The organism is Modicisalibacter coralii (assembly GCF_004117855.1).
Lineage (GTDB): Bacteria > Pseudomonadota > Gammaproteobacteria > Pseudomonadales > Halomonadaceae > Modicisalibacter > Modicisalibacter coralii.
Window position 1 is genome coordinate 1 of record NZ_QWBW01000014.1, and the last position, 55,347, is coordinate 55,347.

General features: G+C 66.0%; 59 protein-coding genes (1 of these 59 only partly in view). 42 read left to right on the forward strand and 17 right to left on the reverse strand.

The features are described 5' to 3' along the window. Both D0901_RS08865 and D0901_RS08870 read left to right on the forward strand, forming a co-directional pair. Window positions 1–772: pirin family protein (locus D0901_RS08865; RefSeq protein ID WP_162500844.1), on the forward strand; the 772-nt coding region annotated here is incomplete at its 5' end. Window positions 773–974: 202 nt separating this feature from the next. After that, a complete protein-coding gene (locus D0901_RS08870; protein ID WP_129139948.1) occupies window positions 975–2,690 on the forward strand; it encodes a peptidoglycan DD-metalloendopeptidase family protein in 1,716 nt (571 codons plus the stop codon). Between the two features lie 81 nt (window positions 2,691–2,771). On the opposite strand, the gene D0901_RS08875 is transcribed toward D0901_RS08870, so the two are convergent. Beyond that, window positions 2,772–3,986, reverse strand: a complete 1,215-nt coding sequence (locus D0901_RS08875) for a CmpA/NrtA family ABC transporter substrate-binding protein (protein ID WP_129139949.1) — start codon at window positions 3,984–3,986, stop codon at window positions 2,772–2,774. Between the two features lie 9 nt (window positions 3,987–3,995). Continuing rightward, window positions 3,996–4,577, reverse strand: coding sequence for an ANTAR domain-containing response regulator (locus tag D0901_RS08880; protein ID WP_129139950.1), 582 nt, complete (start codon window positions 4,575–4,577; stop codon window positions 3,996–3,998). Window positions 4,578–4,936: 359 nt separating this feature from the next. Here D0901_RS08880 and D0901_RS08885 point away from each other — a divergent pair, with 359 nt between their 5' ends. Together D0901_RS08885 and D0901_RS08890 are read left to right on the forward strand one after the other, a co-directional pair. Then, a complete protein-coding gene (locus tag D0901_RS08885) occupies window positions 4,937–6,289 on the forward strand; it encodes an MFS transporter (protein ID WP_129139951.1) in 1,353 nt (450 codons plus the stop codon). Window positions 6,290–6,564: 275 nt separating this feature from the next. Next, window positions 6,565–7,587 carry a sugar ABC transporter substrate-binding protein gene (locus tag D0901_RS08890; RefSeq protein ID WP_129139952.1) on the forward strand — a complete coding sequence of 341 codons (1,023 nt, stop codon included), beginning with the start codon at window positions 6,565–6,567 and terminating at the stop codon, window positions 7,585–7,587. Between the two features lie 143 nt (window positions 7,588–7,730). Here D0901_RS08890 and D0901_RS08895 read toward each other — a convergent pair whose 3' ends face one another. After that, window positions 7,731–9,239 carry an NCS1 family nucleobase:cation symporter-1 gene (locus D0901_RS08895; RefSeq protein ID WP_129139953.1) on the reverse strand — a complete coding sequence of 503 codons (1,509 nt, stop codon included), beginning with the start codon at window positions 9,237–9,239 and terminating at the stop codon, window positions 7,731–7,733. A gap of 553 nt (window positions 9,240–9,792) precedes the next feature. Between D0901_RS08895 and D0901_RS08900 the strand changes: the two genes are divergently transcribed. From D0901_RS08900 to preA, 4 genes are all read left to right on the forward strand, one after another. Further along, complete coding sequence (locus D0901_RS08900) at window positions 9,793–10,659, forward strand: nitrilase-related carbon-nitrogen hydrolase (protein ID WP_129139954.1); 867 nt, start codon at window positions 9,793–9,795, stop codon at window positions 10,657–10,659. 93 nt (window positions 10,660–10,752) lie between these two features. Continuing rightward, window positions 10,753–12,195, forward strand: a complete 1,443-nt coding sequence (gene hydA / locus D0901_RS08905; protein ID WP_129139955.1) for a dihydropyrimidinase — start codon at window positions 10,753–10,755, stop codon at window positions 12,193–12,195. Between the two features lie 96 nt (window positions 12,196–12,291). Then, complete coding sequence (locus tag D0901_RS08910) at window positions 12,292–13,677, forward strand: NAD(P)-dependent oxidoreductase (RefSeq protein ID WP_129139956.1); 1,386 nt, start codon at window positions 12,292–12,294, stop codon at window positions 13,675–13,677. Beyond that, complete coding sequence (preA, locus tag D0901_RS08915) at window positions 13,677–14,975, forward strand: NAD-dependent dihydropyrimidine dehydrogenase subunit PreA (RefSeq protein WP_129139957.1); 1,299 nt, start codon at window positions 13,677–13,679, stop codon at window positions 14,973–14,975. The genes D0901_RS08910 and preA overlap by 1 nt, the downstream gene beginning before the upstream one ends. Before the next feature lie 71 nt (window positions 14,976–15,046). On the opposite strand, the gene D0901_RS08920 is transcribed toward preA, so the two are convergent. Beyond that, window positions 15,047–15,667 (reverse strand): TetR/AcrR family transcriptional regulator, encoded by a 621-nt coding sequence (locus tag D0901_RS08920; protein WP_129139958.1) that lies wholly within the window; start codon window positions 15,665–15,667, stop codon window positions 15,047–15,049. A 215-nt stretch (window positions 15,668–15,882) separates the two neighbouring features. On the opposite strand from D0901_RS08920, the gene D0901_RS08925 reads away from it, so the two are divergent. The 5 genes from D0901_RS08925 (at window position 15,883) to D0901_RS08945 (ending at window position 19,828) form a co-directional block, all read left to right on the forward strand. After that, on the forward strand, window positions 15,883–16,359 hold the full coding sequence (locus D0901_RS08925; RefSeq protein WP_129139959.1) for a peroxiredoxin: 477 nt from the start codon (window positions 15,883–15,885) through the stop codon (window positions 16,357–16,359). Between the two features lie 413 nt (window positions 16,360–16,772). Further along, on the forward strand, window positions 16,773–17,624 hold the full coding sequence (locus D0901_RS08930) for a transporter substrate-binding domain-containing protein (RefSeq protein ID WP_129139960.1): 852 nt from the start codon (window positions 16,773–16,775) through the stop codon (window positions 17,622–17,624). A gap of 100 nt (window positions 17,625–17,724) precedes the next feature. Then, on the forward strand, window positions 17,725–18,399 hold the full coding sequence (locus D0901_RS08935; RefSeq protein ID WP_129139961.1) for an amino acid ABC transporter permease: 675 nt from the start codon (window positions 17,725–17,727) through the stop codon (window positions 18,397–18,399). 14 nt (window positions 18,400–18,413) lie between these two features. Further along, window positions 18,414–19,154, forward strand: coding sequence for an amino acid ABC transporter ATP-binding protein (locus D0901_RS08940; protein WP_129139962.1), 741 nt, complete (start codon window positions 18,414–18,416; stop codon window positions 19,152–19,154). A gap of 5 nt (window positions 19,155–19,159) precedes the next feature. Next, entirely contained in the window at window positions 19,160–19,828 is a 669-nt protein-coding gene (locus D0901_RS08945; RefSeq protein WP_129139963.1) for an amino acid ABC transporter permease, read from the forward strand. A 107-nt stretch (window positions 19,829–19,935) separates the two neighbouring features. Here D0901_RS08945 and D0901_RS08950 read toward each other — a convergent pair whose 3' ends face one another. Continuing rightward, entirely contained in the window at window positions 19,936–20,802 is an 867-nt protein-coding gene (locus tag D0901_RS08950) for an AraC family transcriptional regulator (protein WP_129139964.1), read from the reverse strand. A gap of 174 nt (window positions 20,803–20,976) precedes the next feature. On the opposite strand from D0901_RS08950, the gene D0901_RS08955 reads away from it, so the two are divergent. From D0901_RS08955 to D0901_RS08975, 5 genes are all read left to right on the forward strand, one after another. Then, the gene (locus D0901_RS08955) at window positions 20,977–21,342 is read left to right on the forward strand and encodes a winged helix-turn-helix domain-containing protein (protein ID WP_129139965.1); all 366 of its coding nucleotides are present in this window, start codon (window positions 20,977–20,979) and stop codon (window positions 21,340–21,342) included. A gap of 83 nt (window positions 21,343–21,425) precedes the next feature. Continuing rightward, window positions 21,426–22,235, forward strand: coding sequence for a molybdate ABC transporter substrate-binding protein (gene modA / locus D0901_RS08960; protein ID WP_129139966.1), 810 nt, complete (start codon window positions 21,426–21,428; stop codon window positions 22,233–22,235). Between the two features lie 12 nt (window positions 22,236–22,247). Continuing rightward, window positions 22,248–22,943, forward strand: a complete 696-nt coding sequence (gene modB / locus D0901_RS08965) for a molybdate ABC transporter permease subunit (RefSeq protein ID WP_129139967.1) — start codon at window positions 22,248–22,250, stop codon at window positions 22,941–22,943. Continuing rightward, window positions 22,940–24,034 carry a molybdenum ABC transporter ATP-binding protein gene (modC, locus tag D0901_RS08970; protein ID WP_129139968.1) on the forward strand — a complete coding sequence of 365 codons (1,095 nt, stop codon included), beginning with the start codon at window positions 22,940–22,942 and terminating at the stop codon, window positions 24,032–24,034. The genes modB and modC overlap by 4 nt, the downstream gene beginning before the upstream one ends. A gap of 70 nt (window positions 24,035–24,104) precedes the next feature. Beyond that, window positions 24,105–24,656 carry a GNAT family N-acetyltransferase gene (locus D0901_RS08975; RefSeq protein ID WP_129139969.1) on the forward strand — a complete coding sequence of 184 codons (552 nt, stop codon included), beginning with the start codon at window positions 24,105–24,107 and terminating at the stop codon, window positions 24,654–24,656. A gap of 9 nt (window positions 24,657–24,665) precedes the next feature. On the opposite strand, the gene D0901_RS08980 is transcribed toward D0901_RS08975, so the two are convergent. Continuing rightward, window positions 24,666–25,562, reverse strand: a complete 897-nt coding sequence (locus tag D0901_RS08980; RefSeq protein WP_129139970.1) for a LysR substrate-binding domain-containing protein — start codon at window positions 25,560–25,562, stop codon at window positions 24,666–24,668. A gap of 159 nt (window positions 25,563–25,721) precedes the next feature. Here D0901_RS08980 and D0901_RS08985 point away from each other — a divergent pair, with 159 nt between their 5' ends. After that, entirely contained in the window at window positions 25,722–26,087 is a 366-nt protein-coding gene (locus D0901_RS08985) for a hypothetical protein (RefSeq protein WP_129139971.1), read from the forward strand. Between the two features lie 8 nt (window positions 26,088–26,095). On the opposite strand, the gene D0901_RS08990 is transcribed toward D0901_RS08985, so the two are convergent. Beyond that, window positions 26,096–26,746 carry a GntR family transcriptional regulator gene (locus D0901_RS08990; protein WP_162500845.1) on the reverse strand — a complete coding sequence of 217 codons (651 nt, stop codon included), beginning with the start codon at window positions 26,744–26,746 and terminating at the stop codon, window positions 26,096–26,098. Between the two features lie 232 nt (window positions 26,747–26,978). On the opposite strand from D0901_RS08990, the gene D0901_RS08995 reads away from it, so the two are divergent. From D0901_RS08995 to D0901_RS09015, 5 genes are all read left to right on the forward strand, one after another. Beyond that, window positions 26,979–28,268, forward strand: coding sequence for an NAD(P)/FAD-dependent oxidoreductase (locus D0901_RS08995; protein WP_129139973.1), 1,290 nt, complete (start codon window positions 26,979–26,981; stop codon window positions 28,266–28,268). A gap of 58 nt (window positions 28,269–28,326) precedes the next feature. Continuing rightward, complete coding sequence (locus D0901_RS09000; protein ID WP_129139974.1) at window positions 28,327–29,694, forward strand: Na+/H+ antiporter NhaC family protein; 1,368 nt, start codon at window positions 28,327–28,329, stop codon at window positions 29,692–29,694. A gap of 23 nt (window positions 29,695–29,717) precedes the next feature. Next, a complete protein-coding gene (locus D0901_RS09005) occupies window positions 29,718–31,127 on the forward strand; it encodes an NAD(P)/FAD-dependent oxidoreductase (protein WP_129139975.1) in 1,410 nt (469 codons plus the stop codon). Window positions 31,128–31,197: 70 nt separating this feature from the next. Continuing rightward, window positions 31,198–31,476 carry a type II toxin-antitoxin system RelE/ParE family toxin gene (locus D0901_RS09010; RefSeq protein ID WP_129139976.1) on the forward strand — a complete coding sequence of 93 codons (279 nt, stop codon included), beginning with the start codon at window positions 31,198–31,200 and terminating at the stop codon, window positions 31,474–31,476. Window positions 31,477–31,486: 10 nt separating this feature from the next. Further along, on the forward strand, window positions 31,487–31,801 hold the full coding sequence (locus tag D0901_RS09015) for a HigA family addiction module antitoxin (RefSeq protein WP_129139977.1): 315 nt from the start codon (window positions 31,487–31,489) through the stop codon (window positions 31,799–31,801). A gap of 48 nt (window positions 31,802–31,849) precedes the next feature. Here D0901_RS09015 and D0901_RS09020 read toward each other — a convergent pair whose 3' ends face one another. Further along, on the reverse strand, window positions 31,850–33,400 hold the full coding sequence (locus tag D0901_RS09020) for a sigma-54-dependent transcriptional regulator (protein WP_129139978.1): 1,551 nt from the start codon (window positions 33,398–33,400) through the stop codon (window positions 31,850–31,852). A 283-nt stretch (window positions 33,401–33,683) separates the two neighbouring features. On the opposite strand from D0901_RS09020, the gene phhA reads away from it, so the two are divergent. The 4 genes from phhA to D0901_RS09040 all read left to right on the forward strand — a co-directional run bounded on the left by phhA (window position 33,684) and on the right by D0901_RS09040 (window position 36,685). Next, entirely contained in the window at window positions 33,684–34,481 is a 798-nt protein-coding gene (gene phhA / locus D0901_RS09025) for a phenylalanine 4-monooxygenase (RefSeq protein ID WP_129139979.1), read from the forward strand. A 53-nt stretch (window positions 34,482–34,534) separates the two neighbouring features. After that, the gene (locus D0901_RS09030; protein ID WP_129139980.1) at window positions 34,535–34,891 is read left to right on the forward strand and encodes a 4a-hydroxytetrahydrobiopterin dehydratase; all 357 of its coding nucleotides are present in this window, start codon (window positions 34,535–34,537) and stop codon (window positions 34,889–34,891) included. Beyond that, a complete protein-coding gene (locus D0901_RS09035) occupies window positions 34,875–36,065 on the forward strand; it encodes an amino acid aminotransferase (protein ID WP_129139981.1) in 1,191 nt (396 codons plus the stop codon). The genes D0901_RS09030 and D0901_RS09035 overlap by 17 nt, the downstream gene beginning before the upstream one ends. Window positions 36,066–36,253: 188 nt before the next feature. Next, a complete protein-coding gene (locus D0901_RS09040; RefSeq protein ID WP_233440386.1) occupies window positions 36,254–36,685 on the forward strand; it encodes a MarR family winged helix-turn-helix transcriptional regulator in 432 nt (143 codons plus the stop codon). A gap of 94 nt (window positions 36,686–36,779) precedes the next feature. Here the strand turns inward: D0901_RS09040 and D0901_RS09045 are convergent, their stop codons facing one another. From D0901_RS09045 to D0901_RS09065, 5 genes are all read right to left on the reverse strand, one after another. Next, a complete protein-coding gene (locus D0901_RS09045) occupies window positions 36,780–37,433 on the reverse strand; it encodes a hypothetical protein (RefSeq protein WP_129139983.1) in 654 nt (217 codons plus the stop codon). Window positions 37,434–37,520: 87 nt separating this feature from the next. Further along, on the reverse strand, window positions 37,521–37,958 hold the full coding sequence (locus D0901_RS09050) for a nucleoside deaminase (RefSeq protein ID WP_129140056.1): 438 nt from the start codon (window positions 37,956–37,958) through the stop codon (window positions 37,521–37,523). A 47-nt stretch (window positions 37,959–38,005) separates the two neighbouring features. After that, window positions 38,006–38,929, reverse strand: a complete 924-nt coding sequence (yegS, locus tag D0901_RS09055; protein ID WP_129139984.1) for a lipid kinase YegS — start codon at window positions 38,927–38,929, stop codon at window positions 38,006–38,008. A gap of 81 nt (window positions 38,930–39,010) precedes the next feature. Next, window positions 39,011–40,204 (reverse strand): multidrug effflux MFS transporter, encoded by a 1,194-nt coding sequence (locus tag D0901_RS09060; protein WP_129139985.1) that lies wholly within the window; start codon window positions 40,202–40,204, stop codon window positions 39,011–39,013. A gap of 60 nt (window positions 40,205–40,264) precedes the next feature. Beyond that, the gene (locus tag D0901_RS09065) at window positions 40,265–40,963 is read right to left on the reverse strand and encodes an MgtC/SapB family protein (RefSeq protein ID WP_129139986.1); all 699 of its coding nucleotides are present in this window, start codon (window positions 40,961–40,963) and stop codon (window positions 40,265–40,267) included. A gap of 129 nt (window positions 40,964–41,092) precedes the next feature. Between D0901_RS09065 and D0901_RS09070 the strand changes: the two genes are divergently transcribed. Beyond that, entirely contained in the window at window positions 41,093–41,911 is an 819-nt protein-coding gene (locus tag D0901_RS09070) for a formate/nitrite transporter family protein (protein ID WP_129139987.1), read from the forward strand. A 56-nt stretch (window positions 41,912–41,967) separates the two neighbouring features. Here D0901_RS09070 and D0901_RS09075 read toward each other — a convergent pair whose 3' ends face one another. Next, window positions 41,968–43,656, reverse strand: coding sequence for a 2-isopropylmalate synthase (locus D0901_RS09075; protein WP_129139988.1), 1,689 nt, complete (start codon window positions 43,654–43,656; stop codon window positions 41,968–41,970). 432 nt (window positions 43,657–44,088) lie between these two features. Here D0901_RS09075 and D0901_RS09080 point away from each other — a divergent pair, with 432 nt between their 5' ends. The 7 genes from D0901_RS09080 (at window position 44,089) to D0901_RS09110 (ending at window position 47,809) form a co-directional block, all read left to right on the forward strand. Then, complete coding sequence (locus tag D0901_RS09080) at window positions 44,089–44,574, forward strand: Lrp/AsnC family transcriptional regulator (protein WP_129139989.1); 486 nt, start codon at window positions 44,089–44,091, stop codon at window positions 44,572–44,574. Between the two features lie 74 nt (window positions 44,575–44,648). After that, window positions 44,649–44,996, forward strand: coding sequence for a putative quinol monooxygenase (locus tag D0901_RS09085; protein ID WP_129139990.1), 348 nt, complete (start codon window positions 44,649–44,651; stop codon window positions 44,994–44,996). Window positions 44,997–45,025: 29 nt separating this feature from the next. Further along, window positions 45,026–45,553, forward strand: a complete 528-nt coding sequence (locus D0901_RS09090; protein ID WP_129139991.1) for a GNAT family N-acetyltransferase — start codon at window positions 45,026–45,028, stop codon at window positions 45,551–45,553. Window positions 45,554–45,704: 151 nt separating this feature from the next. Further along, a complete protein-coding gene (locus D0901_RS09095) occupies window positions 45,705–46,154 on the forward strand; it encodes a GNAT family N-acetyltransferase (protein WP_129139992.1) in 450 nt (149 codons plus the stop codon). A gap of 130 nt (window positions 46,155–46,284) precedes the next feature. Beyond that, the gene (locus D0901_RS09100; protein ID WP_203234839.1) at window positions 46,285–46,809 is read left to right on the forward strand and encodes a tetratricopeptide repeat protein; all 525 of its coding nucleotides are present in this window, start codon (window positions 46,285–46,287) and stop codon (window positions 46,807–46,809) included. Beyond that, window positions 46,809–46,955: a hypothetical protein gene (locus D0901_RS09105; RefSeq protein WP_203234840.1), complete on the forward strand. Its 147-nt coding sequence runs from the start codon at window positions 46,809–46,811 to the stop codon at window positions 46,953–46,955. Before D0901_RS09100 ends, D0901_RS09105 begins: the two co-directional genes overlap by 1 nt. A gap of 221 nt (window positions 46,956–47,176) precedes the next feature. Then, the gene (locus D0901_RS09110; protein WP_129139993.1) at window positions 47,177–47,809 is read left to right on the forward strand and encodes a cell wall hydrolase; all 633 of its coding nucleotides are present in this window, start codon (window positions 47,177–47,179) and stop codon (window positions 47,807–47,809) included. 70 nt (window positions 47,810–47,879) lie between these two features. On the opposite strand, the gene D0901_RS09115 is transcribed toward D0901_RS09110, so the two are convergent. Next, window positions 47,880–48,083: a putative motility protein gene (locus D0901_RS09115; RefSeq protein WP_129139994.1), complete on the reverse strand. Its 204-nt coding sequence runs from the start codon at window positions 48,081–48,083 to the stop codon at window positions 47,880–47,882. 316 nt (window positions 48,084–48,399) lie between these two features. Here D0901_RS09115 and D0901_RS09120 point away from each other — a divergent pair, with 316 nt between their 5' ends. Then, window positions 48,400–49,578: an MFS transporter gene (locus tag D0901_RS09120; protein ID WP_162500846.1), complete on the forward strand. Its 1,179-nt coding sequence runs from the start codon at window positions 48,400–48,402 to the stop codon at window positions 49,576–49,578. Between the two features lie 2 nt (window positions 49,579–49,580). Here the strand turns inward: D0901_RS09120 and D0901_RS09125 are convergent, their stop codons facing one another. Both D0901_RS09125 and D0901_RS09130 read right to left on the reverse strand, forming a co-directional pair. Next, window positions 49,581–50,276: an aspartate/glutamate racemase family protein gene (locus D0901_RS09125; RefSeq protein WP_129139996.1), complete on the reverse strand. Its 696-nt coding sequence runs from the start codon at window positions 50,274–50,276 to the stop codon at window positions 49,581–49,583. Window positions 50,277–50,396: 120 nt separating this feature from the next. Next, complete coding sequence (locus tag D0901_RS09130) at window positions 50,397–50,669, reverse strand: YjiS-like domain-containing protein (protein WP_129139997.1); 273 nt, start codon at window positions 50,667–50,669, stop codon at window positions 50,397–50,399. Between the two features lie 359 nt (window positions 50,670–51,028). Between D0901_RS09130 and nfo the strand changes: the two genes are divergently transcribed. From nfo to D0901_RS21065, 5 genes are all read left to right on the forward strand, one after another. Further along, the gene (gene nfo / locus D0901_RS09135; protein ID WP_129139998.1) at window positions 51,029–51,886 is read left to right on the forward strand and encodes a deoxyribonuclease IV; all 858 of its coding nucleotides are present in this window, start codon (window positions 51,029–51,031) and stop codon (window positions 51,884–51,886) included. Between the two features lie 18 nt (window positions 51,887–51,904). Next, entirely contained in the window at window positions 51,905–52,198 is a 294-nt protein-coding gene (locus tag D0901_RS09140) for a hypothetical protein (protein WP_129139999.1), read from the forward strand. Between the two features lie 125 nt (window positions 52,199–52,323). Beyond that, window positions 52,324–52,845 (forward strand): invasion associated locus B family protein, encoded by a 522-nt coding sequence (locus D0901_RS09145; RefSeq protein ID WP_129140000.1) that lies wholly within the window; start codon window positions 52,324–52,326, stop codon window positions 52,843–52,845. 268 nt (window positions 52,846–53,113) lie between these two features. Further along, on the forward strand, window positions 53,114–55,141 hold the full coding sequence (locus tag D0901_RS09150; RefSeq protein WP_129140001.1) for a hypothetical protein: 2,028 nt from the start codon (window positions 53,114–53,116) through the stop codon (window positions 55,139–55,141). Between the two features lie 189 nt (window positions 55,142–55,330). Next, window positions 55,331–55,347: the start of a hypothetical protein gene (locus tag D0901_RS21065; protein ID WP_203234841.1), read on the forward strand. Its footprint extends 493 nt past the window's final position; the window shows 17 of its 510 coding nt (coding positions 1–17); the start codon lies at window positions 55,331–55,333; the stop codon falls past the right edge of the window.

The window sequence follows — 55,347 nt, forward strand, 5'->3', positions numbered from 1 at the left end:
GCGTATTCACGATTTCGGCGGCGGGCTCGACCCGTTCCTGATGCTCGACGAGCTGGGCTCCGACCAGCCGGACGACTACATCGGCGGCTTTCCGCCGCACCCGCATCGCGGCATCGAGACCTTGACCTATGTTATCCACGGCGGGCTCACTCATGAGGATCACCTCGGTCATCGCAGCACCATCGGCGCCGGCGACGCCCAGTGGATGCACACCGGACACGGCATCATCCATTCGGAGATGCCCTTGACCGACAGCCAGGGGCTGCACGCCTTTCAGCTGTGGATCAACCTGCCGGCGCGCGACAAGCTGAGCCCGGCGACCTACCGTGACATCCGTCACGCCCAGATGCCGCGCCTAGAGACGCAAGGCGCCGCCCTGATGGCCCTGGGCGGCGACTGGAGGACGTCCTCACAGCGAATCAGCGGCCCGCTGGACGCCCTGGCCGGGGAGTCGGGCATCGCCCATGTCGCCCTCGAGCCCGGCGCCTCGCTGACCCTCGAGACGGCCGCTCCCACGCTGCTGGTCTACGTCTTCGAGGGCGAGATGCAGGTGGCGGACAGCCCCATCGGCAGCCAGCGTCTGGCGCGGTTGAGCGGCGGCGACACGCTGACCCTGGACAGCCGCCACGGCGGCCAGGCGCTGCTGCTGGCCGGCCACCCCCATCACGAGCCGATCGCGCACTACGGGCCCTTCGTGATGAATCATCGCGAGGAGCTCGACCAGGCGCTTCGCGACTATCGGGATGGCACATTCGCCGAAAAGGCGCATTGACGAACGGCGTTCGTCTTGTACAGTAAGGGCAAAGGGATTTGCCGCAACCCATCAGTCACAGGGAGTGACAATGAGTAACCTCATGTAGCCGTTGGTGGTCAGTTTAATACCCTGTATGGCCATACAGGGTAGGCATGCCGTAGGGCATGGGTTAAGGTGCATTCGGTTTCTGTCAATCGTCATGCACCCGAGCCCTTTTTATATGTTGCGAATCCTTCATTCGCTGCCCCGCACGCACAAGTTGCTGCTTATTCCCGTTGCCACCATGGTCACCGTGCTGGGCACGCACAAGATTCTTGCCGCATTCGATGACACCGGAAATACCGAGGCCTCCCGTCAAGTCAATCTGGCCGTCGGCATCCCCGCGTCGAGTGACACTTCTGATTCCGTGAACAGCGTGGCGACGGTTTCCGCCACCGAAACGCCACCGATCGCCGCGCTGCAGCCGGCCGCAGCGAATTCCCCCGACGACGAGATCCCGCTGGCCGACCTGGCCCCCCAGGGCATCGTCGACATCGATTTCATCCAGCAGGCACATGCCGCCCAGTTGTCACCGGCAGCCGACCCGCTACCGCTGCAGCCGGCCGGCAGTTCCGACGTGGCCCGGGCCGATACCATCGCCTCCCCGGCGTCCATCGGCAACGACGTGCTGCAAGTCGCCCTGCAACTGGCCCGCAGCACACCCACCGACATGGACGGCAGTGACCAGGACGTCTTCTCCTCCGACCCGCTGGTGCTGGACGATGGCGATGTGGACCTGGCCAACGAGCTGGCCGCCAAGGAAGTCTTCGTTCCCCAGTGGGAAACCTACACCGTCCAGCCCGGCGATACCTTTGCGGTGATGGCCCAGCGCACCTTCGGCCTGGGCTACAGCGAGGTCATCGGCCTGCTCGACGAGCTGCCCGACAAGCAGGTCCTGACGCGCTGGCGGGTCGGCGACAACCTCGACTTCAAGCTCGACGAGAACGGCCACCTGCTGGCCCTGCGCGTGATGAAGAACGCCCGCGAGGGCTACCTGATCGAGCGTGACGGCGGCGACGCGCCGTTCGACGTCGCCACCGTCGAGAAGGCCACCGAAGCCACCCAGCGGCTGTTCGCCGGTACCGTGAGCGGCAGCTTCGCCGGCTCCGCGGAGGCCACCGGGCTGTCGAACGGCGACGTCGCCGATCTGACCAATCTGCTGGCCAAGAAGATCAACTTCCGCCGCGACGCCCGTCGCGGCGATCATTTCCAGGTACTGGTCGAATCCGACATGGTCGACGGCCAGGCCATGGACTCGCGCATCCTCGCCGCCCATTACGAGGGCCAGCGTACCGACCTCACGGTGGTCCGCAACGACGACGACGATCGTTTCTATACCCCGGACGGCCACAGCCTCGACCCGGCCTTCGACCGCTACCCCTTCAACGGGCATTATCGGATCAGTTCCTCCTTCAACCTGCGTCGCGTCAACCCGGTGACCGGGCGCGTCTCGCCCCACTACGGCACCGACTTCGCCATGCCCCGGGGCACGCCCGTGCGCGCGCCGGCCGACGGCCGCGTGGTCAAGGCCGCCTATCAGCGCGGCGGCGCCGGCAACTACCTGGTGATTCGTCAGGACAACGGCTACAAGACCCGCTACATGCACCTCTCCAAGACCCTGGTCAAGGAGGGGCAGCGCGTCCACATGGGCGAGAAGATCGCCCTGTCGGGCAACACCGGGCGCAGTACCGGGCCCCACCTGCACTACGAGATCATCGTCAACAATCGCCCGGTGGATGCCATGCGCGTCAAGCTGCCCGAGAGCAAGAACCTGTCCGGCAAGGCGCTCGCGGCGTTCAAGAAGCAGTCCAAGGAGCTGCTGGCCAAGCTCGAGGATCGCGAGAACGGCCAGCTGGCGAAGGTATCCCCGTCGAAGCAACGCCCCGACGATATCTAACCCCACGCTTCGGGATGACCAGCACGACGAGGCCCCGCCATGGCGGGGCCTCGTCGTCTCTGCCGCTACGCCCCCCTGCAATCAGGCGGTGAACACCTCACCGTCGATGAAGCGGTCCGCCGCCATGGCGATATCGCCACGACTGCCCGGGAGCGTCCAGGGCCCGGCGTGAGCGCCCTCGCCACCCGGTTTGACATCGCTGAGCGGGCACGACAACTCCAGTTCATCCGCCGCCTGGCGGTACAGGTCGGGACGCACACAGCGCGCGAGGGCTGCCTCCAGATCGAGCGACGCGTCCAGGTGACCCCAGCGCTGCATCTGAGCGGCATACCAGCGGGTCTGCGAGCGCCATGGAAAGTTGGCGGCGTGGCGGTGAAAGAGCGTCATGCCCGACGACGAGGCCGTCTGCGTCGGCAGTCGCAAGCCCTCCTCGACCACCAGCGGCGAGACGTCCAGATAACCGCCCATGCACAGCCGTCGCGCGGCCCGCTCGCGGTGCGCCGGCGTATCATCGAGCCAGGCACAGGCCGCGAGCAGGGCCCGCAGCAGAGCGCGATGCGTCGCCGGGTAGCGGTCGGCCCAGGCCTCCCGCACACCGAGCACCTTCTCCGGACTGGCACCCCAGATGGCGAAGCTGTCGCACAGCACCACCCCCGAGCCGCGACTGACCGCCAGGCGGTTCCAGGGCTCGCCGACGCAGTAGCCGTCCAGGCGGCCCGCCTCGAGTTGACTGACCATCTGGGGCGGCGGTACCACCCGCAGATCGAGATCGCGATCGGGGTCGATGCCGCCGGCGGCCAGCCAGTAGCGCAGCAGATAGCGATGCGACGAGAACGGGTAGACGTTGGCGAAGCGCAACGGTGCCTCGCCGGCCCGTTGGCGCGCCGCGACCACCCGCGCCAGGGCCCGGGCCTGTTCGAGTGGCACGTCGAGCCCGTGCGGCGCCACGTCGAGCAGGCGCGCATGGAGTTCGGGCGAGACGGTAATGGCGTTGCCACCGAGGTTGAGCGTCAACGCCGAGAGCACCGGGGTCGGCCGGCCATCCAGCCCCAGCGTGGACGCCAGCGGCATCAACGCCAGCATCTGGGCAGCGTCGAGCAGTCCCAGTTGCAGGCCGTCGCGCAGACTCGCCCAGGACGACTCGACGACGAGCGTCACCTCGAGCCCCTGCTCGGCGAAAAAGCCCTCCTCGAGTGCCACCACCAGCGGCGCGACATCGTTGAGCGGCAACATGCCCAGCGTGACTTGCCGCCGCTCGGGCGCAGTGAACGGGCCATCGGCCGGGATCGCGTTCATGCCTGTCTCCTATGATGATTGCCTGCCGGTCGCGGCGAGCAGTTCCCGGGCAAGTTCGTGAAGGGTCATGCGCCGGTTCATGGCCGTCTTGCGCAGATACTGGTAGGCGGCTTCCTCGCCGATGCCACGGGTTTCCATGATCAGACTCTTGGCCCGGTCGATCGTCCGCCGCTGAGTCAGGGTTTCCTGGGTACGGCTCAATTCGCCCTTGAGCGCGCGATGCGACTCGAAGCTGGCGATCGCCACGTTGACCATCGAGCGCACCAGCGCCGGCATCACGCTGTCGACGACATAGGCGCTGACCCCGGCCCGGGCGGCCTGTTGGGTGAGTTCCGGCGTTTCTTCCTCGGCCAGCATGATCATCGGCTTGGGATAGCGCTTGCCGAGCTGGCCCAGGTGCTCGAGGGTATCGCGCCCGGGCAGTGCCGCGTCGACGATCACCGCGTCCGGCTGCGTGCGCGCCATGGTCGCATAGAGATCGTCCTGCTCGTCGACGATGGTCACCACCTCGAACCCTGCCTCGGCCAGCGCCCGATCGAGCTCCCGGGACCGCTCGGCCTTGGCATCCACGATCAGAATCCTGATTGTCATGCCCCCTTCCTCTGCTATGGATGCCTGCTTCCTCCGTCCATGCAGTAATCGCGCCAGCATGGCACCGCCCCAACGGGGCGTGTTATCGGCGCCGGGATCTCCTCCGGGTGCATCGTTCGGGTGCACGTCCAGGCCCAGGTGCCCCAAAGCGGCGCTCCGCGACACCGGCGAGGGCCGCCTCAGATGACCCAAGCGCTTGAAATATCGCACCTCGCATCGATTGGCACGGCTTCTGCATCGGGGCTTGGCAGACTGACGTGGACCAGGCTTGCCTCGCGAGTACGAGTGCGTCGAACCCGGACCTTCAACGGCGAAGGCCCACGACTCCGTGTTCGAAACCACTCGATGAGGACTGTCCCATGGACATTCGCAACAAGGCCAACAGGATCCGCCTGTTCAGTCTCAAGACCCCGCAAATGCGCGCCTTCCACCTCTCCTGGTTCGCCTTCCACATCTGCTTCTTCGGCTGGTTCGGCATCGCCCCGCTGATGGCGGTGGTGCGCGACGATCTCGGCCTGACCAAGACCCAGATCGGCAATACCATCATCGCCTCGGTGGCGATCACCGTCATCGTGCGCCTGGCGATCGGCGTACTCTGCGACAAGATCGGCCCGCGCAAGGCCTACACCTGGCTGCTGTGCCTGGGCTCGCTGCCGGTGATGCTGATCGGTCTCGCCGACAGCTTCGAGAGCTTCTTCCTTGCCCGCCTGGCGATCGGCGCGATCGGCGCCTCGTTCGTGATCACCCAGTACCACACCTCGGTGATGTTCGGCCCCAACGTGGTGGGCACCGCCAACGCCACCACCGCCGGCTGGGGCAACCTGGGCGGGGGCACGACCCAGATCGTCATGCCACTGATCTTCGCCGCGGTGATGATGCTGGGCGTCGAGGAGACCCTGGGCTGGCGCCTGGCGATGGTCGTGCCGGGCATCGTGCTGTTCCTGACCGGCATCGCTTACTACCACTTCACCCAGGACGCCCCGGACGGCAACTTCAGCGAGCTGCGTGAACGCGGCGAACTGCCGCGCAGCGAACGCGAATACAGCATGCGCAGCACCTTCGGCGCCGCCGCCAGGGATGTCCGAGTCTGGGCCCTGTTCGTGGTCTACGCGGCCTGCTTCGGGGTCGAACTGACCATCAACAACATCGCCGCCATCTACTTCTTCGACAATTTCGAACTCGACCTGGCCACCGCCGGCCTGATCGCCGGCCTGTTCGGCCTGATGAACCTGTTCGCGCGGACGCTGGGCGGGGTGTTCTCGGATCTGTTCGCCCGCAATGGCGGCCTCAAGGGACGCGTGCGCTGGCTGTTCATCGCGATGTTCTTCGAAGGCATCGCGCTGATGGGCTTCGCCCAGATGGAGACCCTCGCCGTGGCCATCGGCATCATGCTGGTGTTCAGCCTCTTCACCCAGATGGCCGAAGGTGCCACCTTCGGGGTCGTGCCCTTCATCAACAAGAAGGCGCTGGGAGCGGTGGCCGGCATCGTCGGTGCGGGCGGCAACGCCGGGGCGGTGGCCGCCGGCTTCCTGTTCCGCGCCGAGACGCTGACCTACCAGCAGGGCCTGCTCTACCTGGGCATGGCGGTGATGGTTGCCGCCTTCTTCACCTTCCTGGTGCGCTTCTCACCGCAGGTGCTGGCCGAGGAAGACGCGGCCTACCGCGCGGCCGCCGACGGCGAGGCCGCCCCCGGCGCGTTGTCACTGCGCTGAATTCCCGATCCTGCCACGCCGGCCCGCTACGCAACGCTGCTCCACCTGCAGGCGGCGGGCTATCGGTGACGCTGCGACGCCGACGCCCGGCACGTGACCTGGCGTCGGCGAATCGAGGTGGTCAAAAAGTACTAGACCTTTGATGCATTTACAGATTTCTCCTCATCTCGCCCAATCGAAAGCACGGCGCACGGTTTCCGGCTTCCCGCCATGCTCGGCCGCGCCGCCGTCATAAAACGATAAAACGCGATTCGCGACGCAGGAGTAGTCCTTCAATGAACAGAATCTGGATCAAAACCCTGGCATCCTGCGGGGCGCTGAGTGCCGCACTACTCGCCTCGCCCGCCCTTGCCAAGAACGTCAGCGCTTGTCTGATCACCAAGACGGATACCAACCCCTACTTCGTGACCATGAAGAAGGGCGCCGAACAGACGGCGAAAAAACTGGGAGTCGATCTGACAACCTATGCCGGCACATACGACGGCGACAACCAGAGCCAGGTCGCCGCCATCGCATCCTGCATCGACGAGGGCGTCGACGGCATTCTGATCACCCCGTCCGATACCAAGGCGATCTTTCCGTCGATCGGCAAAGCGCGTCAGGCCGGGATCATGGTCATCGCGCTCGATACCAAGCTGCAACCGGCCAGCGCGGCCGATGCGACCTTCGCCACCGACAACGTCCAGGCCGGCAAGCTGATCGGCGAATGGGCCAGGAAACGCGTGGACGACGAGAAAGCCCGTATCGCCTTTCTGGATCTGGCCGTCAGCCAGCCGTCGGTGGGCGTGCAGCGCGACCAGGGCTTCATGCAGGGCTTCGGCATCGACGTCAAGGACCCGAACAAATGGGGTGACGAAACCGATCCGCGCATCGTCGGCCACGACGTGAGCTACGGCGCCGAGGATCGCGGGCGCAAGGCCATGGAAAACCTGCTGAAGAAGGACTCGAGCATCAATCTGGTCTATACCATCAACGAACCCGCCGCCGCCGGGGCCTATCAGGCACTCGAGGCGGCCGGCCTGGAGGATCAGGCCACCATCGTGTCCATCGATGGCGGTTGCCCGGGCGTGAAGAACGTTCAGGAAGGCGTCATCGGCGCCACGGCGCAGCAGTACCCGCTGCTCATGGCCTCGAAGGGCATCGAAGCGGTCAAGACCTATGTCGAGACCGGCGAGAAACCCCAGAACAGTCCAGGGCTGGACTTCATCAACACCGGCGTCAACCTGGTCACCGACCACCCCGTCGAGGGCGTCGACTCCATCAGTATCGAGGAGGGTCTCGAACGCTGCTGGGGCTGAACGCCTCGCTCGGACAGAGGATTTTCCCGCCCCTGTCCCGGGAACAGACGCCCGTCACATGCGCCGTCACGGATATCGACCGTAACCCGCAAGGCAACGCCCGGCTCAGTGCCGGGCGTTGGCGCTTTTACACATCGAAGAGGTCAGGGCTTGGCCTTCTCGGCCACCGCCGGCGGCTCGGCGACGACCGGCCCGGCCAGCCATTGGCTGGCAACGTAGTAGACCACTGCGCCCAGCGCCGAGCCGGTGAACCAGCCGTAGTCGTAGAACCAGGTCCAGGCCCCGGTGGCCAGCGAGAACACCGTCAGCGCCACCGGCACCAGAAAGGCGATGAATCCGGCCGGATTGTAGGCCGGGTACGCCGCGCCGTCCTTGTAGAGGCTGGCGACGTCGAGCCACTGACGCTTGATCAGGAAATAGTCCACCGCCATGATCCCGGCGATCGGCCCCAGCAGGCTCGAATAGCCCAGCAGCCAGTTGGAATAGAGGCTCTCCAGGGTCACCCCGGAATCGATCAGCCCGGCCTTCTGCAGCAGGTCGTAGCCCATCAGCAGCACGCCGACCAGGCCGGTCAGCAAGGTGCCGCGGGTCTGGTTGATCAGCTTGGGAGCAATGTTCTGGAAGTCGTTGGTCGGCGAGACGATGTTCGCCGCGGTATTGGTCGACAGCGTGGCGACGATGATCAGTACCATGGCGATGACCACCCACACGGGGCTGTCGATGTGGCCGATCAGGCTGACCGGGTCGGAGACCGTCTCGCCGACCAGCGAGGCCGAGGCCGCGGTCATCACCACCCCCAGGGCGGCGAAGAAGAACATGGTCAGCGGCAGGCCGATGATCTGACCCACGATCTGGTCCTTCTGGCTCTTGGCGAAGCGGCTGAAGTCGGGAATGTTCAGCGACAGCGTGGCCCAGAAGCCGACCATGGCGGTCAGCCCGGCGAAGAAGTAGCCGAACACCGAGGCCCCCTCCGGGCGTGACGGCGGCTGGCTCATCAGCTCGTCGATCGAGACGTGGGGCATCGCCCACACCATCAGCCCGATCCCCACCGCCAGCAGCAAGGGCGCGGCCAGCGTCTCCAGCCACTTGATCGACTCCGCGCCGCGAATCACCACGTAGAGGTTCATCGCCCCGAACAGGAAGAAGCCGATCACCTCGCCGACGCCGTCCAGCGCCCGCCAGGGCGGAAAGATCGCCGACAGCAGCAGGTGGATGGCCAGGCCACCGAACATGGTCTGGATGCCGAACCAGCCACAGCCCACCAGGGCACGGATCAGACACGGCACGTTGGAGCCGCGAATGCCGAACGACGAGCGCAGCACCACCGGGAACGGAATCCCGAACTTGGTCCCCGGAAAGGCGTTGAGGGTCAGTGGCACCAGCACCACGATGTTGGCCAGCAGGATGGTGAGCAGTGCCTCGCCGACGCTGAGACCGAAATAGGCGGTGAGCACGCCGCCCAGGGTGTAGGTGGGCACGCAGATCGCCATGCCCACCCACAGCGCGGCGACGTTCCATCGCGACCAGGTGCGTTCCTCGAGGCGGGTCGGCGCGATGTCCTCATTGAAGCGGGAGCTGTCGCGGACGTCTTCGCCGACCTCGAGTTCGACGAGTTCGCCGCGCCGCACGGCACGTGATGTCGCTTCGGTCATTGTTGTTGTCTCCTCGTATGGCTATCCAGTCTCCCCGACGGGGCTGGCATTCGCTTCGCAAGAAACGTGCCCGAATGGCGCGCCGGGTCGATACATTGTTGTCGTTTTCCGCATCGCCACGGGTCATCGGCGACACAAGTCATTGTTTTTTCGAACTTCAAAAACCTGCCTCGAGTGTCAGGTTTAAACCCCGCCGCCCCGACAGATCCGTTGCGGAGAAGCCAGGACAGGTATCGAAACACCCTGACACTCTAGTCAATTTCCAAAGTAGTGCACAATCCGCGCAGCCCGATGCTCAACCGGCGCTCAATACAATCTTAAGATACTGATTAACAAGAATAATATAGAAAACACAGAATCTAGTGCATGGCATCACCAAACTGGTGAAAGCGCGCCCGAAGAACACTAAATAATTGTTTTTAAAAGCCTCTGAATATTTTTCAAAAAATCCTTGCTAGGCATCCTAAACAGCGACTAGCTTCATTCTTATCCTGTCTATGCTGTCAGGTTTCAGGCAGTCCAACAACAAGACACTCGCAACGAGGAACCGTGCATGCAAAAGGTAAAGATCGGCTTGATCCAGATGGCCCTGAAGACCGGCACCGACCTGGCGCCGGAAGCCATCCGTGACGCCATGAACGAGGCGCACCTGCCCTATATCGAGAAGGCCGCCGCCGCCGGCGTTCAGGTGCTCTGCTTCCAGGAGGTGTTCAACCAGCCCTACTTCTGCCCCAGCCAGGACAAGAAGTGGTATGCCGCCGCCGAGAAGGTGCCCGACGGCCCGACCTGCCGGATGATGCAGGAACTCGCCGCCAAGCACCGCATGGTGATCGTCGTGCCGATCTACGAAGAGACGGTGACCGGGATCTACTACAACACCGCCGCGGTCTTCGACGCCGACGGCAGTTATCTCGGCAAGTACCACAAGACGCACATTCCCCAGGTCGCCGGCTTCTGGGAGAAATACTTCTTCAAGCCCGGCAAGTCCGACTGGCCGGTGTTCGACACCGCCTACGGCAAGATCGGCGTCTACATCTGCTACGACCGTCACTTCCCCGAAGGCTGGCGGGCCCTGGCGCTCAACGGCGCCGAGATCATCTTCAACCCCTCGGCCACCGTGGCCGGCCTCTCGCAATATCTGTGGGAACTCGAACAGCCCGCCTCGGCGGCGGCCAACGGCTGCTTCATCGCCGCCATCAACCGGGTCGGCAGCGAGGCACCCTGGAACATCGGCGAGTTCTACGGCAGTTCCTACATCGCCAATCCGCGCGGTCAGATCGAGGCCCAGGCCAGCGACAAGGAAGACGAGCTGCTGATCCACGAGGTGGATCTGGCGATGGTCCGCGAGGTGCGCAACACCTGGCAGTTCTTCCGCGACCGCCGGCCGGAAACCTACGCGCGCCTCACCGACGGCGAATGACGAGGCCCGCCGGAAACGGGCTGCGTTCGCCACGCTTCCGGCGCCCCTCGTGCTGATCCCAACGGCCAAACAACTCCAAGAGGTTCCAAGATCATGGCGACCCTCCTGATCCGTGGCGGCACCGTCGTCACCCACGATGCCACCTACCGCGCCGACGTACTCTGCGTCGACGGCAAGATCGCCGCCGTCGGCCCCGACCTGGATGCTCCGGGCGACGCCGAGGTGATCGACGCCGGCGGCCAGTACGTGATGCCCGGCGGCATCGACCCGCATACCCACATGCAATTGCCGTTCATGGGCACGGTGGCCAGCGAGGACTTCTACACCGGCACCGCCGCGGGGCTGGCCGGCGGCACCACCTCGATCATCGACTTCGTGATTCCCAGCCCCGGCCAGCCGCTGATGGAGGCCTTCCAGACCTGGCGCGGCTGGGCCGAGAAGGCGGCCAGCGACTACGCCTTCCACGTCGCCATCACCTGGTGGGACGACAGCGTTCACGAGGACATGGGCACCCTGGTACGCGAGCACGGCGTCAACAGTTTCAAGCACTTCATGGCCTACAAGAACGCCATCATGGCCACCGACGACATCCTGGTGGCCAGCTTCACCCGCTGCCTGGAACTCGGCGCCGTGCCCACGGTGCACGCCGAGAACGGCGAGCTGGTCCATCACATGCAGCAGAAGCTGCTCGCCCAGGGGCTCACCGGCCCCGAGGCCCATCCGCTGTCGCGCCCGCCACAGGTCGAGGGCGAGGCCGCCAGCCGCGCGATCCGCATCGCCGGCACGCTGGGCGCACCGATCTACGTGGTGCACGTTTCCTGCAAGGACGCCCTCGACGAGATCACCTACGCGCGCCGCCAGGGCCAGCCGGTCTACGGCGAGGCGCTCGCCGGACACCTGCTGATCGATGACAGCGTCTATCGCAGCAAGGACTGGCTGCAATCCGCCGGCCACGTGATGAGCCCGCCCTTCCGCAGTCCCGAGCACCAGGCGGCACTCTGGACCGGCCTGCAGTCCGGCAACCTGCAGACCACCGCCACCGACCACTGCTGCTTCTGCGCCGATCAGAAGATGATGGGCAAGGACGACTTCACCAAGATCCCCAACGGCACCGCCGGCATCGAGGATCGCATGGCGGTACTCTGGGACGCCGGGGTGGGCGGCGGACGCATCTCGATGCAGGAGTTCGTCGCCGTCACCTCCACCAACACCGCCAAGATCTTCAACCTGTACCCGCGCAAGGGGGCGATCCAGGAAGGCGCCGACGCCGACCTGGTGGTCTGGGACCCCAACGGCACTCGCACCATCTCGGCCAAGACCCACCACCAGAACGTCGACTTCAACATCTTCGAGGGCAGGACGGTCACCGGCATCCCCCGCCATACCGTCAGCCAGGGCAAGTGGGTGTGGCGCGACGGCGACCTGCGCGCCGAGCGCGGCGCCGGCCGTTACCTCGAGCGCCCGGCCTATCCGGGTGTCTTCGACGTGCTCGAGAAGCGCGCCGAGCGCAACGCGCCCACGGCCGTGGAACGCTGAGTCGCCCGCTACGCCCCGTACGACCCATAACGAAAATGACAACAACCGGCCCGCCGCATCGCCCAGAGCGAACGGCGGCGCCGAAGGAGACCGACCGTGACCGATTCCCTCGATCACCTGCCCCGAGCCGGCGACGGCGGCCGTGACGCTGCGTCGCTGGAAGCCAACTTCCGCGACCTGCACCCGCCGCTGACCCAGCGCCAGGCGATCATCGAGAGCCAGCGCTGTCTCTACTGCTATGACGCGCCCTGCATCGAAGCCTGCCCCTCGGACATCGACATCCCGCGCTTCATCCGCGAGATCAGCGAGGACAACATCAACGGCGCGGCCCAGACCATTCTCGAGGAGAACATCCTCGGCGGCAGTTGCGCCCGGGTTTGCCCCACCGAGATCCTCTGCGAGCAGAGCTGCGTGCGCAACCACGACGCCGAGTGCCAGCCGGTACTGATCGGCCTGCTGCAGCGTCACGCCATCGACCACATGCACTTCACCGAACACCCCTTCCCGCGCGCCGCCGACACCGGGCGTCACGTCGCCGTGGTCGGCGCCGGCCCGGCGGGGCTGTCCTGCGCCCACCGCCTGGCGTCCCACGGTCATCGGGTGACGATCTTCGAAGCCGATCCCAGGCCCGGTGGGCTCAACGAATACGGCATCGCCCGCTACAAGCTGGTCGACGACTACGCGCAAAAGGAGATCGACTTCCTGCTCGAGATCGGCGGCATCGAGATCCACTACGGCCAGCAACTCGGCGACAACCTCGACCTCGCCACCCTCAAGCGCGATCACGACGCCGTCTTCCTCGGCCTGGGGCTGGGCACCAGCCGCCGGCTGGGGCTGGCCGGCGAGGGCGCGCCGGGCGTCGCCACGCCGGGCCTGATGCCCGCCACCGACTACATCCGGACGCTGCGCGAGACCGACGACCTGAGCACGCTGCCGCTGGCGCGACGCTGCGTGGTGATCGGCGCCGGCAACACCGCCATCGACATGGCGGTGCAGATGGCACGTCTCGGCGCCGACGAGGTCACCCTGGTCTACCGGCGCGGCATCGACGCCATGCCCGCCACCGGCCACGAACAGGAGATCGCCCGCGCCAACGGCGTCAAGATCGTCACCTGGGCGCGTCCCGAAGAGATCCTGCTCGATGCCGAAGGCCGCGTGGCCGGCATGCGCTTCGCGCGCACCCAATCCCGCGACGGCACCCTCATGGACACCGGCGAGACACTGGAGATCGCCGCCGACGGCGTCTTCACGGCGATCGGTCAGGCCCTCGACGAGGCCCATCTGGCGGCTATCCCGGGGCTGGAACGCGAAGGCGGCAAGGTCCACGTCGACGGCCACTTCCGCACCGACCTGCCCGGCGTCTACGCCGGCGGCGACTGCATCGCCCTGGGGCAGGATCTCACCGTGCAGGCCGTGCAGCACGGCAAGCTGGCCGCCCAGGCCATTCATCAGGATCTCATGGCCCAGCAGGAGGTGGCGTAATGAAAGCGATCGCCAAACGACCCGACGTCGACCTGAGTATCGAGTTCGCCGGCATCAAGTCCCCCAACCCGTTCTGGCTGGCCTCGGCGCCGCCCACCGACAAGGCCTACAATGTCGAGCGCGCCTTCGAAGCGGGCTGGGGCGGCGTGGTGTGGAAGACCCTCGGCGAGGACCCGGCGCCGGTCAACGTGTCGTCGCGCTACTCGGCGCATTTCGGCAAGAACCGCGAGGTGCTGGGCTTCAACAACATCGAGCTGATCACCGACCGCAGCCTGGAGACCAACCTGCGCGAGATCACCGAGGTCAAGCAGCGCTGGCCCGACCGCGCGCTGATCGTGTCGATCATGGTGCCCTGCGTCGAGGAGAGCTGGAAGGCGATCCTGCCCCGGGTCGAGGCCACCGGCGCCGACGGCATCGAGCTCAACCTGGGCTGCCCCCACGGCATGCCGGAGCGCGGCATGGGCGCCGCGGTGGGTCAGAACCCCGACCTGATCGAGCAGGTCACGCGCTGGTGCAAGACCTACTCGCGGCTGCCGGTGATCGTCAAGCTGACCCCCAACATCACCGACATCCGCGAGCCGGCCCGCGCCGCGCTGCGCGGTGGCGCCGACGCCGTGTCGCTGATCAACACCATCAACTCGATCACCTCGATCGACCTCGACCACATGGTCGCCCGCCCCACCGTGGGCCACCAGAGCACCCACGGCGGCTACTGCGGCGCGGCGGTCAAGCCGATCGCCATGAACATGGTCGCCGAGATCGCCCGCGACCCGGCCACCCGAGGGCTGCCGATCTGCGGCATCGGTGGGGTTTCCAACTGGCACGACGCCGCCGAGTTCGTCGCTCTCGGCGCCGGCGCGGTGCAGGTCTGCACCGCCGCCATGCTCCACGGCTTCCGCATCGTCGAAGAGATGCAGGATGGCCTGGCACGCTGGATGGCCGAGAAGGGCTATCGACGCCTGAGCGACTTCTCCGGCAAGGCGGTGCCGCATACCACCGACTGGAAGTATCTCGACATGAACTTCCAGACCATCGCCCACATCGACCAGGATCAGTGCATCCAGTGCGGACGCTGCTACATTGCCTGCGAGGACACCTCGCACCAGTCGATCGCCAAGCTCGTCGACGAGGCCGGCGCGCGACGCTACGAAGTGATCGAGGAAGAATGCGTGGGCTGCAACCTGTGCCAGATCACCTGCCCGGTGGAAGGCTGCATCACCATGGTCCCGCAGGAAAGCGGCAAGCCCTACATGAGCTGGAACGAGGACCCACGCAATCCCTTCCGCGAATCGGCGTGATACCCGCCTCGAGATAGATACGATGCCCCGGCCACGAGCCGGGGTTTTTCGTCATAATGAACAGGAGGCGCTCACGGCGACAACCCGATCCCCCGCAGCAGAGTGCTGGTCACGGTCTGCACCGCGCGCTCGAACTGCCTGTCGTCGAGCGGGGCATCGTCGTTGAGCAGGTAGATCTGGTGGTCGAAATCGGCGTAGTGCTGGGTCGAGGCCCAGATCATGTACAGCAGGTAGGAAGGGTCGACGGGCAGGATGCGTTCGGCCTCGATCCATTCGCGGATCTTGGCCTCCTTGAGCTTGGCCCATTCGTAGAGGTTGTCGCGCAAACAGTCGCCGAGCACCGGAGCACCCTGCATCACCTCCGCCGCCCAGACCTTGGAGCCGGCGGCGCGATTGCGCGAATGCTGCATCTTGGCGCGGATGTAGGTCGACAGCACGATGCGCGGGTCGTCGTAAAGCTCGAAGCACAGCGCGTCCTGCTTCCAGACCTCGAGCAGGCCCAGCAACACCTCGCGGTACAACTCCTCCTTGGTCGAGAAGTAGTAATGCACGTTGGACTTGGGGATCTCGGCCAACTGGGCGATCTCGCCCATCGAGGCACCGGCATATCCCTTCTCGGCGAACACCCGCTCCGCCGCCAGCAGAATGTTCTCGACATTGCGCTGGCGAATCCCGCTCTTCCGCTTGGCCATGACGTCCCCTGGACCGCTACCGACTCCCTGTAAGATATTCGCGAGTCTACCATTTTTCGCGGGATTTCAGGGGGATGCCTTGGTCGTAGGGCACCGGGCCAGGTGACGGCCCCGTCGCCCGGCGGGCAGTTCCCTCCCCGGCGGACGGTTGCTAGAGTGAAGGGTTACCGGGTCGGCGAAACGCCGGCTCTCACACCCAGGATTAAGGACGATTCATGAGCATCTCGGTAGGCGACAAGATTCCCGACGTCACGATCAAGACCAACGGCGCCAACGGCCCCGAGGACATCTCGACCGGCGAGCTGTTCGCCGGCAAGCGGGTGGTATTGTTCGCGGTGCCCGGTGCCTTCACGCCCGGTTGTTCCAACACCCACATGCCGGGCTTCGTGATCAAGGCCGACGACATTCTCGCCAAGGGCGTCGACACCATCGCCTGCATGGCGGTCAACGACGCCTTCGTCATGGATGCCTGGCAGAAGGATCAGAATGCCCAGCAGATTACCATGCTGGCCGACGGCAATGCCGATTTCGCCCGGGCGCTGGGCCTCGACATGGACGCCAGCGGCGGTGGCATGGGCACGCGCAGCAAGCGTTTCGCGCTGATCGCCGACGATGGTGTGGTGGAATACCTGGGCGTGGATGCCAAGGGCGTCGATCAGAGCAGTGCCGAGACGGTGCTGGGCAAGCTCTGAGCCACGGCGTGCTGCGCTGCACGCAAACTGCCTGCGCTCGGCGTGGTGACGGAGAACCGCGCACTACGCCGAGCACGCTTCTCCTCCCCGTCAGCCCCACCCTCCAGCCTGTCGCGCCCCGCGCCTGATCGGCGGCCCGTTGGTACCCAGCCAGCGGTACGCCCGATGCCAAGGCGCTTTTGGCCCCATCGTTCGTTAAGCCCCGACACCGACTGACTTCTCGCCCCGAATGAGATACCGCGAGGCGGGCGCTCTCGTCGCGAATGCAACCCCTTAATGTCCAACGGTTCTTGAACGAAGCAAGCACCGATTTTGGACTACGCTTTATCGGTAAAGGCGCTCGGCCGGGGGTTTTGCGACGAAAAGCGGGCGCCGGCGACCAAGATAACAACCCACAATAACGAGGGTGACCGATGAGATTTCTGGGACTCGAGACGAAGACGCTGACCGCCGGACTGATCCTGTCGCTGGGCACGCTGGCCGCCGCCAACAGCCAGGCAGCCGACACCTACACTGTGGGGGTCGAGGCCTCCTTCCCGCCCTGGGCCTACGTGGAGGCCGGCGAATACAAGGGCATCGCCATCGACGCCATGAAGAAGATCGCCGAGAACGAAGGGCTGGAGATCGAGTTCAAGGACCTGCCCTTTCCCTCGCTGATCCCTGCACTCTCGGCCGAGAAGATCGACATCCTCGCCACCGGCCTGACGGTGACCGAGGAGCGCAGCAAGGTGATCGACTTCACCGTGCCCTGGTGGGAAACCAACGACGTGATCGTGGTCCCCGAGGACTCCGATCTGAACGTCTTCACCGCCGTGTGCTGCGGCGCCAACGTCGGCGTCCAGGGCGGCTCCTCGCAGAAGGCCTGGATGGAGGAAAACGTCCTCGACAGCGACATCGACGTCAACCTCAAGAGCTACGACAGCTACGTCACCGCGATCAGCGACATGCTCAACGGCCGCCTCACGGCGGTCGACGTCGACGACACTTCGGCGCAGGAATACATCAACGAAGGCCGCCCGGTGAAGATCGCCGGCAAGATCTTCATCCGCGCCCCGCTGGCACTGGCGGTCAGCAAGGGCGACCCCCAGGGCCTGCTGCCCAAGCTCAACCAGGGCATCGTCGCTCTCGCGGATTCCGGCCAGTGGGCGACCATCGTCCACGACTACATCCCGGGCGTCACCGTGCCGCCGGTGCCCGGCAACATGCCCGCGTTCGTCGACACCTACGCCAAGCCCGTGGCCGGACTGCCCGACCTGGGCAACTGATCGCTTCGACCACTCGGCGCCCGATCCGGTCGCCGGTGCCCTCCCGCAGGAGCACCGGCGTCGGTCGGGTGTGTCACTCGCCTGACGGACGCGCACCGGCATGAACATCTACGACGTCATCCTCAGGGACTTTCCGTTCCTGCTCAAGGGCCTGGGCATCGCCGTGATCCTGCTGGCGGCGCTGCTGGCGCTGGGCTTCGTGATCGGCCTGACGATCTGCCTGCTGCAGCTCTACGGCCCCCGCACCCGCTTCGTGCAGTGGCCGCTCAAGGCCTACGAGCGCGTGTTCCGCGGCGTGCCGATCATCATCATGCTGTTCATCTTCTACTACGGGCTGGCCGGGGTCTTCGACATCTCGTCGTTCGCCGCGGCGATCCTGGCGCTGGGCTTTCGCTCCGGGGCCTACCAGTCGCAGATCTTCCGCAGCGCCTTCCAGTCGGTCCCCGCCGGGCAGATGACCGCCGCCCGGGCCCATGGCATGAGCCTGGCCCAGGCGATCCGCTGGATCCTCTTCCCCCAGGCGATCCGCCACGCCATCGGCCCCTGGACCAACGAGTTCTCCTCCGAGATCAAGGAGACCTCGCTGGCCTACGTCATCGGCGTGGTCGAGCTGACCCGTCAGGCGCACTACATCATCACCAGCACCCAGGGCAACACGCTGACGGTGTTCGCCGTGGTGGCACTGCTCTACTTCATCGTCAACAAGGCCGGCAACAGCGGACTCTACTGGCTGGAAGCCCGACTCGCCGTGCCCGGTTTCGAAAAACGCCAGTGATGACAGGAACCCCCATGGCCGACACTCCCGTACTGCGCGCCGACGCCATCCACAAGCGCTACGCCGACAACGAGGTCCTCAAGGGCATCTCCCTGACGCTGGCACGCGGCGAGACCAAGGTGCTGATCGGCCCTTCCGGGTCCGGCAAGAGTACCTTCCTGCGCTGTCTCAACCATCTGACCAAGCCCGACCGGGGCACCATCGAACTCGACGGTGTCGAGATCAGCGACGCCAACATCGACCGGATGCGCGCCCGGATCGGTTTCGTGTTCCAGGACTTCAACCTGTTCTCGCATCTCAGCGTGCTCGACAACGTGAGCATCTGTCCGATCCGCGTCAAGCGCCAGGCCCGCGACGAGGCCATCCGCCGCGCCCGCGAGGAACTCGAGCGCGTGGGGCTCGGCGACAAGGCCGACGCCTACCCCGCCGAACTCTCCGGCGGTCAGCAGCAGCGGGTGTCGATCGCCCGGGCCCTGGCCATGGACCCCACGCTGATGCTCTTCGACGAGCCTACCTCGGCACTCGACCCCGAACTGACCGGCGAGGTCGTCAAGGTCATGCAGCGTCTCGCCGACGACGGCATGACCATGCTGGTGGTCTCCCACGAGATGGGCTTCGCCCGTCAGGCGGCGGACGAGATCGTGTTCATGGAAGGCGGTCACATCGTCGAGCAGGGTCCGCCGGAGACGCTCTTCTCGCAGCCGGCCCAGGACCGCACGCGGGCCTTTCTCAACGTCATCGCCGAGCACGGGTGAGCGCCATGATCGAGTTCCTGCAGTTCAGCGCCGAGCAGTTACCCGAACTGCTCAAGGGCGTGCCGGTCACGCTGTCGCTGTGGATCATCGCCATCGTCCTGGGGTTCTTCCTGGGGCTCGCCCTGGCCTGGGCGCGGGTCTACGGCAACCGTTTCTGGTACGCCCTGAGCACCGCCTACATCGAGCTGTTTCGCGGCACGCCGATGCTGGTGCAGATGTTCTTCATCTATCTGGGCCTGCCGCAGCTCGGCATCGTCTTCGACGCCTTCACCTCGGCGGTGATCGCCATCACCCTCAACAGCGCCGCCTACCAGGCGGAATACTTCCGCGGCTCGGTGCTCTCGGTGCCCCAGGGCCAACTGGTCGCCGCGCGTGCCTGCGGCATGACCCAGTGGCAGGCGATCCGCTACGTCGTGCTGCCCCAGGCACTGCGCCGCGTGCTGCCGCAGTGGTCGAACGAGGCGATCATCGAGCTCAAGTTCACCTCGATCGCCTACACCATCGGCGTGGTGGAGATCACTGCACGGGCCTCTGACATCGGCTCGCGGACCCTGGAGTTCTTCCAGATCTTCCTGCTCGCCGGGGTGATCTATCTGGTGCTGACCTCGAGCGTCGCCAGCTTCCTCGGCTGGGTCGAACGGCGCTACTACGTGCCGGGCGTGACACATGTCTAGCGCAGCGCCCCAAGTTCTACCATAACGTGCGCGGGAGGCGCCCCACGATAACGTCAGGTCGGGAAAGCGGCCTTCTTCACGAACGGGAGAAGGCCGTTTCAGTCGGTTCACACCAGCGGCAGGCACACGTCCGTCACCAGTTCGTGTTCCGGCGTATCCTGGAGCAGGTTGTGATAGTGGAAGAAGAGGGGGAAGTCCCGCAATTCCTCACCACTTTCCGGCAACCACTCCCGGTACAGATAATAGGCCGGTTCGGTCATCCGGTCGTGGGAACCGAAATGGCGAACCACCGCGCAGCGCCCGGCCGGAATCACCTTGTTGATGATGCCGAATTCGTTCTCCGGCACAGGCTCACTGACCGAGCCACAGATGTCGAATCGGAACGCGTCCGGCGGCGTGGCATTGGGATCGTCCCAGGCCAGACCGATCGACTCGCTGGTTGCCACTGGCGACAGGCCGGTCTGCTGGCGCCATTCGATGAATTTTGCAGCGGACTCGTTGACCAGGGCCGGTGACCCCCGGTGTTCTAGCACCGCTACGCGGGTTTCGGGAAATTCAATAATCGTGACGTCCATCGACTGTCTCCGTACTCTTTGGGGCAATTGAAACCGCTCGTTCCACGGCTGCCAGGCCGGGGCCTTGCGGAATTGGGAGGGCGTCTGGCCAAAGGTGGTCTTGAAGGCCCGGGAAAACGATTCCGGATTCTCGAACCCCGCTTCCAGCGCGATCTCGATGACCGACATCTCCCCCATAAACGCCAGGCGATAGGACGCCCGCCGCAGTCGCATCAGCTGGATGTAACGGGCGACACTCGTACCGGCGTACAGCGAGAACTGCCGGTGGAAATGGTATTTCGAGAAATGCGCGACCCGGCTCAGGCGTTCCAGGGACAAGTCCTCGGACAGGTGTTCATCGATGAAACGAAACACCGTGTTGAAACGCGCGGCGTAGGCCGATGCCTTTGATCCATTCACTGCCAAATCTCCTCAATCGGGCGCCACTATGCCCGAGCAGTGCCGGCCGATCCTGACTCAGATTGCTCAATCGCGAAGCCGGCCCGGGGTGCATGGCGACAATGCGCGACGTGGCGGCTGCACGGCCGCCCGACCCGTGATAGAACGGGGCGTTTCCCGACCCGGAAGAGGCCCATGACCCGCACCCGCCACAGCACACCCACCTTTCAGTTGCGCCTGGTCGCCGACAAGGACGTGGTCATCGGCCCCGGCAAGGCCGACCTGCTGGAAGCGATCGACCGCAGCGGCTCGATCGCCTCGGCGAGCCGCGAGCTGGGCATGAGCTACAAGAAGGCCTGGCAGCTCATCGAGACCATGAACCGGCATTTCGTCACGCCGCTGATCGACACCCGCATGGGCGGCAGCCAGCGCGGCGGTGCCACGCTCACCCCGCTCGGCCGCGAGGTGATCGATCACTATCGCGCCCTGGAACGGCGCCTCGCCCCGGACGACTGCCCCGAGGCCCGCGCCCTGCTCGAATGCCTGGCGCCGTCCGAATAGAACGCTGCCGACGCCTTGTCAGAGCACGAACACCCTGGCTATAGTGTTGCCGCTATATCCATTCATACATAGCGGATAACCCCATGCCTCGATCCGAGCACCCCACGCGCCGCCGGACCCTGCGCCTCTGCCAGCTGGCGGCGCTGACCCTGCTTGCCGGTGCATCGCTGGCCCGGGCCACGCCCACCGTCACTGTCTACGCCGCCGCCTCGCTGACCGACGCCCTGAATGCGGTGATCGCCGACTACGAAGCCGATCACGACGCCGACATCGTGGCGGTCTATGCCGCCTCCTCCACCGCTGCCCGCCAGATCGCCAACGGCGCACCGGCCGACCTCTACGTCTCGGCCAACGAGCGCTGGATGGACTGGCTGGCCGAGCAGGATGTGACGCTGACCCAGCGCGCGGATCTGCTGAGCAACCGCCTGGTGCTGATCGGCGCGCCGCAGGAGGACGCCGAACCCTTCACGCCGGGTGCCGGTCAACCGGTCGCCTCGCGGCTCGACGACGGCCGGCGGCTGGCGGTGGGCGATCCCGATCACGTCCCCGCCGGCATCTACGCCAGGCAGGCGCTCGAATCGCTCGGCGAATGGCGGACCCTGGAACCCCGGCTCGCCCGTGGCGACAACGTGCGCGCCGCGCTGGCGCTGGTCGAACGCGGCGAGGCGCCCCTGGGCATCGTCTACCGGAGCGACGCCCAGGCCAGCGACAAGGTCCACCAGTTGGGCGTGTTCCCCGCCGACAGCCACCAGCCCATCACCTATCCGCTGGCGCTGATCGACCCGCCCGCCAGTGACGCTGCCCGGGCCTTCCGCGACTGGCTGACCGGCGACGAGGCGATGACCCTCTTCACGAAGTTCGGCTTCTCGCCGGCCCCCACCACTCGCCCCTGAGCGCGGTCGCTGATGCTCTCCGATGCCGAATGGCAGGCCATCCTGATCAGTCTCAAGGTCGCCGGCAGCGCGGTCGGCTGGATCCTGGTACCCGGCGTGGCCGTGGCCTGGCTGATGGCGCGCCATGACTTTCGCGGCAAGGCGCTGCTCGATGGACTGCTGCACCTGCCGCTGGTGCTGCCGCCGGTGGTGGTCGGCTACCTGTTGCTGCTGTCGCTGGGCCGCCGGGGCTGGCTGGGGCAGTGGCTGGACGGCACCTTCGGCATCACGCTGCCGTTCACCTGGCAGGGGGCGGCGGTGGCCGGCGGGGTGATGGCCTTCCCGCTGCTGGTGCGTGCCGTGCGGCTGTCGCTCGAGGCGGTGGACGTCAAGCTGGAAGCCGCCGCCAGCACCCTGGGCGCCAATCGCTGGCGGGTGTTCTTCACCATCACCCTGCCGCTGGCCTTCCCGGGACTGATCACCGGCGCGGTGCTGGCCTTCGCCCGGGCGCTCTCGGAGTTCGGCGCGACCATCACCTTCGCCTCCAACATCCCCGGCGAGACGCGCACCCTGCCCCTGGCGCTCTACACCCTGATCCAGACACCGGGACAGGAAGCCGCCGCCGCCCGACTGTGCGCCCTGTCGATCGCCATCGCCATGGCCTCGCTGCTGGCCTCGGAATGGCTGGCCCGCCAGGCACGGCGCCGCCTCAAGGAACGGGACGGATGACCGACGAGCCGGCAAACGCGCTACATATCGACGTCCGCAAGCGCCAGGGCGACTTCGATCTCGCCGCGACCCTGAGCGTCCCCGCCCGGGGCGTCACCGCCTTGTTCGGCGCCTCCGGCAGCGGCAAGACCAGCCTGCTGCGACTGATCGCCGGCCTCGATCTCCCCGACGAAGGCGCCATCACGCTCGGCGACGAGACGCTCACCGACACCGCGCGTGGCGTGACGGTACCGCCGCACCGCCGCCGTCTGGGGGTGGTCTTCCAGGAGGCCCGGCTGTTTCCCCACTACCGGGTACGCGGCAACCTCGCCTACGGCATGCGCCCGGCGGCGCGCGGGCGCTTCGATAGCCTCGTCGAGATGCTGGGCATCGGCCATCTGCTGGAGCGCTTTCCGGCCACGCTCTCCGGCGGCGAGGCGCGCCGCGTGGCGATCGGCCGGGCGTTGCTCAGCGAGCCGCGGGTGCTGCTGATGGACGAGCCGCTCACCGGGCTCGACGGGGCGCGCAAGCAGGAGCTGCTGAATTACATCGCCCGGCTCGCCCGTGACATCGATATCCCGATCGTCTACGTCAGCCACGATCCCGACGAACTGACCGCCATCGCCGATCATCTGGTGCTGCTCGACGCCGGGCGAGTGATCGCCCACGGTGCCCTGGACAGCATGCTCGCGCGCTTCGAACTCACTGCGCACCTGGGCGGTTTCGACGCCGTCTCGCTGCTCGGCGCCACACTCGAATGTCACGAGCCGCAATACGCCCTGAGTCACCTTCGCCTCGATGACGGCCAGCGGCTCACGGTACCGGCGCTCGATGCCGCGCCCGGCGAACGTCGCCGCCTGCGCGTGCCGGTGCGCGATGTCGCCCTGGCCCTCGCCACCCCCCAGGGGACCAGTTATCGCAACCACCTCACGGCGACGATCGAAGGTGTCGCCGACCCGGTCCCCGGCGCGGCGAGCGTCGAATTGCGCCTGCGTGTCGGTAGCCAGTTCCTGCGTGCGCGGCTGACCCGCAAGTCGTTCGACGAACTGGGACTGCGGGAAGGCATGACGGTGGTGGCATTGATCCGCAGCGTGGCATTCGCCGCGTCCTGACCGGCCCCGGCTGGACAAGGCGAGCGAGGCAGGCATCATTGATCGCAACACTTCCAAGCGTGACGACGTCATGAGCCAAACCCACTCGTCCCCCAGCTCCCTCACCGTGCGCGATGCCCGCGATACCGACCTGCCCGCCATCCGCGATCTGTATGCCGCTCACGTCGAGCACGGCACGGCGTCCTTCGAACTCGAGGCGCCGACGCTCGACGAGATGCGCGCCCGTCATGCCTCGATCGCCACCGCCGGCCTGCCCTATCTGGTCGCCGTGGACGCGTCCGATAACATCCTCGGCTTCTGCTACGCGGGCCCCTACCATGCCCGGCCGGCCTATCGTCACACCCTGGAGACCTCGATCTACGTCGCCGAAGGGCGCGGCGGTCAGGGCATCGGCAAGGCACTGTTCGAGGTCCTGATCGATCGCTGCGAACGCGGCCCCTGGCGGCAGATGCTGGCGATCATCGGCGACAGCGACAACGCCGGCTCGATCGCCCTGCACCGGCGTTTCGGCTTCGCGCACGTCGGCACCTTTCACGCCGTGGGCTTCAAGTTCGGCCGCTGGCTCGACACCGTGCTGATGCAGCGTACGCTGGGCGACGCCGCCTCGCCACGCGATCCCTGAGACCACCTGCTAACGCAGGCCCTGAAAGGCCTCGATCACATGCCCGGCCAGTACCTCGCTCGCCGAGCCGGCCTCGGCGGCGCGAATCAACTGCACCCGATACTCGCCGAGCGGTGGGAGGCCGGCCTCGCTACCCAGGCGTCGCAACGGCGGGCGCACCATGCTCTGGGGTAATGGCGCCACCGCCAGATCGGCGAGCAGCGCCGCCTCCTGACCGGCGCAATTCTCGCTGGTATAGGCGATGCGATACGCCAGGCCACTGCGATCCAGCGCCGACAGCGCCATCGCCCGCCAGGCGCAGCCCTGATTGGCCAGCGCCAGCGGCAACGGCGTGCGCTCCAGGGCCACACCACCGTCGAGACACGCCCACGCCAGCGGCTCGCTGTACACCACCTCGCCACGCCCACCCGGCATTTCTTGAGTGCCGGCGGTGACCAGTGCCAGATCGAGCTCGCCACGGTCCAGCCGCTCGAGCAGCTCCACGCTACGGCCCACCACGACGTCCACCTGAACCGCGGGGTGCGAGCGAGCGAACTGCGCCAGCACCCGCGGCAGGATGCGCGAGCCGACGTCGTCCGGGCTGCCGAAACGCACCGCGCCCTCCAGGGGCGGGGCGAGAAAGTGCGTGACCGCCTCCTCGTTGAGCTTGAGCAGCCGACGACCATAGCTGAGCAATACCTCGCCCTCCGGCGTCAGGCGGACCTGACGCGCCTCGCGCACGAACAGCGTACGCTCGAGGGTCTCTTCCAGGCGCTTGATCTGCATGCTCAACGCCGAGGGAGTACGAAACACCTGCTTGGCCGCACGAGTGAAGCTGCCGCTCTCGGCAATGGCGACGAAGGTCCGCAGCACGTCGGTATCGAGCAACGGCAGGGTCGGAGGGAGGGTGGCCGTGGAGTGGGGCATGACATCACCAATGGCTTCAATTTTTCTTAACACTCAATGTAGACCTTTTCGTTGTACTGAACAAAGAGCGTCAGCCAAGCTGAATCCCGAGGTCGCGACCCTCGCCATTCATCCACGATTTACCGACCGCGCGTGCGGCCGGTCATCAGGAGATGTGTCATGTCCGATCTCGACCCGATTCGCCGCGAACGCTGCCAGGATCGCCAAACTCGCCTCCCGTCGCGACCGCCGATGCCCGATTTCTACATGCCGGCGATGCCGCCCCTGGGATTGATCCAGGCCGTGGAGACACGACTCCGCGATTGGCGACGCCGCCGCCAGTTTCGGCGTCGCTTCCTGCCCCTGCTCGACCATGACGATCCTATTCTCGCCGACATGGGGCACTGCCGCGCCGAGATCGAATGGGCGGCGAGTCTGCCGTGGCGCGAGGATGCCACCCGCGCCCTGCTCGAGCGTCGCGAACGCCGTCTCGCCGCGACCCGGAGAGCGCCCTACCGCGAGCGAGCCACGGCTCCGCCGGCCTGAACGGAGGATCAGCCGAGCAGCATCATGCCCTGCTCGATGTCCGCGGCGATCGCCCGGCAGAAGCCGTCGCGATCGCCGCGTCGCAGTGCCTCGGTCACTTCCCGATGGTAATCGTCGGCGATGCTCGCGCCCCAGCGCGAGCAGATGTAGCGCATGCTGGGGCCGTACTGCAGCCACAGCACCTCGACCAGCGGCAACAGCACGCAGGAGCCGCTGAGCCGGTAGATGTGGAAGTGGAACTGATAGTTGCCGCGCATGTAACTGACGATGTCGGCCTCATCGATGGCGGTGTTGATCCGGGCGTCGATGGCCTCGAGCTCGAGAATGTCGGCCTCGCCGATGTGGGCGAAGGCCTGGCGCGAGACCTCGGTCTCGAGGTTCTGGCGCGCGAACAGGACCTCCGCGAAGCGCTGGCGGCTCAACTCGGGCACGCGAATCTTGCGACTGTCGGAGAACACCAGCGCCCCTTCGGTGACCAGCCAGCGGATCGCTTCGCGCGCCGGCATCGCGCTGGTGCCGTATTCGGCGGCAATGCGGCGAATCGAGATCACTTCGCCGGGTGAGAAGTCCCCTTCGCACAGGCGCACGCGCAGCGCCCGGTGCAAGCGGGTGGAGGCGGTATCTGGCGAAAAGCTGTCGCGACTCGGTGTCAGTTCCATGCAGGTGTCATTGTCGGTGGCATGAATGAACGCGGTACGGGCGTGGTACGCGGCATCGGGGTTCACTGTAACGCAATTCACCGCGCTCGCCTCGTCGCTGGCAACACCGAGATTGAAAGCCTCTCGGGCCGCTGCTAGTGTGATCACACACATGTGATCACACAACGATCGGAGGTGCCGCCATGTTGCCGAAAGCTGCCTTGCTGTTCCGCCAGAGGCCCGAGGTCGCGTCATGACCGGGAAACGCTGCGCCTCCTATTACGCGGCATCGATCGTCGAGGAATCCGCGTACCCGATGCTGGAGGGCGACCATCGCGTCGACGTGGCGATCGTCGGCGGCGGCTTCACCGGCGTGGCCAGCGCCGTGGAACTCGCCGAGCGCGGCTATCGGGTCGCCGTCGTCGAGGCCCACAAGATCGGCTGGGGCGCCAGCGGTCGCAACGGCGGTCAGGTCACCGGCAGCCTGTCGGGGCAGGACGCCATGCTCAAGCAGTTGCCGCGCACCCTGGGCGACGCCGCCGCCGACTTCGTCTGGGATCTGCGCTGGCGGGGCCATCGGATCATCCGCGAACGGGTCGAGAAATACGCGATCCCCTGCGATCTCAAGTTCGGCCACCTGCAGGCCGCCTACCAGCCGAGCCATTTGAAGGCGCTGCGCGACGATTACGAGGTGTCGCAACGTCACGCCATCGGCGAGCACGTCCACTGGCTCGATTCGGCTGCGGTACGCGATGTACTGGGCACCGAGCTCTATCACGGCGCGCTCCGCAACGACTACAACATGCACCTGCACCCGCTCAATCTCTGCCTCGGCGAGGCGCGGGCGGCGGCGGGCCTGGGGGTGCAGCTCTTCGAGCACTCGCCGGTGGTGCGCATCGACCATGGCGATACACCGGCGGTGATCGGCGAGCACGGCCGGATCACCGCCGACAGCGTGATCCTCGCCGGCAACGCCTATCATCGTCTCGAGCGCAAGCGGCTCGGCGGCAGGCTGTTTCCGGCCTCGCTGGGCATCGTCACCACCGAACCGCTGTCCGACGACCTGGTCGCGGCCATCGATCCCGAGGACCTGGCGGTCTACGACACCCGCTTCGTGCTCGACTACTACCGCCTGACCGCCGACAAGCGGCTGCTGTTCGGCGGCGGCGCCAACTACTCCGGGCGCGACTCCGAGGACATCGCCGCCGAGTTGCGTCCGCGTCTCGAGCACACCTTTCCGCAGCTCGCCGGCGTGGCGATCGACTACCAATGGCAGGGCATGGCGGGCATCGTCATCAACCGCGTGCCGATGCTCGGCAAGCTCTCCGATCACGTCTACTACGCCCAGGGCTACTCCGGCCACGGCATCGCCACCTCGCACATCGTCGGCGAGATCATGGCCAACGCCGTCGACGGCTCGCTACGCGAGTTCGACGCCTTCGCCGACGTGCGCCACCTGCGCGTCCCCCTCCATGACCGGCTGGGCAACACCCTGCTGGCCGCCGGCATGTGGTACTACCAGCTGCTCGAGAAACTGCGCTGACCCCTCACCCCCCGCCCCATCACGAGGCACAACAACAAGACTCCGAGGTGACGACGACATGCAATACGACAACCCCGTCATTCTACTGCCCACGGTCGTGGTGCTGGCGCTCGCGTTGTGGACGCGCCGCGCCCTGGAACCGCTGGTCTTCGGCGCCTTCGTTGGCGCCCTGCTGATCGGCCCCACCGACGCCCTGAGCACCCTCAGCGAAAGCCTGATGAACGTGATGACCGATGCCGACGTGGCATGGGTGATCATGGTCTGCGGGCTGATGGGCAGCATCATCGCCCTGCTGCTCAAGTCGGGCGCCTCGCGCTCGTTCGCCGATGGACTGATGCGCTATACCACCAGCAAGCCCCGCGCGCTGATCGGCTGCTGGCTGATGGGCATCATCCTGTTCGTCGACGACTACCTGAACTCGCTGGCGATCGGCACCTCGATGCGCCAGGTGACCGACCGCTTCAAGACCTCGCGGGAGATGCTCGCCTACGTGATCGATTCCACCGCGGCACCGATCAGCGTGCTGATCCCGATCTCGACCTGGGCGGTGTTCTTCGGCACGCTGATCGAGAAGAACGGCCTCGCGGCGGACGGCCAGGGTGTCTGGGCCTACATCCAGGCGATCCCCTTCATGTTCTACCCGATGATCGCGGTGCTGCTGGTGCCGCTGGTGGCTTACGGCAAGCTGCCCGCCATCGGCCCGATGAAACGCGCCGAGCGGCGCGCCATGGAGACTGGACGCTGCGTGCCGCCGGGCTCCGAGCACATCGACGAGGAGATCGCCCACCTGCAGGCGGACGACGACACCCGCAGCAGCATCTGGCTGTTCCTGCTGCCGATGGCCTCGCTGGCGTTCTTTACCTGGTGGTTCGACCTCGACTTCCTGATGGGCATCTTCGTCACCCTGGCCGGGATGATCGTGGCCTTCATCGGCCTGCGCAAGCTCACCCCGGGTCAGACCTTCGACAACATCCTCGAGGGCTTCAAGTCGATGCTCGATGCCCTGGCGGTGCTGGTCGCCGCCTTCCTGTTCAACGAGATCAACACTACCCTGGGGCTCAACGACTACATCATCGGCCTCGTCGAACCGCTGGTCTCGGCGGCGCTGCTGCCCTTCCTGATCTTCACCGTGATGGGCTTCGTGTCCTTCGCCACCGGCTCGAACTGGGGCGTGTTCGTGATCATCCTGCCGATCGTCGCGACGCTGGGGCAGAACCTCGGCGCCGACATGACGCTGGTGATCGGCGCCACCCTCTCCGCGAGCACCTTCGGCAGCCACGCCTGCTTCTATTCGGATGCCACGGTGCTGACCGCCCAGGCCAGCGGCTGCACGCCGTTCCAGCACGCCGTGACGCAATTGCCCTATGCCGCGCTGGCCGGCGCCATCGCCGCGACCATGTACCTGGTGATGGGCATGACGGCATGATCGCGCCGACTCGGGAGACGACCATGGACGACACCCCGCCGCCCAATTACTGGCGCGCCAGCCTCGACCGCGAATTCGCGACACGCCCGTCGCTACGGGGCCGGCAAAAAGCCGACGTGGCGATCATCGGCGCCGGCTTCACCGGGCTGTGGACCGCCTACTACCTCAAGACGCTCGACCCGCAACGCGAGGTGACGGTGATCGAGGCCGAGCGGATCGGCCACGGTGCCTCGGGGCGCAACGGCGGCTGGGTAATCGGTAGCCTCGCCGGCCTGGAACGCCATGTCGGCGATCTCGACCGTGCCCGCCGCCAAGACTGCTGCCGAGTGCTCGCCGACAACGTCGACGCCCTCGGCGCGACCCTGGCGCGGGAAGGCATCGCGGCCGACTTCCACAAGGGCGGCGCGATCTACGCCGCGGCGCGCTACCGCGACCAGCTCGCCATCCAGCGCGACTACCTCGCTCATCTCCATGAGCTGGGGCACAGCGAGACCGACTGTCATTGGCTGAGCGCCGACGAACTGACCCGACTCGCACGCTTTCGCAAGCCGTTCGGCGGCATCTACCAGCGTCAGGTCGCCACCGTGCACCCGCTCAAGCTGCTCCATGGCCTCGCCGAGACCCTGGAACGCCTGGGCGTGATCCTCCACGAGCAGAGTCGTGCCCAGCATGTCGACGGTGGGTGCGTGCAAACCCGGGAAGGCAGCGTCACGGCACCGATGATCGTCTGCGCCACCGAGGGCTATGCCGAACGCCTGGCAGACTTCCGGCGCCACGTGATTCCGGTGCACAGCCTGGTGATCGCCACCGAGCCGCTGAGCGAGGCGCAATGGCAGGCGGTGGGCCTGGACGACCGGCCGACCTTCGCCGACGCCAGCCGGCTGGTCAATTACGGTCAACGCAGTGCCGACGGGCGGCTGATCTTCGGTGCCCGCGGCAGCTATTCCTACGGCGCCCGGCCGCGTCACGGCCAGGCCATCGACCCGGCGGCGATAGACATGCGCCGCGACCTGCTGGTCGACCTGTTCCCGGCGCTGGAAGGCATCCGTGTCGATCACGGCTGGGGCGGTTCGCTGGGGCTGTCGCGCAACTTCCGTCCCCACGCCATCGTCGACCGCGACGCGGGCCTGGCCACCGCCGGCGGCTATGCCGGCGAGGGCGTCGCCGCCTCGCACCTGTTCGGGCGCACCCTGGCCGAGCAGATCCTCGGCCACGACAGCGAACTGACCGGTATGCCCTGGGCCTTCTCCCGGGGCGGCCATCGCCAGTTGCTCAAGCGCTGGGAGCCCGAGCCGCTGCGCTGGCTGGCCGCCCAGGCGATCACCCTCAGCTACGCCGGCGAGGAGGCGCTGATGAAGCGCGAGCGACCGGCGCCGCTCATCAAGCCGGCGCTGACCCGGCTCAACGACGTCTTCGCCTCGGTCATCGAGTGATTCGCTCGAGCGACATCATCCTGTCATATTAACGCTTGACGTTATTAACGCAGAACGTCACTATCACGCCATGATCATCTCGTTCAAGTGTGGGGATACCGAGAAGCTGGCCAGCGGGCGTCGCGTCAAGCGCTTTGTGAGTTGCGAGCGGGTTGCGCTGAGAAAGCTCCGTCAGCTTCAACTCGCCAACCAACTGGACGACCTCAAAGTACCGCCCGGCAATCGGTTGGAAGCGTTGCGTGGTGATCGCCGAGGCCAGTACAGCATCCGGATTAACCAGCAGTTTCGATTGTGCTTCCGGTGGACCAAAGCTGGCGCGGAAGATGTCGAAATCGTTGATTATCATTAGGGGGTGACTTATGCGCGGTATTGATCCCGTAACGCCTGGCGAGCTGCTGAAGGAAGAGTTTCTTGAGCCCATGGGAATCTCTCAGTATCGCCTTGCCAAGGAAATTGGAGTACCGGCTCAGCGTATTGGGCAGATCATTGCTGGAAAGCGCTCTATAACCGCCGATACGGATCTGCGACTCTGTCGTTTTTTTGGACTAACCAATGGCTACTGGCTCCGTGCGCAGGCGGCTTACGATACCGAAGTGACTGAAGAGGCTCTGGCCGATCAGCTGAGCAATATTCGCCCCTGGAATTCGGGCTCACCCGCAGACCGCAGGGCGTAGCCGGTTGCGTCACTCGGGCGCGCCAAGAACGCCGGTATGCTTTCCCGCTCAACCGCCGATGCCGTGCCGCTTGAGCTTGTTGGCGATGGTGGTATGCGAGACGCCCAGCCGCCGGGCCAGCAGACGACTGGAAGGGTGTTCGGCATAGAGGGTGGTCAGCACGCGCTTTTCCACCTCGCCGAGAATCTCGCCCAGCGAGCCCTCGAGATCGATGCCGGCCAGGCCACTGTTCTCGCCGACATCGGGCAGGCGCAGGTGCGACGGTAACAGTTCGTGGCCCTCGCACAGCGAGACCGCCTGGAAGAGCACGTTTTCCAATTGCCGCACGTTCCCCGGCCAGTGATAGGCGCTCAACCGCGCGCGTGCGGCGTCCGAGAGGGTCGGCATCGGGCAGCCGATCTGCCGCGCGGCCCGGTCGATGAAATGCGTGGCGAGCTCGGCGATACCGTCGAGGCACTCGCGCAGCGGCGGGATATGCACCGACAGCACGTTGAGCCGGTGATAGAGGTCCTGACGAAACTGCCCGGCCGCGCACAGCCGCGGCAGCTCCTGCTGGGTGGCGCAGATCACCCGCACGTCGAGATAGGTCTCCTCGTCGCTGCCCACCCGCCGAAAACCGCCATCCTGCAGAAAGCGCAGCAGCTTGACCTGCAGCCGCGGGCTCATCTCGCCCACCTCGTCGAGAAAGATGGTGCCGCCGGCGGTCAACTCCAGCAGCCCCAGCTTGCCCTCGGGACGCGCGCCCTCGAAGGCCCCCGGCGCATAGCCGAACAACTCGGTCTCGGCCATCGATTCTGGCAGGCCGGCGCAGTTGAGCGCCATGAACGGCGCCTGACCGCGCGGGCTGGCCAGGTGACAGGCCCGCGCCAGCAACTCCTTGCCGGTGCCGGTCTCGCCCTCGATCAACAGCGGCGCGTCCAGCGGAGCCATGCGGCGAGCCTCACGGACCACCGCCGCGAGCCGCGGGCTGGCCTGGAAGATCGCCTCGAAGCCGCGCAGCTCCTGACGCTGCACATGGTAGATCCGCTCGCCCACCCGGTCGGCGCGGTGCAGGGTCACCACCGCCCCGGCCAGCGAGGCCACGTCGTCGTTCTCAGTGTGCAGCGGCGCGATGTCGGCCAGGTAGGTTTCGTCCTTGAGCTTGAGCCGCAGGCCGTTGATGCGGGCGTTATTGCGGCGAACCAGGCCGGGCAGGTCGAGATCCTGGATATAGCGGTCGAGCGACAGGCCGGGCACCTCGTCGACACGCACCCCGAGCATCTGCCCGGCGGCGCGGTTGGCGGCGACGACCCGCCCGTCCATGTCGATCGACATCACCGGATCGGACAGCGACGACAGCAGCGCGTCGAGTTCCAGGTGACGACGCTCGCTGGGCATCAGGCTGACGCGCCTGACGCTGAACACGCCGGGCAACGCCTCGAGGGTCGGCTTGAGCGTGGCGAGCTGGGCATTGAGCAGGTGCGGCACGAACAGGTAGATGGCATTGCCCTGGTCGCCGCCAACCTCGCCGCGGGCCACGTTGAGGCCGTAGTCGGCGAAGGGAGAAACGACGTCGCGCAGGATGCCGATGCGATTCTGGCAATGAAACTTGAGACGCATGAACCCGGAACCTCGAAAACGGCAGTCGATGGAGAAGACGGCGTCACGGCAATGTGACTCACTCGTAAAGATATTCTGACACCAAGGCGCGTCGCGATCCACGGAGATCGGGTTCCTGTGCTTTTTTGCGACTCGACATCGTCATTCGTCAGGTTTTCTTGACGAAAATGGCGTATCTCTCCCGCCTGCCGTCCCATGAAGCCCCTCCCCGCGCCGACCGGCGGCACCTACGCTGAAGGGCATTCCTTCCCGACAACGACAACTTGCCAAACGGGAGCCCGAGATGGCGAAACAGACCCGGTATCAGGCCCACCATCCCGACGCCGACGGGATCATCCACTACAGCGAGACCGAGAACGCCACCTGGCAGACGCTGATGGCGCGCCAGACGGCGATCATCGAGGGGCGCGTCTGTCAGGAATACCTGGACGGCCTGGAACGCCTGGCCCTGCCCATGGAGCGTATTCCCCAACTGGGTGACGTCGACCGTGTCCTGCAGGCGACCACCGGCTGGCGCACCGCCCCGGTCCCGGCGCTGATTCCCTTCGACACCTTCTTCGAGCTGCTCGCCAACCGCCGCTTTCCGGTGGCCACCTTCATTCGTACCCCCGAGGAGCTGGACTATCTCCAGGAGCCGGACATCTTTCACGAGATATTCGGTCACTGTCCGATGCTCACCAACCCGGCATTCGCCGAGTTCACCGAGACCTACGGCAAGCTGGGACTGGCGGCGAGCAAGCAGGAGCGTGTCTATCTGGCACGGCTTTACTGGATGACCGTCGAGTTCGGCCTGGTCGACACGCCCCAGGGCCGGCGCATCTACGGTGGCGGCATCATCTCCTCGCCCAAGGAGACCTTCCACGCCCTGTCCGACGTACCGGCGCATCACCCCTTCGATCCCATCGACGCCCTGCGCACCCCCTACCGGATCGACATCCTGCAACCGCTCTACTACGTCATCGACGGCCTCGACACGCTCCACGAACTGGCCGGCCGCGACATCATGGCGCTGGTCCACGAGGCCATGGCACTGGGGCTCTATGCCCCCACTTTCGAACCCAAGCAGGCCGCGGGGGCCTGACAGGCACCCGCCGCCATCACTACCCTGAAACGACACCTCTCATGGAGCCGACGATGAGCCAGCTTTCCGAACAAGCCTGTGAAGCCTGCAGCTGGGACGCCCCCCGGGTCACCGACAGCGAGATCGAGCAACTCAAGCCCGCGATCCCCGACTGGCAGATCCTCGAGCGCGATGGCATCATGCAACTGGAACGCGTCTTCACGTTCCGCAACTTCAAGCAGGCCCTGGCCTTTACCAACCAGGTCGGAGAGATCGCCGAAGAGGCCGGTCACCATCCGGCACTGCTGACCGAATGGGGCAAGGTCACCGTGACCTGGTGGTCCCACTCGATCAAGGGTCTGCACAGGAACGACTTCATCCTAGCCGCCAGAACCGACGAGGTAGCACAGTCCAATGTTCGAGCAGATTGAGCGGGTCCCCGGTGATGCCATTCTCGGGTTGATCGATGCCTTCAAGAAGGACACCAATCCGCAGAAGGTCGACCTGGGTGTCGGCGTCTATCGTGACGAGAACGGCAACACCCCGATCCTGCGCTCCGTCAAGGAAGCCGAGGAGCGGCTGCTGAAGAACGAGACCACCAAGAGCTACATCGGCTCTCACGGCGATCCGCGTTACGGCCAGGCGATCCTGCCGCTGGTGCTCGGCGAGGACTCCCCGGTGCTGGCCGCCAATCGCGCCAGCGCCACCCAGTCGCCGGGCGGCACCGGTGCCCTGCGACTGGCGGCGGACTTCGTCAAGACCAACCTCCCCGGCAAGGGCATCTGGGTTTCCGACCCCACCTGGCCCAACCACCTGGGCATCTTCCATGCCGCCGGCATCGAGCTGCACAAGTACCCCTACGTCGACGCCGACAACCGCCTCGACTTCGACGGCATGTTCGAGGCACTCAAGCGCATTCCCGAAGGCGACGTGGTCGTGCTGCACGCCTGCTGTCACAACCCGTCGGGTTTCGACCTGTCGAAGGCGCAGTGGCAGCAAGTCCTGGAGGTGGTTCGCGAACGCAAGCTGCTGCCGCTGATCGACTTCGCCTACCAGGGCTTCGGTGACGGGCTCGACGAGGACGCCTACGGCGTGCGGCTGTTCGCCGAGAGCCTCGACGAAGTACTGATCACCAGTTCCTGCTCGAAGAACTTCGGCATCTACCGCGAGCGCACCGGCTGCTTGATCGTGGTCGCCAAGGACAGCGAGCAGATGGAGAACGTGCGCTCGCAGATCGCCATCGTCGCCCGCGAGAACTACTCCAATCCCCCCGCCCATGGCGGCTCGATCGTCATCGAGATCCTCGAGTCCGCCGAACTGGCCGCCCAGTGGCGCCAGGAAGTCGCCGAGATGCGCGACCGCATCAACGGCCTGCGGCGCGATTTCGTCGATGCCCTCAAGCCGCACGGGCTGGACGAGCGTTTCGCCTTCATCGCCGAGCAGCGCGGGATGTTCTCCTACACCGGGCTCAACGCCGAACAGGTCGACCGCCTGCGCGACGAGTACAGCATCTACATGGTGCGCTCCGGCCGCGCCAACGTTGCCGGCCTGGTCAGCGACAACCTGCCCTACGTCGCCGAGGCGATCGCCAACGTCGTCAAGTGACCACGCTGGCCTGACCGCCTGCAGACGCCCGGGCCCGCCCGGGCGTCTGTCGTTCACCGGACTCTCCAACCCCCATCGCGCATCACCGCCGTCGCCCTGCACTGACGTCCGCCCACGGCTTGCCGCCCCCCGCCCCCTCGGGGACAATGTCGGCCTTTGCCGCCATGCTCCGGGAACCCGACGCCTCGATGAGACATGCAGTCGCCGTCCACGACGTGATCTGGCAACTGGCCTTCCAGTTCAAGATCGCCACCAAGCAGGCCATCCGTGACTACGGCTTGCCGCTCAACGGCATGCACATGCATCTGCTGCGCCGAATCCGTGACCGTGCCGACTGCACGGCCAACCGGCTGGCGCAGGACACGCGCCGCGACAAGGCGCAGATCACCCGCACGCTCAAGGAACTCGAAGGCATGGGCCTGATCGCGCGCTCCCCGAACCCCCGCGACGGGCGCAGCCAGATCGTCGCCCTGAGCGACACGGGGCAAGCACTGATGCGGCGCACCGATCAGGTGGAACGTGACGTGGCGGGCCGTCTGCTGGAAGGGCTGAGCGAGGCGGACGTGACGACCTTCCTCGGCCTGGCGCACAGGATGCTCGACAACCTCGACACCGCATGACGGCGCGAGGCCGCCCGTCTCCCGCGGCAGTCGACGAAAACGCCCCGACGGGCCGCAGCCAGTCGGGGCGAGGTACTGACTTGGGCGGCCTCGGTTAAGGCGACGAAGACGAGTTGTCGGAACCGCCGTCATCCGGCTCGCCGTCGGGGGCCGGGATCTCCTGCTGCTGCTTGACGTCCTGCTGCTGGGCTTCCTCGAACTGCTCGTTGATTTCGCGCTCGGCTTCCTTGAAGCGTCGCTCGGTTTCCTTGAGTGCCTGGTCGACGTCGCCCTGGGTATCGTCCCACGACCCGTCGCCGGCTGCCTCGGCATCGCCGTTCCCGATGCTGCCGTCGGTCTCGGGCTCGTCCGCAGCGCCGTCACCGGCGCTTGCCGACGCCCCGGCCTGCGCCGTGTCGGCGTCATCGCCCGCGACGGCGCCGTCATCGGCCGGCGCTGACGCGTCGTCGGCAAGGGTCGTATCACTCCGGTCGTCCGACGGTGCTGCCGGGGTCGACGAGGTCTCGCCGGCCTCCCGCGCCGAGCGGCTCTCGCCGGCGGCCGGCTCGCGGGAGGGGCGTGAACTCGCCTCGCCGGTCGCGGCGCTGGCGTCCTGCGCGGCTTGCGACGACGCCACCGACGACTGGCTCGGCGCGTCGGTGGTATCGCTCTGTCCCGACGCGCTCGACGCCTCGTCATCACCATTGCAGGCCGACAGGCCCAGAACCAGTACCGTCACGGCGGCGAGTTTCCAGGGCATCTTGGGCATCGATGTTCTCCTTGAGTTCGGTGGGTCGGCCAGACGGCCGCTATTGCAGCAAACGCCATGCCACGGCGCAACAGGGCGCCCGGCAGCTCACTCGCCGATATCCTCGTTCCACACCTCGGGGTGCCGGGCGATGAACGTGGCCATCAACTCGCGACAGGCCGCGCTGTCGAGCACCTCGAGCTCGACGCCCCTCTCGCGCAGGTGGGCCTCGTCGCCCAGGAAGGTGCGATGCTCGCCGATCACCACCCGGGGAATGCCGTAGAGCAGGATCGCCCCGCTGCACATCGGACAGGGCGACAGCGTGGTGTAGAGCACCGACTGGCGATACACGGCGGCGGGCAGTCGCCCGGCGTTTTCCAGGGCGTCCATCTCGCCGTGGAGCACCACGCTGCCCTTCTGCTGGCGGCGATTGTGGCCGCGACCGATGATTCGCCCGTCGTGGACCAGCACCGAGCCGATCGGCACCCCGCCCTCTTCCAGCCCCTGGCGCGCCTCGTCGATCGCCGCCTGCATGAAGGCGTCCACGACCTCATTTTCTTCCATGCGACTGATCCTCCTCTATGTCCGTCTCGTCACGATGCCGACGACAAGACGGCCGTGTCCGCCGACATCATCAATTCGATGGCGCGCGGCTCGAGCGTCACCTCGAATTGCCGCAGGCGACGCGGCTCGCCGTCCAGATTGAGCGGAAAGGCCGCGTCACTGGTGAAGCTCAGCCGGGGCGTGCGAATGTTGCGCACGAACTCGCCATCCTCGGGCAGGCGCTCGATCTCGCTCAGTACCTGGCGCATCTCGTGCAACGACGAGAAATCGCGCACCACCAGCACGTCCAGCAGACCGTCGTCGAGCTTGGCCTGGGGCGCCAGTTGCTGGCCGCCACCCGCCTGCCTGCCGTTGCCGATCGCCAGCAGGAACAGCGGCGTCTCCAGCTCGCCGTCGGGCCAGCGCAAGTGGCCCGCATAGGGCTGGTAACGCCAGGCCTTGAGCATGCCCATCAGCGAGTAGGCCCCCCCGCCCAGCAATCGCTTGAGGGCCACCGGCGTGGAGGTGGTGATCTCGGCACCGAAGCCGCCGGTGGCCATGTTGATGAAACAGTCCTCGCCGAGGCGCGCCACGTCGACCCGATGGCGATGTCCCTCCAGCGCGACCGTCAACGCCGGCTCGGCTTCCAGCGGCAACCCCACGCCATTGGCGAAATCGTTGGCACTGCCCAGCGGCAGAATGCCCATCGACGGGCGTTGCGACGCCTCGAGGGCCATCAGCCCGGTGACGACTTCGTTGACCGTGCCGTCGCCACCCCCGGCAATCACCCGGGAAATGCCGGCGTCGACGGCTTCATGCACCATGCGGATCGCATCGCCGCCTTCCCAGGTGACCCGCACGTCCAGCGCGTGCCCCTGGTCGCGCAGGGCATCGACCGCATCGCGGACCTCGGGAATCTGTGCCGATTTGCCATTGATGATCAAGCGAGCCTGAGGGCGCTCCGTCTCGGCCATGCGCACGCCTTCCTTGTTCGTTCAGTCCATTGAGAGATATACCATCGCCCGTCGCACCGCGCATCGCAAGCGATCGCGCCATCATGCCGGGCTCCCGCGCCTGTCGCTGAACAGCAACAGTGCCACCGGCAGCGTGGCCACCACCGCCAGCGCACCCTGCAGGGGCAGCGGCGTGGCCAGCATCGCGGTGGCGACCACCGCGCCACCGCCCAACTGGATGGCGCTCAGCAACGCCGCGGCGGTGCCCGCCAGCGCCCGGAACGGCTCCAGGGCCAGGCTCGACGCCGCCCCCAGCGCCAGCGAGAAGCCGATCGACAGCACCGCCACCGGCCCCATGAACGAGACGATCGACAGCGGTGCAGCGACCACGGCAACACCATGCAACAAGCCGGCCAGAAGCACCAGCGCCAGTCCCAGCCGCACGGTGGGACGCCGACCCAGGCGATGGATAACGCGGGGCGCCAGGAAGAAGGCGATGATGTTGATCAGTGCGTTGCCGCCGAAACAGGCGGCGAAGGTCAGCTCGTCGAGCCCCAGTTGCTCCACCAGCAACACCGGCGCCGCCGAGACATAGACCAGGATCGCCGCCATGCCGATGCAGGCGGTGCCGGCATAGCGCACGAAGAGCCGGTTTCCCAGCACCTCGCGGTAACGCGCCCAGCTGTACAGCGGACGCGGCGGGGTCACGTCGCTGGGCCGGGTCTCGGCGAAACGCCAGACGGCGGCACTCAGCAGCGTCAACGCGAACAGCGCCATGAAGGCAAAATTGCTGCGCCAGCCCAGGCTTACCGCCAGCAGGCCGCCGATCACCGGCGCCAGCGCCGGCACCAGGCACAGCGAGCCGTTCAGATAGCTGTAGAGGCGCGCTCCCTGGGTCGGCGTGAAGGCGTCGCGCACCGCGGCGAAGACCACCGCGGTGACCGCACAGGCCCCCAGCCCCTGCAGCACCCGCGAGAGATACAGCGGGGTCAGCGACATCGAGAGCATGCCCATCAGGGCGCCCAGCGCATAGACAGCGGCGCCGACGATCAGCAGCGGACGCCGCCCGAAGCGGTCGACGAGCGGGCCGACCAGAATCTGCCCCAGCCCGGCACTGAACAGCAGCAGCGTGATGGTGACCTGCAGCGCCGCGGAAGGGCGACCGAAGTCGCGGGCCATGACCGGCAATGACGGCAGGTAGATATCGATCGCCAGCGGCATGAGCATCACGCCGCCGATCAGCAACGGCAACAACCAGCGATATGCCGGCCCGGCGGGGGATGAATCGAGGGACATGGAAACTCCGACTGTCGTGGGCCGACTACTGTAACGTCCTGGCCGGCCAGGGCAAGCCGCTCATTCGCCGGCAGGCGCCAGCCGGAATTCCAGCACGTTGGGCGATGAATGGCGCAGATCATGCGCCAGACGCGCCAGATTCCGCTTGTCGTGAGTCTGCAACACCATGTGATACTGGAACAGGCTGCCATGTTCGCTGAGCCGATAGCTGATCGACTGGACCCTGCAGTCGTACTCGCCGATGAAACGCCGCACCGAGGCTTCATCGGGCGCCGACTCCCGGGCATAGCTCAGCACATGGTCGGCATAGCACTCGCTGGGCAGGTGCTGCTCGACCCAGCGAAACAGCGACAGCGTGAGCAGCGTGCCCACGGTGGCCAGCACCGCCGGCATCATGAAGCCCACGCCGAACAGGATACCCAGCGCCGAGGTGATCCAGATCGAGGCGGCGGTGGTCAGGCCGTGGACGTTGAGCCCCTCCTTGAAGATCACCCCGGCGCCCAGGAAACCGATACCGGTCATGATGCCCTGCGCCATGCGCGTGGGGTCGGTGCGAATGGTCGATTCGGGAATCCCCGCGTCGAGCCATTGCCACTGATAGGTGGTGACCAGCATCAGCAGCGCCGACGAGGCACACACCAGCGCATGAGTACGAAACCCCGCGGGCCGGCCATGAAAGCTGCGTTCGAGACCGATCAGGCTGCCCGCCAGCCAGGCAGCTCCCAGGTTGAAGACGATCGTCAGTGCCTCTCCCTGCATGGTGTCACTCCCTCTTCCATCGTCGAACCCTGATTCAAGAATAGCCGAATCGTGTCGCGGAAGACTTGTCAGTCCCGCCCCCTTCGCGCAGAGTCGAGGCCTCAGGCCACCGCCGAAAAGGAGCTTCGCGTGCCGACAACCGGATCCACCACCCCGCCGAGTCATGATCTCGAGCTCGACGACGACCACCTGCCCTCCCAGGCCGCGGCCGTTCACGAAACGATTCGCGCCGACGGCGAGAAGGAACTGACCCGTACCAGTTCGGCACTGTTCTGGTCGGCGCTCGCCGCCGGGCTGTCGATGAGTTTCTCGATGCTTGCCAAGGGCCTGCTCGCCGCCCACCTGCCGGATACCGACATCGCCTATCTGGTGGCCTCGCTCGGCTACACCGTGGGCTTTCTGGTGGTGATTCTCGCCCAGCAGCAACTCTTCACCGAGAACACCGTCACGGCGGTGCTGCCGCTGATGAGCGAACCGCGCTTCTTCAAGCTGCTGCGCCTGCTGCGGCTCTGGAGCGTGGTGCTGGTCGGCAATCTGCTGGGTACGGCGATCTCCGCCTACGCCATCGTCGCCATGCCGTTGTTCGACGGCGAGACCCACAAGATATTCCTGGGCCTCGGCCATCACCTGCTGGAAAACGGCGTCGGCGCGATGTTCGCCAAGGGCGTGGTCGCCGGCTGGATGATCGCGACCATGGTGTGGCTGATCCCCGCCGCCGGCGCGGCCAAGATCTGGGTGATCCTGATCGTCACCTATCTGGTGGCGATCGGCGGTTTCACCCACATCATTGCCGGCTCCACCGAGGTGATCTATCTGGTGTTCGCCGGCAAGGCCTCGTTCGGCGAGTATCTGCTGTCGTTCGTGCTGCCCACCCTGGCCGGCAACGTGGTCGGCGGTACCTTCATCTTCGCGCTGATCAGTCACGCCCAGATTCGCAGCGACAGCTGATCGTCGACGACCGCCTGGCGGGCGGTCGTCGGGACCTCACTTCTTTGTCGCGACGCTCAGGCCGGCGTCGCTTCGCGCCTCGCCACCGTCTCGGCGGCCCCGGCCCGAACGCGATTGATCGCCGAGAGCACCGCCTTGAGCGAAGCGCTGACGGTATCGCCATCCTCGGCCATGCCGCTGACACGCTGGCCGTCGATGTTGAGCTGCACGAAGGCGATCGCCGAGGCGTCGCTGCCCTCGCCGAGGGCGTGCTCGCCATAGTCGACCACGCTCACCACCTGACCGCTGTGACGCTGCCAGGCGTCCATGAACGCCGAGATCACGCCGTTGCCGGCGCCCTCGAGAGAGAGCGTCTTCTCACCCTCGTACAGGGTGATGCTGAGCTGTTCGGCCTCGTCGCGGTCGAGCCGGTAGCCCTTGAGACGCAGCGGTGCCTCGATGACGAAGGTCTCGCGCAACAGATCGCGGATCTGCGCGCTGCTGAGTTCCCCGGTCACCCGTTCGCTGGCCTGCTGGACGTGAGGTGCCAGTTCCAGCGCCAGCCAGCGCGGCAGGCTGATGCCGTAGTCACGCTCCAGCAGGAACGCCATGCCGCCCTTGCCGGACTGACTGTTGACTCGAATCACCGCCTGGTAGTCGCGGCCGATGTCGCGCGGGTCGATGGGCAGGTAGGCGACCTGCCAGGGCTCGTCGTCACCCTGCTTGCGCAGCGACTTGCGGATGGCGTCCTGGTGACTGCCCGAGAAGGCGGTGTAGACCATCTCGCCGACCCAGGGATGTCGCGGGTGCAGCGCGATGCCGGTGCACTCGTCGACCACCTGGATGATCTCGTCGGGGTTGGACAGATCCAGCTCCGGGTCGATGCCCTGGCTGTAGAGGTTCATCGCCAGGGTGACGATGTCCATGTTGCCGGTGCGCTCGCCGTTGCCCAGCAAGGTGCCCTCGACGCGCTCGGCCCCGGCCAGCAGCGCCAGCTCAGCGGCCGCCACCGCGCCACCGCGGTCGTTGTGGGTGTGTACCGAGACGATCACCGACTCGCGATTCTTGATGTGCCGGCAGAAGTACTCGATCTGGTCGGCGTGGTGGTGCGGTCCGGCGGCCTCGACGGTGTTGGGCAGGTTGAGGATCACCTTGTTGTCCGGGGTCGGCTGCCAGACGTCCATCACCGCTTCGCAGATGGCGATCGAGAAATCGATCTCGGTACTCGAGAAGCTTTCCGGTGAATACTGGAAGCGCCAGTCGACATCCGGATGGCGCGCGGCCTGTTCCTTGACCCAGGTGGCGCCGTCGACGGCGATCTGCGTGATGCCCTCGCGGTCCATCTCGAACACCCGCTCGCGCTGCACGGTCGAGGTCGAGTTGTAGAGGTGGATGATCGCGCGTTCGACGCCGGCCAGCGCCTCGAAGGTGCGCTCGATCAGATGTTCGCGGCACTGCACCAGCACCGCTATGGTCACGTCCTCGGGAATCTGGTCCTCCTCGATCAGCCAGCGCACGAAGTCGTAGTCGGGCTGACTGGCCGAGGGGAAGCCGACCATCACTTCCTTGACACCCACCTTGAGAATCACCCGCCACAGCGCCTTCTTCTGCTCGACGCTCATCGGCTCGAGTAGCGCCTGGTTGCCGTCGCGTAGATCCTCGCTGAGCCAGGTCGGGGCACGATCGAGCTGGCGATCCGGCCACTGGCGGTCGAAGGCGGGCACACGGGGGGCGGGGCGATACTTGCGATGGTCGAACGAAGCCATGTCGGGTTCCTTGCCAACGATGAATGTAGGCGGCGGCTGGCCGCCTGGTGTCGCGTTCCCCGGCCGGGTGGGCGCGTCGGGAACGGGGCCGACCCTTGTGGGGTGTCCGGCCCGTTGCGTATCGCCGAGCGGGCGTGTGGTGACGACCGCCGGCTAGGGAAGCGCTGAACAAATAGGCGAGCGGGATGAAGCGCAAGGCGCCCGGCGCACAGGAACCGAAGCATATGGGGTATATGTGAGGATTCCGCGCACCGCGCAACGCAGCGATTCGCCCGTGCAGGCATTTGTGCAGTGTTTCTCTATCGCTCGTGACGATGAACAACAGCATAAGCCAGACGACGCGACGAAGGATTGCGAATGACATGGAGATTCGACGAGATATTGGCATAAAATGCCTACGATAATCCCTTTAAGCCCAATAAATTGCCCACCATGCCCGAGACATCGCCAATCCCTGCTCTGGATCGCTATGATCGCCACATCCTCGAGGTGCTTCAGCGCGAGGGCCGCATCAGCAATCAGGAGCTCGCCGAGCGTATCGGCCTCTCGCCATCGCCCTGCCTGCGTCGCGTTCGCGCCCTCGAGGAATCGGGACTGATCGCCGGCTACCGCGCCCAGGTCGACAGCAAGCGTCTCGGCTACAGCCTGACGGCACTGCTGCACATCTCGATGGACCGCCACACGCCGGAGCGCTTCGCCAACTTCGAAGCCAAGGTCGCCGCCCTGCCCCAGGTCCAGGAGTGCCTGCTGATCACCGGCCAGGAGGCCGACTACCAGCTCAAGGTGGTGGTCCGCGACATGGACGACTATCAGGACCTGCTGCTCAACCGCATCACGCGCATCGACGGCGTCAGTGGCGCCCATTCGAGCTTCGTGCTGCGCCGGGTGATCGACCACCCGGTGGTACCGGTGGGATGACGCCCGTGACCTGCCCGCACGCGTTTCGAACATGCTATCGTGAGCGGCCTGATCCCATCCGTCACGGAGTCCGCATGTCATCCAAGGTCTATTGCATTGCCAGCTTCAAGCCCAAGCCCGGCAAGGAAGATGCGGTATTCAGGGCGCTCCAGGCCCTGGAACCCAACGCCCATCGCGAGGACGCCTGCCTGCGCTATACCGTGACCCGCCATGTCGACAACCCTTTCGCCCGGGGCACCAGCTACCCGATCGTCTTCCACGAGGTCTGGGCCGATCGCGCCTCCTTCGAGGCCCACTGCCAGCGCGAGGAGATCCGCCGGTTCTTCGCCACGCACCTGGAAGCCGAGGACGGCGACATCGAGGACGCCAACGTCTGCGTCTATACCGACGAGCCCAGCGATTTCGACGCCCCGGTGCTCTAGGTTGGGAACCCGCTTGCAGACCCCATGACATGAGTGGCCACGATCACCGCCCGCGTCTGGCGATGTATCGGTCGACCGACGCCGTCACCCTCAACCTCGGCGACGAGATCGTGCATCTGGAGCCCGCGACTCCGGCCGACCGCGGGCGAGCCGAGCGACTGGTGCGCGACAACATGCGCCCCTCCCTGAAGCAAGTCGGGGTCGCCTGGCGCCCCCGCCTGTTTCGCGAGGGCTATGCCGAAGCGGACAATTATCGCCTGATGGCCGGCCAGACGATCGTCGGCTTTCTCTCCCTGAACTACACCGCCACGCACGCCTATCTTCGCGAACTGCAGCTCGTGCCCGCCTATCGTCGGCGTGGCATCGGCAGTTGGCTGTTGCGCGAAGTGGAGCGGCTCGCCCGCCACCGGCGGCTGGATCGCATTCGGCTGCGCGTGCTCAAGAACAGTCCAGCGCTCGATCTCTACCGGCGTCACGGGTATCGCGTGGCGATCGAGGAAAACGCCACGCTGGGCATGGAGAAGACACTCGGTACCGGGGCGCCGAACGCTAGATAAGGACCACCTCGGACGCCACCATAGGGCGACGCCTTGAATGCGCTTGTTCGAGTTCCGCCCCGCTCCATTCCTCACCCTGCATGAACGGCCAAAGGGATTGTCAGGCACACACAGAACACCTAACCGATTGCAGTGCTGACGGAGATAGAACATGGACATCCATTTGAGAATGGCGACAGAAAGCGATCTGGACATCGTGGAACCTTATGTTCGTGCCTATCATGAATTCGAGGGTATTTGCGGTGATGAAACATATTCGCCATCCTCGATCCGGCCGCTTCTCGGCGACAGTGAACTGGGCCGCTTATGGATCATTGATTGGGATTCACAACCGATAGGATATATTGCAGTTTGCTTCGTGCATTCCATCGAATTCGGAGGGCGCGAAGCGACCATCGACGAGTTTTTCATCGTTCGAGAAAAAAGAGGCATGGGTATCGGCAAGATCATCCTGAATCGTGTCAAACAGGCGCTGGCAGCGCTCGGTGTCCGAGCGCTGAGCCTGGAGGTCGCGCGGAACAACGAACAAGCCCAGCGCCTTTATCGTTCGGCGGGGTTCGCCGCCCGAGAACGTTATGTACTGATGTCGGCACCTTGCTAACTCAGTGCCAAGCGCGAGCCATCGTAGGAATCAGAATGAAATCGTCAGAATTGCCGGCTGGGGCAGCTCCGCTACAGGTGTGCAGAGCCTCAGAATGCTGCGGGTCAAGAAGAGGAACGGAATGGTTATCATGAAAAGGCTCGTCACGATGGCCATGGCCTTGCTCGCCACTTCGGTCACAATGGCGGCGGAGCCCCCCGAACCCAAGGAGCTGCCCGCCACCATCGACGCCCGAGTCAAAAGGCTTTCCGAACGGGGCGATGCTCTGGCAGAGCGCCAACATTACCGCAAGGCTATCGCGACCTATCGGCAGGCATGGGAACTTCTACCCGAGCCAAAGCAAGAGTGGGATGCTGCATTATGGCTGCTCGCCGCCATTGGCGATGCCAATTTTCTTGACGACGATTACGCCGCGTGTCGTGACAACTTCAGTGCCGCAATGCACCTTCCCGGGGCCATCGGAAATCCATTCCTGCACCTTCGGCTCGGCCAGTGCCAATATGAACTCGGCAACATGGCAAGAGCCGAGGACGAACTGGCACGAGCCTACATCCCTGCAGGCAAGGCAATTTTCGAACTCGATGATCCCAAGTATTTGACGTTCATCAAATCCAAGTTACAACCACCGCCGCAAGGCTGGCCGGAAGGGTGGTAATGACACCCAACCATCGGCTTCCCGCCCCAGGCTATGTAACCGGATGCCGATGGACGCACTTCCTCGGCGATGGCGCCGCCAACTATCTGCCGGGCGAGCTGGCGACGATCCTGGTGTCGCTCGACCTGTCGATGCGCTGGGCGTGATGGCGCAGGGTCCGCAGGCCGCCTGGGTTTTAGTGGGTGGCCCTGGGCCTCCCGGAACACGAACGGACCGCGTGAGTCAGACCGGACAGTGTGCACGCCGCCTCAGTGGCCGGTATGACGCACCGAACCAGCCACCGGCTTCCAGTGCGACGATCTACACTCACTGCGAGCGTCGACACGGGACGCCCGTCCGCGACAATCCGCGTCAGGAGTCATCCATCATGCACTCACCCACTCGGGGAATCGCTGCCTGCCTGCTCTGTCTTGCCCTCGCGCTCCCGGGCATCGCCGCGGCCGACGCGCCCTCCCCGAAGGCGGTCATCGCCGAAAGAAAGGCGGAGAACCTGCAGGACAGCGCCGCCTCCGATGGCGACGGCAAGCCGCCCACCAGGGCCGAGCTGATCACCCCACCCGGCGTCCAGGCCGTCGACCCCGCCGGTGAAGCGCCGCTCGACGACCCCATTACCTGTCTGGCGCGTTCCATCTACTGGGAGGCCCGCGGCACCGAGGCCACCGACATGGAAGCCGTCGCCAACGTGGTAATGAACCGACTCGGCAGCCCGGGGTTCCCCGATACTGTCTGCGGCGTGGTCAAGCAGGGCTCGGAACAGGGCAGTTGCCAGTTCTCGTGGTGGTGCGACGGGCGTGCCGACGATGCCAGGGAGGACACCGCCTACGACACGGCCAAGGAGGTCGCACGCAAGGCGCTCAACGGGCAACTGAAAGATCGGACCGGCGGCGCACTGTTCTTCCATCACCGCAATGCGGCACCCTACTGGTCGAAGCAGTTCACCCAGACCTTCGAGGCTGGCGACTTCATCTTCTATCGGCCGGAGGGCGACTGCCCCTGCTGATGATCGCCGGCACGGCGAGGCGAGAAAGGAGACGCCGCGGGATCACCACGGCGCCGTAGGTAGCGCCCGATCAGGCGACGGTGTTGATGCGGGTACCGACGGTGCCGGTCGTGGCCAGCTGGTTCTGCGGAGTCACGGAGTCCATCAGTTGTTCCATCTGTGACGCTTGCGTATCCAGCGCCTGCTTGAGCAGGCTCGTCTGGGCCTGCTGGTCGGCATTGAACTGCTGAAGGGCCACGGCCGTGCCCACGGTGGCGTTGACGGATGTATCCACGTTGCGAACCTCGGCATCGGTGAGTGTATGTCGAACCTACACCCTGTCTATCGGCATCGCCACGCCCAACCTTAGCGCGGATACGAAATACCAACACGAGCGCCTCGACCGTGACATCCCGCTTCCCGAACGCCGCTCGCCGATGGCGTCGGGTCGCGATCACGCCCTAGCCTCATGAGATAACATTATGGAATCCAATTAATAATAAACATGAATTGTTTTTATAAAAGGAGCGCTATACCGTCACTCGACCCCCGAAGCGACGAGTACCAAGGCGATGACGACGCCCCCGAGCCGAACGAACGGCGGTTGGCAGATGAACCTTTGGATCAGCGGTGGCGGAGCCTTCATCAATGTCGTGGCGATGACATTGATGTTGCCTTTCCTGCCCGCCTACCTGGAGACCCTGGACGATTACTCCACAGACGCGGTGTATCTCTGGTCAGGGGCGATCTATTCGGCGACCTTCATCACCGCGGCCTTGCTCGCGCCGCTGTGGGGAAAGCTATCCGATCGTTACGGCTGCCGTCTCAACCTGGTCCGCGCCAGCCTGGGCATGTTCGTCTGCATGACGCTGATGGGGCTGGCGACCAGCGCCTGGCAACTGGCATTGCTGCGCCTGCTGACCGGCGTGGCCGGCGGCTACGCGTCCGGCGCGACCATCCTGATGGCCCGGGAGGCGCCCGCCGAGCGCAGTGGCTACGCACAGGGCGCCCTCTCGGCCTGCATCCTCGCGGGCAGCCTTGTCGGCCCCGCCCTGGGCGGCATCCTCGCCGCTCATGTGGGGATGCGCGAGGCCCTGTTGATCACCGGCAGCCTGATCTTCGTCAACGTCCTGGCGACCGCCCTGCTGATTCGCGAGCGAGTACCGCCGGGGCGCCGCGTTTCCCAGGCCGACTCCCGCCCCGCGACGACTCGGGTACGACCGGCCATGCTTGCGGTGCTGGTGGCCACCGCGGGCCTGATGGTCGCTACCCTGTCGATCGAGCCGATCATCTCGACGGTCGTCGCCGGACTGGACAACCACGGCCTGGCGATGGCCTCGGCGGCCGGCCTGGTACTCTCCGCCACGGCGCTGGGCAGCCTGATCTCGTCGCTGAGGCTCGGTACCCTCGCCGACCGTTACGGCGCCCGACGTGTCGCCATCGCCGGCCTGTTGGTCAGCATCGCCTGCATCGTGCCTCAGGCCTTCGTCGACGATCTGATCACGCTGACAGCGCTGCGTTTCGCGATGGGGCTCGCGCTCGGCGGCGTGCTGCCCTGCCTGAAAGCGGCCCTGCGAGAACTCGGCAATGACGCTGCCCAGCTCGGCGTGGTGCTGGGCTGGTCGACCGCCTTTCAATACCTCGGTCAGGTACTCGGCCCGCTGCTCGGCAGCATCATCGCCGCCGGATGGGGTATGCCCCATGTCTTCGTGGCGACGGCGCTGGTGTCGCTGGCCTGTGCCCTGCTGCTAGCGGCCATTCGCGACGAGACGGCCCCGGCTACCGCGTGAGCTCAGTCGTCCAGCGCGAAGGCGAGCGCTGCCCGGGCGTGCAGGTCGGTGGTATCGAACAGCGGCAACGCGGTGTGCGCCTGCTGTACCAGCAAAGCGATCTCGGTGCAGCCCAGGATCACGCCCTCGGCCCCCCGCGAGGCCAGCGCGTCGATGATCGCCAGATAGCGCTCGCGGGAGGCGTCGTCGATGGTCCCCAGTACCAGCTCCTGGAAGATGATGTCGTGAACGGCCTGCCGCGCTTCGCTGTCGGGGACCACGACCTCGATGCCGTGACGCTGCTCCAGGCGTTCCCGATAGAAAGGCTGCTCCATGGTGAAGCGCGTTCCCAGCAGGCCGACGCGGCTAACCCCCGCGTCGCGCAGCGCCGCTCCCGTGGCGTCGGCGATATGCAGCAGCGGAATGTCGATGGCGGTCTCGATCGCCTCGGCGACGCAATGCATGGTGTTGGTGGCCAGCACCAGGCAATCGGCGCCGCCCGCCTCGACCTGGCGCGCCGAGGCCGCCAGGTAGCGTCCGGCCGCGTCCCAGTCGCCGGCCCGCTGCAGCGCCTCGATGTCGGCGAAGTCGACGCTGACCAGGCACACGCGGGCCGAATGGAAGCCGCCCAGACGGGCCTTGACGCCCTCGTTGAGCAGTCGGTAATAGCTCTGGGTCGACTCCCAGCTCATCCCACCGAGCACACCGATGGTCTTCATGCTTGTCTCTCCTTGGATAGGTATTCCAGTGCATGGGGCGACGACGGGACCGATCCCTTGGTTCCGTCGTCGATGGGGCATGGAGTCGCCGCGACCGCCCCCCCGGCGGCCGCGGCCACGCTAGGTCAGCGCCGCGCCACAGTGGGGACAGTATCCCCCTTCGTCGCGGTTGCCGGCCACCCGCGGCGTGCCGGTGAGCGGCAGTTCACGCACCTCGACGCGCGCGGCGAAGGCCTCGGGGTCGAGCGGCCTGACGGCGCCGGCCTCGACGTGCAGGCCGACATCGCGCAGCAGGCGCGCGTCGAGATGGGCCAGCGACTCGAGGGTCACGCGACCACGGCGACGGGCATGCAGCGCACGTGCGATGTTGCGGTAGAGTGTTGCCAGAATCATGGGTCGGTCTCCTGTCGGGAGGCCGGGATCCTGGCGGGGCAAAGAGAGATGGCTGGTGAGAAATCACTCGGGGCCGCGGTAGGATCCGCGGCCGGGAAAGTCAGACTCGATCGACGGCACACGGACGGACGCACATACGTGGGTCACGATGATTCATGACTCGGTACGTGGCGTTGGTCCAGGTGGCCCGGGATAGCATCATGTCGAGGTCCGACGGGTGGTTGACGAAAAGCGATGGCCTTATCGACCATCGCTCATTCATTAGAACCATCCCTTATGAACGGCGTCAACCGGCACGATTCGCGAACCGCCCGCTCAGGCTCTATCATGACGCCCTTCCGGAATCCGTGGAGCCGTGAATGAAGCACATCGGAGCCCATGTCAGCGCCGCCGGCGGCCCGGCGAAAGCCATCGAGCGCGCCGTCGAGATCGGCGCCGACGCCCTGGCGCTGTTCACCAAGAACCAGCGCCGCTGGCACGCCAAGCCGTTGAGCGAAACCGCCATCGCCGAGTTTCGCGAGGCCTGCGCCCATCATGGCTTCGGTCCGGGGCAGATCCTTCCCCACGACAGCTACCTGATCAACCTCGGTCACCCCGAGCGCGACGGCCTGGAGAAATCGCGGGCGGCGTTCCTCGACGAATGCCGGCGTTGCGAGCAGCTCGGCCTCACGCTGCTCAACTTCCATCCCGGCAGCCATCTGGGGCGGATCAGCGAGGACGACTGCCTGGCACGCATCGCCGAGTCGATCAACTGGGCCCATGCGCAGACCGAGTCGGTCGTCGCGGTGATCGAGAACACCGCCGGCCAGGGCACCAACCTCGGCCACCGCTTCGAGCATCTGGCGGCGATCATCGAGCAAGTCGACGACAAGTCCCGCGTCGGCGTGTGCATCGATACCTGCCATGCCTTCGCCGCCGGCTACGACCTGCGCAGCGCGCAAGCGACCACCGCCACGCTCGACGAATTTGGCGAGGTGGTCGGCTTCGACTACCTGCGCGGCATGCATCTCAACGACGCCAAGAGCGCGTTCGCCAGCCGCGTCGATCGGCATCACAGCCTCGGCCATGGCAATATCGGCCTCGAGGGCTTCACGACCCTGATGCGCGACCCGCGGCTCGATGGGATTCCGCTGATTCTGGAAACCATCGAGCCAGCGCTGTGGTCGGAAGAGATCGCCTGGCTGCGCGCCCAACAGGCCATGCCTCGGCCCGCCTGATTCGACACAAGGACCCCCATGCGAGAAGACGGATTCTTCAACTGGCTGGGCGAAACGCTCGGCGACGCCATTCACGCCCTCGTCGAGCTGCTGCGCTCGCTGTTCGGTGGCCTCTACTTCGCCCTTCACGACTTCCTCGAGGGGCTGACCGGCTCGCTGGGGATCAGCGCCTCGCTGTTCAGCCTGATCGTGCTGGTCATCGGCCTGCTGCTGCTCTACAAGGGACTACGCGCCTTCCTGCGCGGCAGTGTCGTCGGCGGCCTTTGCTGGGTGCTGATCGGCCTGTTCGTGCTGGGCTGGCTGATCGCCTGAATGGGCCCGGCCGATCGCTCGCCACCCCCGGCAAGGGCGCCGCATTCGCCAGCGGCCCCCTCATCGTGTTGAACTACCTTGAACCCGAGTCCTTCCACCATCCGACGACAAGGAGTCCCCTCGCCATGCTCGAACGCCTGACCCGCCGCCTGCTGGCCACCGCCCTGATACTGATGGCCATGGCCCCGGTGGCCTTCGCCCAGCAGCAGGGTGCCAACGGTGCCAACGTCAAGACCCAGCGCTTCCAGGACTGGGAGGTGCGCTGCCCGACCGATCCCACCCAGGGCAACTGCACCATGACTCAGTTGATCGACAACCCCGGGGGCAACGAGCCGGTGATGCGCGTTGTGATCGCCTATCCGCCCCAGATCGACGGGCCGGCGATGGTCTTCCTGCTGCCGCTGGGCGTGCGCCTCGCCCCGGGCCTGCAACTGACCATCGATAACAGCAAGCCGCTCAAGTTCCCCTATCAGGTCTGCGTGCCGGATGGCTGCCGGGCGGACATCCCGGTCAAGCCGGAGCTGCTCAACCAGCTGCGCAGCGGCAGCAAGGCGACCGTGAGCCTGATCGGTCCCGACGGCCAGCGCATGGACCTCGACATCTCGCTGATGGGCTTTACCGACGCCAGCCAGCGGATCGCCCGCTGACCCCGAGCGGCCGCGTCATGCCGCCGGACGACGGCCCCGCGATGGGGCCGTCGTCGCTTCCCGCCCGGCTTCACCGCCCCCCGCACCGCTCGCCCTTCCCGATGACGCGCTCTCGGCACAAGGTCGCAGCGACTCGCGATTGCCAACCGAAATGCCAACCAATATCATTTGATGCTCATCACGCTTGCGCGGCCATCGCTCCTTCGTCTTGCCGTGCCGGGCGTGTCGATCATCGCGACACTCATCATCGGGATACGAAAGGAACACCATGAAACGCACAACACTGGTGGTTGCGCCCTGGCTGCTGGCCTGCGCGTCGGCCCAGGCCGGCGTCACGGTCAACGTCGACGACGACACCTTCGAGGTCGGACCGGGCATGCTGGCCTATACCGAATTCGAACTCTCCGGGGAGCCCCTGGCCGAGTCGCTGGGTCTCGACCTCGACATCCTCGACCCCAATGCCATCGACCAGCCCACGGCGTTCGACTACACCGCCGGCATCGAGAGCTACGAGTACTCCGAAGAGGCCATGTACGCGGTCAACTACCAGTCGCGAATGGGCCCGCACCTCGCCAACGGCCCGCGCAACCAGGCCCGCGGCGGTAGTCTCGAGGATCTCGGCAAGCGGGTGATCGGCCTGAGCCAGGCCGTCGGCTATCCCACCGACGAGATCCCCCTGAACCTCTACCCGATCAGCCTGCCGCTGCGCGCCGGCGTGCCCGCCTTCGCCGGCAAGGTCGACACCAGCGTCGTCAACCACGATGAAGTCACCACCGCCGGCGGCGAGACGGTGCAGACCGACATCCCCGCCTACAGCCGCGACTTCGCCAGCCTGGCCTGGGATCCCGCGCAGATGGACGATCAGCTGAGCCCGGCGGCGATCGGCGGCATGCTGCTCAAGGAAGTCATGTGGTCGCAGGACTTCCTGGGCGGCATGCACACCACCGACGGCGACGAGGAAACCGCCGCCCGGTCCGCCGACATGGACCAGGACGGCACCTACGCCCTGGGGGTCTCCTCGGTCGACGGCTTCAACGGCATGCTGCTCACCGAGATCTCGCTGGACAAGATGGCCCTGCTCCAGAACCGGCTGGCCTACGATGGCGAGTCGCTCGGCGCCGAGGTGAGTCCTGACTACGACCCCGCCGAGCAGCCGGTGTGGTTCCCGCATCGCATCGACACCCGCCTCGTCCAGCAGCAGGGCGTCAACGCCCTCGGCGAACTGAGCGTCGCCGATGCCAGCTCGCAGCTGCGCGACGAATGGATGCTGCTGTGGCCGCTCGCCGAGTACTACGGCTTCACCGACCAGCGCGACGCCAACCAGTCGCAGAACCCGGCCTTCCTCGCCGTGTTCGACGGCCAGCCGTTCAAGGCCACCGCCGAGGCCAATCGCGACGACGACACCAGCAACGACGTCGTCGGCGACGACGCCTTCTCGCTGGCCAGCAATCTCGCGCACCTGGTCTTCAGCAACCTCGATGCACTGCACTTCGACGATGAGGCCGGCACCCTGGTCGATACCTGGCAGGACGGCGAGCGCGGCCAGCACGTCACCACCTTCGACGCCGCCTATAGCCTGGTGGCGCTGGACATCTACCATCGCGCCCAGAGCGCGCAGCCGGTCGGCTACGCCAGCGCCGAGGCCGCGGCCTCCGAAATCGAGACCGACCTCGGCGAACGCGCCCTGACAATGCTCCGTCGTCAGGCCGACTTCCTGCTCGCCAACGCCTTCACCGACGATGGCCTGGTCAGCGACGGCCTGACTCTGGACGGCGACGCCGTGACAGCCGACGACGGCCAGTCGCTGGCCACCCAGTTCGCCATGCTGCGCGGCCTGGGGGCGGCCTTCGCCGCGACCAAGGACGCCAAGTACCGCGACGCCGGGCGCAAGCTGTATCTCGCCATCGACGAGCAACTCTACGATGACGCCGTGGGCACCTGGGCCACCCGGCCCGGCGAGCCCACCGTGCACACCCCGCTGAGCGAGGCGGCGATCTCCGGCGGGCTGCGCAGCGCCATGCTGCAGTTCCGCAACGAAGGCCAGGAAAACGCCGCGGCCCTGGAACTCGGCCCGCTGACCCAGCGCTACGTGAGCTGGTTCCGCACCGTGCACAACGGCCCGAGTCTCGACGGCGGCATGCAGCTCGCCGAATGGGGCACCGACACCGGCGAGCACGTGATCCCCGGCAAGGGCGGCGATACCGACGACGACCACGTCCCGCAGGTCACCGCCGCCGGCGATGGCAACGGCATGGCCGCGGTCATGGCCGCCAAGGCGACGGTCGCGGCCGACTGACACGCCACCCCGCCCGACCGAAGGCCGCCCCACCGGGCGGCCTTTTGCGTTGGCGGCCGTCGCGACATGCGTCAGGTCAAGGAACCTTGCGCCACGCCGAAGGTCGAGCAGAAAAGAACAAGCGAATAAGAATGAGGGTTGATATCATCTAGTCTCCCAGCAGAGAACGGTTATCGCGCACAGCTCGACATGACGACGTTGCCCAC

Bases quoted from the DNA above. Each gene is read 5' to 3' on its own strand.
- D0901_RS08930 (WP_129139960.1), top strand. From the start codon at position 16,773: ATGAGATTTCTGGGACTCGAGACGAAGACGCTGACCGCCGGACTGATC.
- D0901_RS08870 (WP_129139948.1), top strand. From the start codon at position 975: ATGTTGCGAATCCTTCATTCGCTGCCCCGCACGCACAAGTTGCTGCTT.
- D0901_RS08990 (WP_162500845.1), bottom strand. From the start codon at position 26,746: ATGGAACTGACACCGAGTCGCGACAGCTTTTCGCCAGATACCGCCTCC.
- D0901_RS09145 (WP_129140000.1), top strand. From the start codon at position 52,324: ATGCTCGAACGCCTGACCCGCCGCCTGCTGGCCACCGCCCTGATACTG.
- D0901_RS08875 (WP_129139949.1), bottom strand. From the start codon at position 3,986: ATGAACGCGATCCCGGCCGATGGCCCGTTCACTGCGCCCGAGCGGCGG.
- D0901_RS09095 (WP_129139992.1), top strand. From the start codon at position 45,705: ATGGACATCCATTTGAGAATGGCGACAGAAAGCGATCTGGACATCGTG.
- D0901_RS09010 (WP_129139976.1), top strand. From the start codon at position 31,198: ATGATCATCTCGTTCAAGTGTGGGGATACCGAGAAGCTGGCCAGCGGG.
- D0901_RS09085 (WP_129139990.1), top strand. From the start codon at position 44,649: ATGTCATCCAAGGTCTATTGCATTGCCAGCTTCAAGCCCAAGCCCGGC.
- D0901_RS08885 (WP_129139951.1), top strand. From the start codon at position 4,937: ATGGACATTCGCAACAAGGCCAACAGGATCCGCCTGTTCAGTCTCAAG.
- D0901_RS09040 (WP_233440386.1), top strand. From the start codon at position 36,254: ATGAGACATGCAGTCGCCGTCCACGACGTGATCTGGCAACTGGCCTTC.
- D0901_RS09060 (WP_129139985.1), bottom strand. From the start codon at position 40,204: ATGTCCCTCGATTCATCCCCCGCCGGGCCGGCATATCGCTGGTTGTTG.
- D0901_RS09075 (WP_129139988.1), bottom strand. From the start codon at position 43,656: ATGGCTTCGTTCGACCATCGCAAGTATCGCCCCGCCCCCCGTGTGCCC.
- preA (WP_129139957.1), top strand. From the start codon at position 13,677: ATGAAAGCGATCGCCAAACGACCCGACGTCGACCTGAGTATCGAGTTC.
- D0901_RS09110 (WP_129139993.1), top strand. From the start codon at position 47,177: ATGCACTCACCCACTCGGGGAATCGCTGCCTGCCTGCTCTGTCTTGCC.
- D0901_RS09090 (WP_129139991.1), top strand. From the start codon at position 45,026: ATGAGTGGCCACGATCACCGCCCGCGTCTGGCGATGTATCGGTCGACC.
- D0901_RS08895 (WP_129139953.1), bottom strand. From the start codon at position 9,239: ATGACCGAAGCGACATCACGTGCCGTGCGGCGCGGCGAACTCGTCGAA.
- D0901_RS08890 (WP_129139952.1), top strand. From the start codon at position 6,565: ATGAACAGAATCTGGATCAAAACCCTGGCATCCTGCGGGGCGCTGAGT.
- modA (WP_129139966.1), top strand. From the start codon at position 21,426: ATGCCTCGATCCGAGCACCCCACGCGCCGCCGGACCCTGCGCCTCTGC.
- modB (WP_129139967.1), top strand. From the start codon at position 22,248: ATGCTCTCCGATGCCGAATGGCAGGCCATCCTGATCAGTCTCAAGGTC.
- D0901_RS09080 (WP_129139989.1), top strand. From the start codon at position 44,089: ATGCCCGAGACATCGCCAATCCCTGCTCTGGATCGCTATGATCGCCAC.
- D0901_RS09150 (WP_129140001.1), top strand. From the start codon at position 53,114: ATGAAACGCACAACACTGGTGGTTGCGCCCTGGCTGCTGGCCTGCGCG.
- D0901_RS09030 (WP_129139980.1), top strand. From the start codon at position 34,535: ATGAGCCAGCTTTCCGAACAAGCCTGTGAAGCCTGCAGCTGGGACGCC.
- nfo (WP_129139998.1), top strand. From the start codon at position 51,029: ATGAAGCACATCGGAGCCCATGTCAGCGCCGCCGGCGGCCCGGCGAAA.
- D0901_RS08935 (WP_129139961.1), top strand. From the start codon at position 17,725: ATGAACATCTACGACGTCATCCTCAGGGACTTTCCGTTCCTGCTCAAG.
- D0901_RS09020 (WP_129139978.1), bottom strand. From the start codon at position 33,400: ATGCGTCTCAAGTTTCATTGCCAGAATCGCATCGGCATCCTGCGCGAC.
- D0901_RS08945 (WP_129139963.1), top strand. From the start codon at position 19,160: ATGATCGAGTTCCTGCAGTTCAGCGCCGAGCAGTTACCCGAACTGCTC.
- D0901_RS08955 (WP_129139965.1), top strand. From the start codon at position 20,977: ATGACCCGCACCCGCCACAGCACACCCACCTTTCAGTTGCGCCTGGTC.
- D0901_RS09000 (WP_129139974.1), top strand. From the start codon at position 28,327: ATGCAATACGACAACCCCGTCATTCTACTGCCCACGGTCGTGGTGCTG.
- D0901_RS09005 (WP_129139975.1), top strand. From the start codon at position 29,718: ATGGACGACACCCCGCCGCCCAATTACTGGCGCGCCAGCCTCGACCGC.
- D0901_RS08980 (WP_129139970.1), bottom strand. From the start codon at position 25,562: ATGCCCCACTCCACGGCCACCCTCCCTCCGACCCTGCCGTTGCTCGAT.
- D0901_RS08975 (WP_129139969.1), top strand. From the start codon at position 24,105: ATGAGCCAAACCCACTCGTCCCCCAGCTCCCTCACCGTGCGCGATGCC.
- D0901_RS09120 (WP_162500846.1), top strand. From the start codon at position 48,400: ATGAACCTTTGGATCAGCGGTGGCGGAGCCTTCATCAATGTCGTGGCG.
- D0901_RS09065 (WP_129139986.1), bottom strand. From the start codon at position 40,963: ATGCAGGGAGAGGCACTGACGATCGTCTTCAACCTGGGAGCTGCCTGG.
- yegS (WP_129139984.1), bottom strand. From the start codon at position 38,929: ATGGCCGAGACGGAGCGCCCTCAGGCTCGCTTGATCATCAATGGCAAA.
- D0901_RS08880 (WP_129139950.1), bottom strand. From the start codon at position 4,577: ATGACAATCAGGATTCTGATCGTGGATGCCAAGGCCGAGCGGTCCCGG.
- D0901_RS09130 (WP_129139997.1), bottom strand. From the start codon at position 50,669: ATGATTCTGGCAACACTCTACCGCAACATCGCACGTGCGCTGCATGCC.
- phhA (WP_129139979.1), top strand. From the start codon at position 33,684: ATGGCGAAACAGACCCGGTATCAGGCCCACCATCCCGACGCCGACGGG.
- D0901_RS08985 (WP_129139971.1), top strand. From the start codon at position 25,722: ATGTCCGATCTCGACCCGATTCGCCGCGAACGCTGCCAGGATCGCCAA.
- D0901_RS09015 (WP_129139977.1), top strand. From the start codon at position 31,487: ATGCGCGGTATTGATCCCGTAACGCCTGGCGAGCTGCTGAAGGAAGAG.
- D0901_RS09105 (WP_203234840.1), top strand. From the start codon at position 46,809: ATGACACCCAACCATCGGCTTCCCGCCCCAGGCTATGTAACCGGATGC.
- hydA (WP_129139955.1), top strand. From the start codon at position 10,753: ATGGCGACCCTCCTGATCCGTGGCGGCACCGTCGTCACCCACGATGCC.
- modC (WP_129139968.1), top strand. From the start codon at position 22,940: ATGACCGACGAGCCGGCAAACGCGCTACATATCGACGTCCGCAAGCGC.
- D0901_RS09125 (WP_129139996.1), bottom strand. From the start codon at position 50,276: ATGAAGACCATCGGTGTGCTCGGTGGGATGAGCTGGGAGTCGACCCAG.
- D0901_RS08940 (WP_129139962.1), top strand. From the start codon at position 18,414: ATGGCCGACACTCCCGTACTGCGCGCCGACGCCATCCACAAGCGCTAC.
- D0901_RS09035 (WP_129139981.1), top strand. From the start codon at position 34,875: ATGTTCGAGCAGATTGAGCGGGTCCCCGGTGATGCCATTCTCGGGTTG.
- D0901_RS08900 (WP_129139954.1), top strand. From the start codon at position 9,793: ATGCAAAAGGTAAAGATCGGCTTGATCCAGATGGCCCTGAAGACCGGC.
- D0901_RS08925 (WP_129139959.1), top strand. From the start codon at position 15,883: ATGAGCATCTCGGTAGGCGACAAGATTCCCGACGTCACGATCAAGACC.
- D0901_RS09140 (WP_129139999.1), top strand. From the start codon at position 51,905: ATGCGAGAAGACGGATTCTTCAACTGGCTGGGCGAAACGCTCGGCGAC.
- D0901_RS09100 (WP_203234839.1), top strand. From the start codon at position 46,285: ATGAAAAGGCTCGTCACGATGGCCATGGCCTTGCTCGCCACTTCGGTC.
- D0901_RS08995 (WP_129139973.1), top strand. From the start codon at position 26,979: ATGACCGGGAAACGCTGCGCCTCCTATTACGCGGCATCGATCGTCGAG.
- D0901_RS09045 (WP_129139983.1), bottom strand. From the start codon at position 37,433: ATGCCCAAGATGCCCTGGAAACTCGCCGCCGTGACGGTACTGGTTCTG.
- D0901_RS08920 (WP_129139958.1), bottom strand. From the start codon at position 15,667: ATGGCCAAGCGGAAGAGCGGGATTCGCCAGCGCAATGTCGAGAACATT.